We start from the raw sequence: 57,671 nt of genomic DNA, 5'->3' as shown, positions 1-57,671 counted from the left end.
AGAGATAATAAGACCCGGCTGAATTCCATATCGAGGATAGAGAAGAATCTTAACATTTTAGAACGAGATATACCGGAAGTTCAAATATGGTTAATCCGAGGCTGTTTGGGTTTTTTTACAATCCTAAGAAAGGATGGATCGACGGTACTACTCAGTTTGTGAACCTCCTAAAAGCATATTGCCAGCCTGGGGCGTTAGTTTTGGACCTCGGGGCTGGAGCGGGAAGGGGAAAGCCCCATAATTACTCATTAAGGGGAAAGGATAGGCTGGTGGTAGGGTTGGATGTGGACTCGGAAATAAGCGAAAATAGAATTGTCGATTTTAAAGTCATAGGCGACGCCTATTTTTTGCCTTTCAAGGAGTGCTCCTTTGATTTTATATACACCGACTTTGTGCTTGAGCACGTCGATGCCCCCGATGCATTCTTAACGGAGGTTAGGCGAGTGCTCAGAAAGGGGGGATATTTCATATTTAGAACTCCGAATCTTTATCACTACGTCCCTTCCATTGCGCGAATCGTGCCTAACCGTTCCAAATCACTACTGGCTAACTTTGTCCGAAGCATAGACACGGAAGAAAAGACCTTCCCGGTAATTTACAAAATGAATAGACCCGGGCTCTTACGAAGTATCTTAGAAAAAAAAGGCTTTGCCACTGAACGCCTGGAACTAATCGAAAAAGAGCCGTCTTATCTGGTGTTTAATACCTTTGCTTTCCTTCTGGGGGTATTATACGAAAGAATCGTTAATTCTGCGGAGATCCTCAAGTTTATTCGTTCTAATATTCTAGGAGTATTCAGAAAAATTTAGCTACCGCTAAAACGGTGGACGGGAGTTGGAAAGAACAATAGAATTTGGGTCGAAACCCCCTATCACCGGATAGTTATCACCGTCTTGGGAAAACAAAGACAATGGACGAAAGAATAAATTGGGTGGCCGCCCTAGCTAATGCCGCCGTTTATGATGAAGAGGCAACCAGAGGATATATTGACGGTGCACCCCACCTAAAACACCCCTCTCTGAGAAAGCTCTACGGCGAATTGCTGGTTGGGGTTTATGATTTTGCGACTATATATACAGGCAATCCGAATGTATTAGACCTAGGAGCGGGTGAGGGTTCGGCCACTTTGCCCTTTCTGGAGCTCGGAGCAAGGGTGACCGCAGTCGATATTTCCGAGAGTCAATTAAGCGCTTTGCGGAGTAGGTGCGAGCGTTTCGGGGACAGGCTTCAGGTGCGATGTGAGGACATAAACGAAACCCTCAAATCGAATAATAACTCGTATGATATTATCGTAGTGAATTCATTCCTGCACCATATACCGGACTATCTGGGCATGATCCGGGAAGCAATTACGCTTCTGACCCCGCATGGACAATTCTTTTCTTTTCAGGATCCGCTGCGGCATGATTCGCTTGGAGGATTTACCACTGCATTCAACAAGGTGGCCTACTTCTCCTGGCGTGTCTTTAGGGGAGACTTGGTGGAAGGATTGAAAAGGCGCGTCCGGCGCAGCCGGGGGATTTACCTGAGCGATTGTCCGGCGGACAACGTGGAATACCATGCGGTTAGAAACGGCGTTGACCAAGAGGCTATCACCGACCTTTTCGAAGAGAAGGGTTTTGATTGCAAAATCGTGTGTTACTTCAGTACCCAAGCTTTGGTATTTCAACACATAGGGGAGTTATTGGGAATGGAGAATACCTTTTCGATAATTGCCCAGAAGCGTGCGTAGGAGGAGCGTATGACGGGCGCGGAAGAAACCGGTATGGCCATATAGACAAGGTTGCTTATATAGTGATTAAGGCAGGTGGAGGAGTTTGCTCATGTTAGACCATAGGCAGAGGATTTTCGATGAATTCCGGGTCCCGGACCGGGGACGGGTCTTGAAGGTAAGGAATTGGCTACGGAGAAATCGATACCTGGACCCGGGAAGAAAGATTTCTCTTCTGGAGATAGGATATGCTAGAGGCGGTTTAATCGATAACCTTGACGAGTACAAGAATGTAGAAAAATACGCAGTCGACATAAACGACAGAACCGGCGAGGGGGATATAACCTTCTACAGATACGATTGTAACCAAGGACTGCCGGATTTCGACGGAAAGCTATTCGATATCCTGTTTGCCGGTGAGGTAATTGAGCATCTATTTGATGATGAGAAATTTTTAAGGGAATGCTACAAGGTACTTCGACCGGGGGGAGTCTTAGCATTAACTACTCCCAACCTATTTTTTCTGGTTAATCGTATTTTATTTCCCTTCGGGAAAATGCCCTACTTCGCCTATGAGCAATACCATTACCATTTCTATGACATAGACACTCTATACAGGATGGTTAGAAGTTGCGGCTTTAGCGTTAGACATGTTACCTCATCTCATATATTAATATCATCCCGCAGAAGCAAGTACATAGGGAGGATATTTGAATTCCTGGGGAGTCTATGCCCTTTCTTGGGAGCACATATCATATTATTTGCGGTAAGACCATGAAGAGCGAGCCTTCTATTATTCCACCGGATAAAGGATTTATTAGAAATTGGGCCTGGAATGAATCAAGAGTCCATGCTCATGGCTATCTCATAAAAAGCATTAGAAGAATTTTGGATGAGCTTAAGGTACCTAAAACGGCTCAAATTCTGGATGTCGGCTGCGGCGGCGGATATATCCTGCATGAGCTTTATACTGACGGTTACCGGAATATCTGGGGTTTTGATATAGCCGAGGATGGAATAATGCTTTCTAAAGACGAATTTTCGGAGATTAAGGAAAAATTTGCGGTCCACGACTGCTATGATAAAAAACTTCCGGAATCGTTTCCCAGCGGCGGTTATGATTTGGCTTTGTCGACAGAAGTGATAGAGCATTTATACAGTCCCAAAAAATACTTGGAAAACATAAACTATTGGCTCCAGGAAAAAGGGTACCTAATTGTCACCACGCCTTATAACGGCTATTTGAAAACCTTGGCTATTGCCTTGCTGAATAAATTTGACCTCCACTTTAATCCTCTATGGGAAGGTGGGCACATAAAGTTCTTCTCTAAGCACACTCTTTATACCATGCTCGAAGACACCGCTTTTGAGCCGGTTGGTTTTCTTGGCAGCGGAAGATTCCCTTATTTGTGGAAATCGATGGTAATAGTGGCTCAGAAGATTGGCTTAGATGGGAATTTGTAGAGGTTTCTAGGTTATCCCGGTCGAGTCAAAGGGAGCGAATTATGGTACATCAAAGATGGAAGGACTTATTATTTTACGGCGTAGGTCTATATTCCTTGGTGTCTTACCCTTTATTTAGAATAAAATTTGATAAGTCCAAGGACTTAGGTCTTCATATAGGCTGCGGAAAGAAAAAAATACCGGGGTTGGTGAATATAGATGCTAACCCCTTAGCCAAGTCGGATTTGCTATACGATGTGAGGGTCAGGTTACCTTTTAGCAATGACTCGGTGAAGTTTATATATAGTGGTGGTACTCTGGAACACTTTTATCCTGACGAGTTATCAAATATTCTTAAAGAGTTTTATAGGGTGCTCCAAAAGGATGGAGTCTTAAGGATAGTTGTTCCGGACTTAGAGAAATCCACAAAGGCCTATCTAGAGAAAGATTATGATTTTTTTCTAGATTTTCCGAGAAGTTTCAAGAGTATGGGAGGTAGATTTACCAATTTTCTGTTCTGTGATGCCCAGCACAAAATGGCATTTGATTTTGATTTCATGAAGGAGATATTGAATAGTTTGGGCTTTCAGAGAATCCATAAGTTAAGCTGGGGAAACTCATTCCTGGATGCCGAGACCTACGAGAGGATAAAACCCTCCGAGGACGAATACAAGGACTATAGCTTATTCGTAGAAGCTATAAAGTGATTAGACGGTTAAAGGACGGATTATGAAACCTTCAATCTCCGTTATCGTCCTAACCTACAACGAAGAGAACAATGTTGAGGCTTGTCTCCAGAGTGTGTTTGATTGGACAGATCATTTATTTATATTGGATTCCTATTCTACGGACAGAACTTTAGAAATTGTCAAAAAGTACACGAACAATATATATAGTCACCCTTTTGAAAACCAGGCAAGACAGCTTAATTGGGCATTATGTAATCTACCTTTTAAAACCGAATGGATATTGCGATTGGATGCAGACGAGAAAGTGACTCCAGAATTAAAGAACGAAATTTTAGAAAAACTGCCCAATTTAAGCGGCGAGGTAACTGGGTTATACATGAAAAGAAGGGTTTACTTCATGGGCAGATGGATAAGGCACGGAGGTTATTATCCTACATGGCTTTTGAGAATATGGAGAAGGGGAAAAGCCCATTGTGAAGAAAGGTGGATGGACGAACATATAAAAATCAGGGAGGGAAAAGTCCTATTCTTGGAGAACGATATTATCGATGATAATCACAACAAACTACATTGGTGGATTGGCAAACACAATAGCTACGCTACCAGAGAAGCTATAGATCTTCTTAACCTTAAACACAAATTTGTGATTTACGACACCGTGCCGACTAAGCTGTTTGGGACCCAAGAGCAGAGAAAGAGGTGGCTCAAGCAAACAATCTACGCCAATATGCCACTCTTCCTTAGGCCTTTTTTGTACTTTATCTACAGATATGTAATAAGGCTCGGATTTTTAGACGGGAAAGAGGGGTTAATATGGCACTTCCTGCAGGGTCTCTGGTATCGATTCCTGGTGGATGCAAAAATATATGAGGTTCAAATGAGAGCCAGGGCAGAGGATAGAAATGTAGGAGAAATAATCTGCGAAATGCTCGAATCTGGTGTAGAGAGTGGAAGGCTAGAGTCCGGTAAGGTCTCTACCGCTCTTCAAGAATCTAAAACAAGAATATAAGAATGAAAATTAACGGGTTTATTCCTCGACGTCTCCGGCATTCATACGGACATTGGACCCCCCGTTACATCTACGACCGTCTTGCGGTAATGTGGTTTCAGTTTAAGAACCCGGACGCTCCCTGGCTGACCAAAACGGCTGTTGAATTCTTGCAATCCTGGCTTAGCACTGACCACATAGGCTTGGAGTGGGGCTCCGGCCGCTCGACCCTCTGGCTGACCCGTAGGATTAAGCATTTAACCAGCGTCGAGCATAGTGAGGAATGGTTCAATAGGCTAGTTAGGAAAATAGATGAATTGCATTTAGACAACATAACCTATTTATATAAATCGGATTTAGACCAGGGCCTGAATTCCAGCTACGTAAGAATTGTTGATGAATTCTCACATCATTCCCTGGATTTCGTCCTGGTGGACGGAGCCTTGCGTGACCTTTGTGCCTTCTCCGTCTTGCCCCTGCTCAAGCCGGGTGGAGTTTTGATGATAGACAACGTCAATTGGTATTTACCCTGCCAAACTCGCTCCCCCAGTTCACGAACCGATTGGCAAGGGCCGGCTTCTCCTTATTGGGCAGGGTTCAATGCCCAGGTTAGCAACTGGCGGTATATCTGGACTACTAACGGCGTTTGGGATACTGCTATCTGGATTAAGCCAGCTCGGTAAAACGTCGGTGGTTGGGCTTGCTTCCCATCCCACCGGTCCTACCACCCTTAGTTGACCGCCATCGTTGACCCTTGCCTCCAGGCCCAACCGTGAAAAAAATATGCATATTCTCAGCCTTGGTTTATTTGTTATTGTTTGAGATCTTTCTTGCAGTCTTTATGGTTGGGAGTGAGAGGCTAACATTTACTGGATTGCTCATAAGTGGAGAACTGGAGCACGATAGAAGACAGGTTGCCGATGTTCGGCTATTTGGGGCCAAGGGGGATGGAGAAGCCGACGATACAAAGGCTATACAATCGGCTATCGACCATGCCATAACCAACAGAATGGCTAAGGTATTTTTTCCTGCAGGCCGATACCGGATTACCGATACGATCAAAGCAGGCTATGGAGATAACCAATATATAAGTATCAGCATAGAAGGTTTACCTAGTTTTCTTGGATACGTTGAATTAAAGGCTGACTTTACGGATAGACCGGCCATTAACATTCAGGGGGCTAGGGGTGTGCGGATAAAAGGCTTGAGGATAACCGGGAAAAACATCGCGCCGGGAAAGATGGTACAAGATATGGCCGCTAAAAATATCATCGCCACAAACATTGATGACTGGGTCTCGTCCGGGTGTTCTAACAAGAGGCACTCTCCGTATGCTGGAATAACTATAGATGCATATTCCGGAGAGTCGCCCTGGGATGCCTATCCTAATGACCCCTATAATCGGTCGCACAGCTCCGCAGTTGTTATCGAAGATGTAACTATCTCTTATTTTGTCGTCGGTGTCGCTGTAAAGCCCTCGGATAACGATGAAAACGCGGAAAATATCAAGATAAAAGACAGCACGATCATCCACAACACATTTGGAGTCTCGGTTGGGGGTGCACAGCAAAGAAATGTGGCTTTGGAGAACGTTGGTATTGCCGGCTCATATGTTGCAATCACTACTTTAAGGCACGGAAGGCGGAACGGGCAGTTTCCTTTCGTTTACAACTGCACCTTCGGCTTATCTTTCCGGCTTTTCGAATCAACCGGAGACCGGGGAGCGGTAAACATAGACAAGATCGATGCGGAAAGTTTTGCGGAAATAGGCCTCTTTGGTGAGGGAGTTTCGTCCGTCACGTCCCCTGCTACCATATCCAATTCCAATCTATATGCTTACCGGTTTGATAATTATAGGCCTAGTAGATACGTGGCTACGTTCACTATTCTCAAGTTTTCCTCTTGCAATTTCTATACGTATGAGGGGTTGTTTAATATGGTCGCCGATGGTAACGGTAGTATAACGCTGGAAAATTCCTCTTTTGTAGATTTGACCAAAGCCCCCAGCCGATTTGTAAATTCTCAACTGTACGGTGAATACAAGTTGAACGTCCAGCGCTCGGTTCTTTCCTTTGACCCGCCCTTAAAAGCGATATCTGATACCCATAAAACCAAGGTTGTTCCAAGGAGATTGTCCATATCCCCAAACACATATGAAATAATCGAGTCCGATACCGGAAAAAGGTTTCAAATTAAAAGACCTTCTCATCATGTTAGTGTGGCTATATCCGGCATCGCTCTCAGTTCAAACAGCATCTCTTTTAAGACTGACTATCCAGAAAAGTTTCAAGTGGGAGATTATTTATATTGGCAATCCCGTTATGCTCCCTCGGGAAGAAGCTTTGACTACGTCGAGTTCCTACGTCACTTTCTCTTCAGTTTTTTCCAGCCCAGGGAGCGTTCAATGCTCGGGTACACCTGGTTGCTGCCAGTATTACGGGTGTCGGCTGTCGACGGTAATATGATAACGTCAAAATTGCTAGCGACGGACATTGATACATCCTACACTCCATCATCGGTTAACATACTTCGTGCCAACTTTGTTAATAACATAATAGCAACTGGGGACTTGGCCAAGGCTAGTAATCGAATAACCAATGTTTCTAGCATCGATAATTTCCAGGTCGGAGATTGGATTTTCGGCCGAGGAATACCGGACGATGCTAGGATAAAAAATATCGATGAACGGGCTAACAGTATCGACATGAACTATAGTGCCAGCGTGAGTGCGACGGGGGTCGAGATTTATAACTCGCTTTTAAAAGAGATTCGATGAATATGGGCAACGGCTCCAGGGTGCCATATGAAGGTCTTTAATGTTTCTAAAATAGACAATAAAAGCTTTATCGGGAGGGTATTGAGATTTCCACTTAATGTTATTCCTAAATCTTCCCGGATAAAAATCCTACAGGGATACAATAGGAACTATTACTGGATAGTGGGCAGTGGTGTTCATGGATACTGGTTCGGAGACTATGAATTCTTCAAGCAAAAGGCCATTTCGAGTCATTCCCGGAATGGTATGATAGCATACGATGTAGGGGCCCATGTCGGGTTTTTTACACTACTATTCGCAAGATTGTGTGGCAGCGACGGATTTGTATATGCATTCGAGCCGAATCCCAGGAATCTTGTGTACTTGCGAAAACACATGGATATGAATGGCGTTACTAATGTGGCTATTTCTCCGATAGCATTGGGAAGGAAAAGAGAGTATATGTTTTTCAGCGATAGTTGTGGCTCGGAAGTAGGATGTTTAAGCCAAGAACCGACAAAACTTATCGTGCCAGTGGATAGTATGGATAATCTCCTTGCTGCCGGGGTTATAAAGCCTCCTGACATAATTAAAATAGACGTGGAGGGGGCTGAGCTGGATGTGATACTCGGCGCGGAGAGGACTTTAAGGCAATATAAGCCTAGGCTTTTTATAGCCATCGACGACCAGAAAAACGAAGTTCCACTTCTCCATTTTCTTAGAGCCATTGGCTATAAGATTGAATTTCTCGGCCAGAATCGCTTTGAATTATTTGCTCGCTTTGGCTGAAACCGGGGGGCTTAGTATATCCCGATAATGAATCAACAACCGCGGTTTTAGGATATGTCCTCGGGGGAAATATGGGTTTTGTTTGCATTAACCACTTTTGCCCGCACTGATAATCTGAACGGCCGGGTACAAACTACTTCGCAATACAATATCCCCACTTTAACATGGCGAACATGAAGATTTCCATATTAACTGTTGTTTTTAATAATGTAATCAACATAGAACAGTGTATAAAAAGTGTGCTGGGGCAGACTTATAAAAATCTAGAATACATAGTGATTGACGGCAAATCTTCGGATGGGACTCTGGACGTTATAAAAAAATATGAGCACGGAATTTCAAAATGGATAAGCGAACCCGACCAGGGAATTTATGATGCCATCAATAAAGGTATAGGAATGGCGACGGGAGATGTCGTCGGGATCTTACACTCCGATGATTTCTACGCCAGCGACAGGGTTATAGAAAAAATGGCGGAGGCCTTTGCCCGGTACGATGTTCAAAGCGCTTATGGCGACCTGGTTTATGTGAATAAAGACGGCAGCAGGCTCATAAGATACTGGAGGGCCGGAGAATATAAGGAAGGTATGCTCAGGTGGGGTTGGATGCCTCCACATCCCACCTTTTTTGTAAAAAGGGAAGTTTATGAAAAATACGGTCGCTTTAATACGAACCTCAAAATCGCCGCCGATTATGAGATGGTGTTGAGGTTGTTGGCCAGGCAAAAGATAACTACCTGCTATATACCGGAGGTTTTAATCAAGATGAGGACGGGTGGAATAAGTAACGGTAGCATAAAGGGCTTGGTGAGAAAAACAGTCGAGGACTATAGGGCCCTCAGAATTAATGGTCTAAACCTAGCTATTCTAACGCTATTGTCTAAGAACCTCTCCAAGATTCCCCAGTTCTTCACAAGATAAGGGGGTAAACCCCGGTCTTCTTCATATAATCCCTTTTTAGCTGTGGACCAGTACTAGTACTAAATTACTCCCATAGTACTATTGTTTTAACCTTCAGGTTTTGATAAAAGACTTAAGGCGATAGCGCGAGGGTAATTCGTCGAGCGTGATCTCTTGAGTAGCCACACGACAGGGCCTAATTGGTCCCCAACTCTTGAAGGAGATGGAGGGTGTATAAAGAAGACCAGCTACGAATAACCGATGGAGATATAGGGGCAGTCTGGGACACCGCTTATTCTGGCAGCCACTCTAATGAGCTGGCTGATGTTTCCGGGTTTAATCATAAGGCTGTCTACAGTGTTACTGATACCTATCCAGCCAAGCTTAACGGAAGTTATGATAACTCCTATACGCATGGGTTATTCACGACGGTTCGGGTCAGGGAGTATTCTTTAAAGAGATACCTGGATATTGCCGTATCCTTACTTGGACTTATTTTTAGTTTTCCTATCTCCATAATCATCGCCCTGGCTATCTGGCTTGAGGATGGCTGGCCCATATTCTACTGCTCGGAGCGTGTTGGCCTAGGTGGCAGATTTTTTAGAACCTACAAGTTTCGCACTATGGTGGCAGACTCTGATGTACGTTTCGGCCCACTTCAAGCGGGGCAAAACGACAAAAGAATAACCCGGGTCGGCCGGGTGCTGAGAGCCACGGCCATGGACGAGATCCCCCAGCTATGGAATGTTCTCAAGGGTGACATGAGCATCGTGGGTCCACGTGCCCTTCTTCCTGCGGAGATAGAAGTAAAGGCGTCTCCCTCAAACGGCAATAGACCTATTCCGCTTGAAATGATACCAGGTTGCAGTAAGCGCCACTCCATAAGACCGGGTCTTACCGGGGTAGCCCAGATCTATGCCCCAAGGGATATCTCTAGAAGACAGAAGTTCAGGTATGACTTCATATATTTAAGACGTCAATGCCTGGAGATGGACCTCAGGTTTATCCTGCTCTCCCTCTGGATTACACTCAGGGCTAAGTGGGAATCGAGAGGGAATAAGCTTTGATATTAGAGTAAGCCTATTTAAATTTGGCTTTTATCCATTTTATTGTAGCTATCACAAACCATCCGGCTTTATTTCCCCAGCTATCGTATCGATAATTTCGATTTGTCGTAAGGAGGGGTTCCTTGTACATACTGGGTGTAAACGCCTATCATGGCGATTCATCGGCCTGTCTGTTGTCAGACGGAGAGCTGGTCTGTGCTATCGAGGAGGAGAGAATTCGAAGGATAAAACACTGGGCGGGGCTTCCCGTCGAGGCCGTTAAATGGTGTCTCCAGTATGGCGGCATCGACATCGGGGAAGTCGATTATATCGCCATTTCCAGAAACCCGTCTGCACACATTCACAAAAAGATTCTTCGGGTGCTGACGAAAACGCCCAGAATCGGTTTTCTCAAGGACAGGTTGCAGAGCGTGTCTAGGATTAGCGACGTCAAAGAGGGCCTAGCTCGTGCCTTTGGGGTTAAAGCTTCGAGTATAAGAGCAAGGGTTCAGAATGTTGAGCATCATAGGGCCCATTTGGGAAGCGCCTATCTGGTATCTCCTTTCGACCGTGCCGCCTGTGTCTCGGTAGATGGGTTCGGCGATTTTCTGAGCGCCATGAGGGGGATAGGCAGTGGAAATAAAATCGAAATTCTGGACTGGGTGGAATACCCTCATTCATTAGGGATTTTTTATACGGCCTTGACCCAGTTTCTGGGGTTTTGGAAATACGGGGACGAATACAAGGTGATGGGGCTCTCCTCGTTCGGTAGGCCGGCTTATTTAAACGAGATGAGAAAAGTAGTGAAGCTCAAAGACAATGGCCTTTTTGAGTTGGATACCTCCTTTTTTGTCCATCACAAGGAAGGGGTGGATATGGTCTGGGAAAACGGGGAGCCTACTCTGGGGAGGCTTTTTTCGGACAAGTTGATCGAGCTTTTAGGAAGCCCTAGACAGAGCGGTGAAAGTATATCCGCACGCCATAAGGATATCGCTTCCTCGATGCAGGCCATGTACGAGGAGGCTTTTTTCCACATGTTGAACCACGTCCATCGGAAGGCGGGGACGGATAAAATTGCCCTAGCCGGCGGCTGCATCCAGAACTCGTTGGCGAACGGGAAGATAGGGGATATGACTCCGTTTAAAGAGTTGTATATCCCACCTGCCTCTTACGATGCCGGTACGGCAATCGGCGCTGCCGTTTGGCTGTGGAGTGTATTCTTGGGCAACGATAGAGGATTTGTGATGGATAGCGCTTACTGGGGACCTACGTTTTCCGATGAGCAGATAGAGATAGCCTTGAACGAGTATGGTCTTAAGTACATTAAATTAAACGACCAGGAGCTTTATGAGAAAACGGCCAAGGATATAGCCGACGGCAGGGTAGTTGGATGGTTTCAGGGGAGGACGGAATGGGGGCCGAGGGCTTTGGGAAACAGAAGCATCCTCGTCGACCCGAGAAAAGAGGGTATGAGGACTATATTGAATGAGAGGATAAAAAGAAGAGAGGGCTTTAGACCCTTTGCCCCTTCCGTGCTCGAGGATTTTGTGTCGGAATGGTTTGAAGGGGCCTCGCCCGTTCCTTTCATGGAAAAAATATACGTGGTAAAGGCTGAAAAAAGAAGATTTATACCGGCTGTAGTGCATGTGGATGGTACTGGAAGATTACAAACGGTTTCCAGAAGTACAAATTTAAGATACTATAGTCTAATTCGTGAGTTCTTCAATTTAACCGGGGTTCCAATGCTGCTTAACACTTCATTCAACGAAAACGAGCCTATAGTGAATACGCCTGCCGATGCGGCAAACTGTTTTTCGAGGACTAAAATGGATGTCCTGGTCATGGGCAATTACTATTGTAAAGTGTGAGCAATACGTTCTTTATACAAACTGTAAGATTAAGTGAATCAGCAACTATTAAAATCAACCGGATTATGGAGAATATGGGATGAAGAAGGCGCTTATCACCGGTATAACCGGCCAAGACGGCTCTTATCTGGCGGAGCTGCTGCTCTCGTTAGACTACGAGGTTCATGGCTTGATCAGGAGATCCAGCACCTTCAACACCGAAAGGTTGGAACACCTTTATGTCGACCCGCATGAGCCACAGGCGAGGCTGTTTCTCCATTACGGTGATATTTCCGATTCCGGCCAGCTCACCAACCTGATCTATAATATTCGGCCTGCGGAGATCTACCATCTGGCCGCACAGAGCCATGTGCGGGTGAGCTTTGACATGCCGGAATACAGCGGAGACATAACCGGGCTGGGGACGATAAGGATTTTGGAGGCTATACGCAAGAGCGGCAACAATTGCCGATTTTATCAAGCCTCCAGCAGCGAGATGTTTGGGATGTCCCCACCGCCTCAGAGTGAAGAAACGCCCTTTCAACCGCGAAGCCCTTATGCCTGTGCTAAGTTGATGGCCCACTGGACGGCCATTAACTACCGGGATGGATATAACCTGTTTGCGGTCAGCGGGATCCTCTTTAACCACGAATCCCCCAGAAGAAGCGAAACCTTTGTCACCAGGAAGATTAGCAGGGGGGTTGCAATGATACTCTCCGGTAAATACAAATACATTTTTCTGGGTAACCTCGACCCGATGAGGGATTGGGGATTTGCCCCGGAATATGTGGAAATGACGTGGAAAATGCTCCAGAGGCCCGAGCCCGATGACTTTGTCATCGGTGTGGGCGAGAGCCATTCTATCAAGGAGTTCCTGGAGGAGGCTTTTTCCTACGTGGGGCTCGACTGGAGGGAGCATGTAAAGATCGACCCCAAGTATTTTCGTCCTACCGAGGTCGAGGCATTGAGGGCCGATTCATCCAAAGCCAGGGAAGCGCTAGGTTGGGAGCCAAAGGTTAGTTTTCGCGATTTAGTAAGAATTATGGTTGATGCGGACATGAGAAGGATGGGCCTTGAGCCGGTGGGGGAAGGTGACCGGGTGCTAAGGGAGAAATTTCCAAACAGGTGGTGGAAAGTGGATTAATTCTGCTCATTGTTGATGGTTCATAGTTGATAGTATTAGTTATGAAGTAGGAATTATCGAACGGGTACAAAGATGGGCAAAAAGTTTAGAGCTAACAATGTTAAATTCGGGTTTGAAGATCTGGAAGTGTGGCAGAAGGCGATTAATTTTGCCGATAAGGTTATAGATATTGGAGATAAACTCAATAATACCAACAGAAAACACTATAGGCTGGTTGAGCAATTGGAATCATCGGCAACCTCTATAGCAATGAATATAGCTGAGGGTAAGGGCAGATATTCAAAGCGGGAATTTATTCAGTTTCTTTACATCGCTCGTGGTTCTTTATACGAAACTATTACTTTATTAATGATACTTCATAAGAAAAACTGGATTGATGGAGCCCAACTCGATGAATTAAAAGGCTCCGGTAGTGAGGTTGGGAGAAAGATTTCGAGTTTAATTAATTCTATCGGAAATTCTATGAGCTAGGAACTATGAAAAAGGGTTAAAGAGCTATGAGCTACGAGCTAAGGACTAAACGCATTTTAGTTACCGGCGGTGCCGGCTTTCTCGGCACCTTCATAGTTGAGAAACTCATGGATAGAGGGGCAAAAAGGGACAACCTGGTAATCCCCAGAAGTAAGGAGTGCGATCTCAGAATATGGGAGAATTGTTTAAAGGCTGTGAAAGGGGTTGATATAGTCATTCACCTAGCGGCAAAGGTAGGTGGTATAGGTTTTAATTTGAAATATCCGGGTGAGCTTTTCTACGATAATGCCATAATGGGTATACAACTGATCGAAGCAGCCAGGCAGGCCGGGGTGGAAAAGTTTGTGGCGGTGGGGACCGTTTGCTCCTATCCGAAGTTTACTCCTGTCCCCTTCAGGGAAGAGGATCTTTGGAACGGCTATCCGGAGGAAACAAACGCCCCTTATGGACTGGCTAAGAAGATGCTCTTGGTTCAGGCACAGTCCTACCGGAAGCAGTATGGATTCAAGGTCATATATCTCATACCGGTAAACTTGTACGGTCCTGGAGACCACTTTGACCCAGAGGATGCTCATGTCATTCCGGCGCTCATTGTGAAGTTCTTTGATGCTAAAAATAGGGGTGCTAAGGAAGTCACGGCTTGGGGAACCGGGAAAGCGTCCAGGGAATTCCTGTACGTTGAGGATGCTGCAGAGGGGATTATTCTTGCCACAGAGCGTTACGATAAATATGAACCAGTCAATATCGGCTCTGGAAGGGGGATCACGATCAGGGATTTAGTTTACTTAATCAAGGATATGGTTGGGTATGAAGGTGAGGTTGTATGGGATAGCCAAAAACCGGACGGGCAACCCGAGAGGATGCTGGATACTTCCAAAGCCAAATTAGACTTTGGCTTTGAGGCTAAGACTAGCCTCGAATCCGGACTTAGAAAAACTATCGATTGGTACAGGCAAAACCTGCTCTGACAGTATGAGTGCTTGCTAACTAATTATTCTGGTAAATCTAATCCGATTATAACCCCCATTGATGTAATACTTTTTACGTTATTGGGGGTTTTTTATTGCGTTGTTGAGTTACCCGATAAAAAACTGATATCTCTCTATGTCGCTATCGGTGGTGTATGAAAATTTAGCTTGACAATGCGTTTACAGATATATTATCATCTTAAAAAAAGCCCATGATAAGGCAAGGAATTAATTCCGGACTAAATGTCGAGATCGAAAGCTACTATATTACCTACTAACTCCGAATTTATTCAACTGGCAACAAAAATAGCAGAAAGGGCCAAAGAGGCTTCTCGAGTATTAGCTAAGATTCCTTCCCAATCCAAAAACAGCGCTCTAATATCTATGGCTGAGGAGCTTATTTCTCACTCCGGTTTCATAGCCGAGGAAAATAATAAAGACATAGAGGATGCTCAAAAAAGGGGTCTATCCCCGTCATTTATCGACCGCCTCACCCTTACCCCATCCCGAATCAAGTCGATGGCCGAGGGGTTAAAACAAATAGCCTCGCTTCCGGACCCGGTCGGCGAAGTGATACGGATGTGGAGGAGACCCAACGGCCTTTTGGTGGGAAGGATGAGGATCCCGCTAGGGGTGGTTGCTATAGTATATGAAGCAAGACCGAACGTGACCGCTGACGCCGCCGGTTTATGCCTGAAGGCTGGAAATTCGGTAATTTTGAGGGGCGGGTCCGAATCCATAAGGTCTAATATGGCTATAGGGTCCGTATTAGGAGATGCTCTGGAAAAGAACAGCCTGCCCCGGGAGGCCGTTCAAATTGTTCCGGTCACGGACAGGGCTTTGGTCCTGGAGCTATTAAAGCTCGAAGATTATATAGACCTGGTTATTCCCCGAGGCGGTGAGAGTCTGATAAGGTTTGTATCGGAAAACTCAAAAATCCCGGTATTAAAGCACTATAAGGGGGTTTGTCACATATTTGTGGACGAATTTGCCGACTTGGAGATGGCTGAAAATATTTGCTTAAATGCCAAGGTGCAGCGGCCTGGTGTATGCAATTCGATGGAGACGCTCCTGGTACACGAAGGGGTTTCAGAAAAATTCCTGCCACGGATGGTAAAAAAATTTGAGGAAAATGGTGTTGAGATCAGGGGTTGCCCACGCACCAAGGAGATTGTCCCTCGGGTCAAAGAGGCAAGTGAAGAGGACTGGTATGCGGAATACCTTGACCTTATACTTAGTGTAAGAGTGGTTAAGGGAATAGACGAAGCCATAGACCACGTGGAAAAATATGGGTCCATGCATACTGAAGCGATAATTACCCGGGATTATAAAAATGCCCAGTATTTCCTGAATAGTGTGAATTCATCGACGATTCTGGTGAATGCGTCTACCAGATTCAGCGATGGATATGAGCTCGGTTTAGGTGCGGAAATAGGAATCAGTACGTCGAAATTACATGCGTTTGGCCCGATGGGCGTTGAGGAGTTGACCACCACAAAATTTATTATTTATGGCGATGGGCAGATAAGAACCTAAAAAGCTTTCAAGGAGGATTGGGAGTGAGACAGGGAAGATTGGAAACAGGTGCACTTCTTCCTATTTCAAAGCGAATGTCTGGAGTTAAGCCTAGTTCTAAGCCGGCCCCAAAGCAAAAGAATAAACGGGCTAAGGGCAATAACTATAAAAAGTTTTCGGATAATCAACTCGACGAGATTAACGGGTCGGAAGAGCTTTTTATCACCATTGATATCGAGGACAAAATTATAACCGAATTAGCGGAGTCAGAGTTTGACCTCCAGGTAGAATCGCCAAGGGGCGAAGCGGAAGAGAAGGGAAAACAGTGGACTCCGGACGAGGAATTTAGGCTTCTTCAGGTCTATTTCAAGGAAATGGGGAATGAACCCCTTTTGACCGCCAGGGAGGAAGTGGAGGTATCGGCTAAGATCAAAAAATGCGAGGCTAAAGCTAGGGACGTGAAAAGGGTCCTGGAGCGGATATTCGACAAAAAGCTGGGTGATTTTCTGGATGACACTATTGCCGAGATAGATGGTATTTCCATAAGAAGCATAGAGAGAACCCTGAGAAGGCTCAGAAAAAGGGCGTCGAGGAGGACAGGCTTCAAAGACGGAGTGACTCCTAATCACGTTAAAAAGCGTGGCATACTGACAAAAGCGTGTCTTAAAACGGCCAGGCGGTTTAAGGACCGGTTTGTCAAGGCCAACCTCAGGCTGGTAGTAAGCATAGCCAAGAGATATATGGGTCGGGGGCTGCCGCTTCCCGATTTAATTCAAGAGGGTAACGTAGGTCTGATGAGGGCGGTGGAAAGATTCGACCACACGAAGGGATACAAATTCTCGACCTATGCCTCCTGGTGGATTCACCAGGCTATATCCCGGTCATTACTCGACCAGACTAGGACGATAAGGGTTCCAGTTTATGTGCTGGAGCAGGCAAGTAAGGTGCACAGGATCAGTTCCATGCTTCATAAAGAAAAGGGGAGAAAACCGCTTCCCGAGGAAATATCCCAAAAATCCGGCATTTCAATCGAGGGAGTGAAGAGGGTTCTGGACGCTACCAAAGATGTATTTCATCTAGATTCACCCATAGTTGACGGGGAAAAAACCACCCTCCTTGAATTCATTCCAGACGAGACTGCCCTCACTCCCGATTCGGCTGTGGCAAAGGCCATGCTCACCGGTAAGATAAAGGATGCTCTGTCCAACCTTACAACCAGGGAAGAGCAGATACTGAAAATGCGGTTTGGAATTGGTTACGAGACCACTTATACCTTAGATGAGATAGGCCGGTATTTTAACCTCACCCGTGAGCGCATACGGCAGATAGAGAAAAGAGCACTGGAAAAGCTCGAAGATTCGGATATCGGAGGAATGCTAAAAAGCTTTCTTGAATAGGTTTAATGCTCCTTTCACTCAACCTGAAGAACTTTGCCATCATAGATGACCTGTCTATCGATTTCGGGAAAGGCCTAAACATCATCACCGGTGAGACCGGGGCCGGGAAATCCATCATAGTTGATGCCATAAATATCATCCTCGGCGACAGGGCCTCGTCTGACCTTATAAAATCCGGACAGGATGAAGCTCAGGTCGAGGCCTTATTCGATATAGGTGATAATAAACATTTAAAGGATAAACTGGAATCTCTGGGGTTTGAGGCGGGGGATGACCAGCTCTTAATTAGGCGCATACTTTCCCGTAGGGGTAAAGGCCGTGTGTTTATCGGCGGCAATATAGCCACGTATTCAATGCTTGAACAACTGACGGAAGGCATAGTCGATGTGTTCAGCCAGCATGAGCATCAGACACTCCTGAAAGAGGATAAGCATCTGCAGTTGCTCGACGAGTTCGGAGGCCTAAGGGTGCACACGGAGGAAGTCGGTGAGGTTTATCGGGCATACATTAGGCTTAAAAAAGAGCTCGAAGAATGCGAAAGTAACCGGAGAACGCAGGTCGAGAGAGAGGATTTCCTTAGGTTTCAGTGTGCAGAAATCGACGCTGCCAGGCTCCAGGTTTCCGAGGATGAAATGCTGGAAGAGGAAAGGAAAAGACTGGCCAATGCGGAGAGGCTATATTCCATAACCCAGGAGGCCTATGAGGCACTTTACGAAGGGGAGAAATCGGTCTTTGATACCCTTAAGAGAATCGCTAACCGGGTGGAAGAGGCAGTGAAGATTGACGACACCCTGTTGGAGACGGCGAAGTCCATAGAGAAGGGAGTTGTGGAGATTCAGGATGCTTCCTTTACACTACGCCAATATGCGGCGAATATAAGTTTTGACCCGGATAGACTCAATTATGTGGATAGCAGGCTTCAGGAAATAAGGAGGCTTAAAAAAAAGTACGGCGGGACTATAGAGGAAATTCTCCAGAAGAGAAAGAGCATGGAGGAGGAGCTAGGGGATATCTCAGGCTATGAGGGAAAGGTGGAAGACCTGCAGAATCAGCTCAAGGCAGTCGAACTGGTTCTCAATAAGAGGGCTTACGAGCTATCCGAGAAAAGGCGGGCTTCGTCACAAAAACTGATGAAGGCAGTTGAGAAGGAACTGGAGAAGATAGGGATCAAGAACGCCAGGTTCGTGGTAGATCTTACCACAAAAGAGCTTTCCTATAATGGTGGTGATAAGGTAGCCTTCCTCTTTTCCGGAAACCCTGACGAGAATCCCAAGCCCCTTACCCGGGTAGCATCCGGAGGGGAGCTTTCCCGAATAATGCTTGTTTTGAAAGAGGTTCTGGCAAGAGTGGAAGGGGGTTTGGTTCTGATATTCGATGAAGCGGACTCCGGGATAGGCGGGGCGATTGCCGAGGCGGTTGGCCGCAAGATCAAAAACCTCTCACAATCGCACCAAGTTATTTGCATTACCCATCTTCCGCAGGTGGCAAAGTTTGCCGATACCCATTTCACCGTCACCAAGACCTTAACGGAAGACAGCAGGACTAGGGTGGAGGTCAGATCCCTGAGTTATGAGGAGAGGGTAAAGGAACTGGCTCGCATGCTTGGCGGTCTCAAGGTCACCGAAAAAACACTGGAAGTGGCTCAGGAAATGCTCAGGGAATAACCAAATGGCTGAGAGTGAGAAGTCAATAATCAATTCTCATTTTTAACTTACAACTCTTAACTTTTTTATGGGACAAACACCACGGCGGCAATCACCGTGGTCCATATGCCGTATTTATCCCCTACGGCGGACTGAGTGACGTTTCTAGTCTGCACCGTATGTCCGCTTATCTTCCAGATATCTTTTTGCTCATCGTAGCTTTTATCCGGGTCAAACGGCGCTCCCAGTATGGTGGCCAACATGTATGCAGCCAGGTCCTCGGCATAATCACCAGCGGCGCTATCGGTCTGACCGAAGCTGTGGTGTTCGGAAAGGTATCCGTAATGGTTTGATTTCTTGGGTATGGCGATTCCTACCGATGCGGCAACCAGGCGGTGGGGCTCGTCGGTGGCATTCTCACTCATCACTACATAGACGACCTGGCCGGGCTTAAGGCGCTTGAGTCCGGCCGATTGGGTCATCAATGTGCAGTTTGGGGGGAATATGCTAGAGACTTTGACCAGATTGAATTCGGCAATCTTCGCATCACGGAGTGCCATCTCAAAGCTGGTCAGTTTTTCTTTGTGTTTTCCTACGCCCTTGGTTACGAAGGCATGTTTCGGTACGAACAATTATTTTCTTCCCCCTGTTTTAAATGCATTTTTTTATACTAAATAATCGCTTTTGTCAACCTTGATTTGAAAAAAAGTCGAGTCTTAGGTTGTGAATTATGAAGATGCATGGGCGCAAGCATGTGTATCAAAATTTTTTGAATACGATATCCAAGTATTATCAGCAATTGTGGGAAAAAAACAGGACTTCAGTCTTCGACTTGCCCCCTCATTTTTCCTAGTCTATATAGTATCTCATGATAGGGGCGTCTTTCCGAGCGGCGTAGGCATTCCACAAAACCTGCGCCTTTGAAGGCGCTGGTAAACCGGTCCAGGCAAATGCCGGAAGATCTTTCTCTTCCTTAGGTTCTATGGGATAACCCTCCAAGATTTTTCCACCCTTCTTCCTTACATGCTCAATGCATGCCTTGAGCAATTATACGGTAATTCCCCTGTTTCTGTAATCCTTGTCCACAAAAAAGCACACTATCGACCATACCGGTTTATCATCGATTCGTTTTAGCACCCTCGACCGTTACAGAGATGAAAATTTCTCTCTCAGTGCCACCGAGCACCATGCTATAGACTTATCTTTGAGATAAGCTAGCAAGCCGGGAATCTCCCCTGAATTCACGATGCTTCTCATAAATTCTTTGTTTTTATTGCCTTTGTTCTTCTCGTACTCAGAACGCTTTAGTCGCCACCACATGCACCAGCACCCTCCGGAAGCCCCCGATCACCAAATAGTGTTTCAAGGTCATCCCAGTTTTCTTGGTTTAGTGGTTTAAATTTGAGCCCGGAAATATTTTCCCCCTGCGTCCGGGACAAATTATCATAAAACAGTTGTAAGGCGAAGAGGTTTTAGAAATCAAAAAAGCTTCAGTTGTATGCCTCCGGGCCGGCGAAACGAATCGCATGAAAGGCGAATCTTATTCTTGTCGATCCCCGCTTTTCTGCAAGCGACCTGAAATAGCGTTTTGACCTGCTCGGCAAAAATGCCCTCACCCTTCATGCGTTCATAGAATTCGGGACTATTAAGCCTGCCTTTTCGTATAGACCGAATCCTGTTCAATACCTTGTTCTTCTTCTCTGGAAAATGCTGCTCAAGCCAGGTCTGGAAGAGTCCTGAGACGGCGTAGGGTAGCCTTAACATCACGTACCCTGCTTGTAAAGCGCCTGCTTCAACTGCCTTCTGGATGATCCTAGGAAGCTCATGGTCGGTAAGTCCCGGAATAACAGGCGCAACCATTACCATCGCCGGAATACCGTTTTGGGACAGCTTTTCGATCGCCTTCAAGCGTAAATCGGGCTGGGAGGCCCGGGGCTCCATAACTCTGGCCAGCTTAGGGTCCAGAGTGGTGATAGAGAGCGCGGCTATTATTGCATGATGCTCGGCTAATTCCTTCAAGATATCTATGTCCCGGGTTACCAAATAGTTTTTTGTGACGATTCCCGCCGGGTTACGAAACTCGGCCAGGACTTCTAAGCACCTCCGGGTTATGCGGAAATGCTTCTCAGCAGGCTGATAGCAATCTGTAACCCCGCTTATGGCGATGGGCTTTGGCTCCCATTTGGGAGAAGACAGTTCCTTTCTGAGTAATTCTGGTGCATCTTCCTTGACGAATATTTTTGTCTCGAAATCTAATCCGGCGGATAGACCAAAGTACTCATGGGTGGGGCGGGCATAGCAGTATATACAGCCGTGCTCACATCCGCGGTATGGATTAATGCTGGCTTCAAACCCTACATCCGGGCTCTCGTTGTAAGCGATGATGGACTTGGTGGTGTCCCTATAGAAAATGGTTTTAGGTGAAATGCCTTCAGCAATCTCGTCTGCATCAGGAACGTACTCTATCTTCTCGAAACGATTGGGCGGATTTTCAGAAGACCCGCGACCCTTTATTTTGGGCACCAATCTGACACTATCCAAATCTTCACCCGGATTTAAACAGGTTTATTACAAATAATATTATCAACTTTTTTAATCGACGTATCAACAGCCAGTCCACTTGTAGAGCTTGATTATTCTGACAAATGGCTTTAATGCGTTCTTATCCAAAATGAGAGATTGCTTCGCCGCCAAAAGAAAGCAGCAATGATACACCATCTAGAAAGTTAGCGTTTAGTCCCGCTAAGTATTGAGCCCAACACACCGCGGAGGATTTGTCGGCCTAATTGCGTGCCGATGGTGCGTGCTGCGCTTTTGGCCATAGCTTCGTATATACTTTCACGTTGCCGTCCAACTTTCTCTTTTGGTGGCGAAGTCTTAGGCAGTGTAGCCATAGTTTGAGTGTTTTCTTCTGCGCGACCTCTTAGCATTTCATAAGCTGATTGTCGGTCAAAGGTCTTTTCGTAGTGGCCGTATAAAACCGACTGACTGATAATCCGTTGCCTTTCCTCCGGTGTAATCGGTCCGATCTGGCTTTTAGGAGGGCAAATTAATGCGCGTTCCACGATGCCCGGGCTCCCTTTCTCATCAAGTAGTGAAACCAGAGCTTCTCCAACTCCAAGCTCGGTTATCACCATTTCTGCGTCGAGTTTTGGATTGCTCCTAAAGGTCTGGGCTGCGGCCTTAACCGCTCTCTGGTCGCGAGGGGTGTAGGCGCGTAGCGCATGTTGAACACGGTTGCCCATCTGTCCGAGCACGGTATCCGGGATATCTAACGGGTTCTGGGTGACAAAGTATACCCCTACACCCTTAGAACGGATGAGACGGACTACCTGCTCGATCTTATCCAGTAAGGCCTCGGGCGTATCGTCGAATAGTAAATGGGCTTCATCGAAGAAGAAAACGAGTCTAGGTTTCTCCGGGTCACCCACCTCCGGCAATTGTTCGAATAATTCGGATAATAACCACAGAAGAAAAGTGGCGTAAATTTTAGGCGACTGCATGAGTCTATCGGCCGAAAGTATATTTATCATCCCATGCCCATTGGTGTCGGTTTGCATGAGGTCATGAAGGTTCATAGCCGGCTCGCCAAAGAGCTTGTCCCCTCCCTGTTCTTCGAGTGCCAAGAGCCCTCTCTGGATTGCTCCAACGCTTGCCGCGGAAACATTGCCGTACCGTGCAGTGAATTCCTTGGCACTTTCACTTACATACTGAAGCATCGACCGGAGGTCCTTTAGGTCGAGTAAGAGAAGGCCATTGTCATCGGCTATCCTGAACACAATCGTCAGCACACCGCTCTGGGTCTGGTTAAGATTGAGCAACCTGCTCAGCAAAAGTGGTCCCATTTCTGATATGGTGGTGCGCACTGGGTGTCCCTGCTCACCAAAGACATCCCAGAATGTCACCGGGCTACCGGCGAAGTGGAAATCTGCGAGTCCCAACTGCTTTATCCGCTCGACTATTCTGGGTTTTTCCGTCCCCGGTCGGCTGATGCCGGAGAGGTCTCCCTTAATATCCGCTGCAAATACCGGTACTCCGATTCGGCTAAAGTTTTCGGCCAATACCTGTAGCGTTACGGTCTTTCCCGTACCGGTGGCTCCGGCAATAAGACCGTGGCGGTTGGCCATTCTGGGCAGGAGACAAAGCTCATTTTCACCCTTAGCAATTAATATCGGTTGGGCCATACTTTATGCATACCTCTTGAGCAATTGTTGATTATACCGGCCGAATAGGTCACGATGAATGCCTAATCTTAACAAAACCCCATTTAAGTTTCAATTGAAATCAGTAAGACGTGAAGGGTTTTTTCTATTTCCTTTGAGCTGTCATTTTTTTACCACTTATGCTTAACAATTAAGCTCGTTGGTGAGTGATCTCAACGTGACCGACCGAAAACTTGGCAAATTCCTATAAAGAGCTGGCATAGTTATAGCCAAATTTTACTGTGTTGAATCTCGAAATGCGGTCACTCATATAGCTCTCCATACCTTCTAGGAATGCAAAGAAGACTGAACCGTTTCCCAACCAGGTTACGGTTTGGTCTTCTTCTTTTTGGAGTATTTATTATTATGCCGAATCATAAAGTTTCTTAGTATGTAAACGTTGTTTGTGATAGTGGTGGCAAAAGGGCAGGATTAATTTCGTGTATAGGTAATCTTCACGAATTATTAAAGCTGTGCTATGCTTTCGACGGAGGTATAGATAATTGAATAAACCAAACTATTCAGTGACCTATATAAAAAGTGAGAAGGAAAAGGCGATTGAGAAGATAATAAGGATAGCCAGGAAGGAGGGGTGGGATTACGAGGATTTTAGTTACGTCTATCGAAGAGTAAGAGAAAAGCTGGGCTTGAAACCGGGCAAAAAGCCAAAGAGGCTTCCACGGATCCTCTCCGAGGAGAGTTTTAAAAGATTCTATGAAGAGGTGGAGAAAGCGGACAACCTTCGGCATGAGCTCATGTTGAAGCTGCTATTCTATACTGCGGTGCGCAACCAGGAATTGGTGAACATCAGGATGGCCGATGTCTATCTGGATGAAAATAAGATTTTTATAGAGGGGGGAAAGGGCGATAAAGACAGGTATGTGCTTTTCAACCAGGACTTCAAGATGGCCTTGAAGGTTTACATGAAAAATAACCCTAAAAACAGGTATCTATTCCAGACCAGGTTGAATGACAAGTATACAACGAGAAGAATCCAGCAGATAGTCAAATATTACGCGGAGAAAGCGGGGATCAAGGCTACCCCACATACCTTCAGGCATCAGGCCATAACCTGGCTAACCAAAAATGGCTTCAATGATGCCGAGCTTATGCTTATTACCGGTCACAGTTCCAAGGAAAGTTTGAAGATATACCAGCATATATCATTACAGGACGTGGAGAATAAATACCAAAATGCTATGAAAAGGCTGGAGTTCTAGCCAGGGCTATCGGGCATTGTGGCTTTCATACTGTTTAAATTTAAATAAGTTATGGAGAAAACCTATTGGCGGAGACGCTGTTTAATCATCTCCGCAACCTTCTTGTTAAATCCGGGCATCGACGAAATCTCCTGCAGTGAAGCCTCTCTTATTGCCGATAAACTGCCGAAGTGTTTGAGCAGTACTGCCTTTCTCCGTTTTCCGATTCCAGATATGGAGTCCAGTTCCGATTCAAAGGCTCTTTTGGTCCTCAGCCTCTTGTGGTAAGTAATAGCGAAGCGATGAGCTTCGTCTCGGACCCTCATTAGTAGGAATAACTCCTGAGAATTCCGGGAAAGGGAAACGGGGTCTTTTCTTCCAGGAATGTAAATCTTGTCCGGTTCTCCTTCGTCTCTTCCTTTGGCGATGGAGGCTAAGTCTAACTTTTCCCGGAGCCCGATTTCGTCGAGGACTTGATAGGCAATGTTTAACTGTCCTTTTCCTCCATCGATAAGGATAAGGTCGGGAATCTCCCAACCCTCCTGACCGGCCCTGCTTAACCTTCTAAACAGCACTTCATACATCATGGCGTAGTCATTTGCCCCGAGGACCGTTTTTATCTTGAATTTTTTGTACCTTTTCTTTGCCGGTTTGCCGTTTTCGAACCTGACCATCGAAGCTACGGCTTGGTCTCCCTGGATGTTGGATATGTCGAAGCATTCGATGCTCCGAGGGGGTCTGGAAAGGGAGAGGGCGTGCTGAACTTTCTTCAATAGATGATAGCTTTCCTGCCTATCGACGGATTTTCTCTTGAAGCCCTCTTCGGCGTTTCTACTTGCCATCTCCAGGAGTTTTACCTTAAATCCCCGCTCCGGAACAGTAATTCTTACCTTCTTGCCCTGTTTTTCCGAGAACCACTCGGATAAAGCGTTTATTCCCTCAAATTCTAGAGGAATTATGATTTCTTGGGGTATAAAGCGATCTCCCCCGTAAAGCTGGGTGATGAATTCCCGGAGTATCTCCTCATCCTCCCATGTAGCCTTCTCGAAGGAGTACTGGGCTTTGTCGATTATCGACCCGCCTCTGCTGAAGAGAACTACAAACTCTACATACTGACCCTCCCGGTAGAATGCCACTATATCTTTATCCATTAGGCTTGCTGAAATGTGCAGTTGGGTATCTAGGTGTTTTTCCAGGAGTTTAATCTGGTCGCGGTAGTGCGCTGCGTCCTCATACCTAAGCTCCTCTGAAGCTTGACTCATCTTTTCACGGAGAAGTTTTAAAATCTCTTTCCTTTCTCCTCGAAGAAACATCTTGGTTTGTTCGACGATTTCTCCATATTCTTCTTCATCGATCATCCCGGCGCACGGTCCCGAGCAGAGTTTCATGAAGTAATTAAGACAGGGCCTCCCGGAATGGCGCTTGAATTTTTCTTCGGTACAATCCCGCAGGGGGAAGATTCGGTGAATAAGCCGTTTGGTTTGTCTCAATGCCTGGGCAGAGGCAAAAGGGCCGAAATATAAAGCCCCGTCTTTCAATATTCGCCGGGTGTATGTAAGCTTTGGAAACCTTTCTCTGGAATCAAGGCGCAAGGAAGAATAGTTTTTATCGTCTTTCAAACGGATGTTGTATTTAGGTTTGTTTTTCTTGATTAAGGAGTTCTCCAGCATCAGGGCTTCGCGCTCGGTCTGGGTGACTAAGTAATCGATGTCTTTTACCTCACGCATCAGATAGGGTATTTGTGGTCTTAGCTCATTGTCCAGGCTCTGATGAAAGTAAGAGCGCAGCCGGACTCTCAGGTTTTTAGCTTTCCCGATGTAGATTGACTTCCCTTTCTCGTCTTTCAGCAGGTATACACCGGGGGAGGAAGGAATAGAGTCTAACTCTTCTTTCATAGAATTCATTAAAGATATATTGTAAAGGATGGAAATTTTATATCCAAAAAAGTGGTGAAGATGTGCTCTCTAGGCATTTCTCATAATCTAGAAAAAATTTCTCCTAATCCGATTGACCAGGGTTATAATTAATTGAATTACTTCATATCAAACCATGGTGGGGTAATAATAGATGATTAAGACCATACTTCCCGCGGATGATATTTTGAAGTCTTGAATTTCTCCACACGGCGTCTAATACTATACGTGCTTCCTGGTATTCTTTCGATGTAAGCTATGAATTTATTTAAGGTTAAGTTTTTTCGAGCATGAACGACAAAACGGCCCGTGATATCGTAAAGGCTTTTGCCGAAGTCCTGGACAGGGATGATTTAGAACCATTGGATTCGGTGCCTTCGGCCCTCCCGGAGTCCCTTCTGCGATATCCTAAAAACTTAATTAGGCGTTCTATCGCATTGCTTTTGCTGGAAGAAACAGATATGGATAGAAGACAGATACTCGAAGAGAGTTATCTATTCTTGGATAATTTTATTTCTGACCAGGACTATAAGTTGTTTTATTTCTACGACAAATCAACAGATGATATTGCTCAATCCCAAAATCTGGAAAGAAAACCGTTAAATCTGCCGTCCAAAGCCGAGGTCATGAAGAAGGCTCAGCGTACTAACCAGCGCCTAAGGGAGAGATGGGAACAGGCGCTGGAAGAGATAAAAGTCTTTAGGCGTATTATGGGGTTGCCTGATGATTTGAGTGACCTGATTAGCCGGGTTTCCTGATATGGTCGATACTAGGCAGTTTTCGTTATAATCGAGGCGGGTGGTTTTAGAAATCATCTCAAACCCTAAGACTTTTAATAAAAAGGTAATTTCTGAAGTTGATTATAGCTCCGCTCTTTTGTAGGTTTGAGAGAATACATATGGATTTCAAACTACAAGGCGACCTGATATCAGTTAACCGCTTATTATCTTAATGCACCCCGGCTGGAGTCCCTAATTCCAAAGGTAGAAGCTTTCCTTTGGGGGTTGGTCAGTCGGTGGGAAGTCAATTCAAACCAGATAGACGCGTAGGCTGTAAGAAGGTTGTGTATCGCCCTTATCCACCCCTTAACTATGACGTGACCGGCGATTTATACGCTCCTTATCACCGTATTAGGGTAATTAAAAGGTAGGTAGCGGTAAATGGAGTCTTGTTATTTACCTTTAAACGTATTAAAATGGTAAAACTGGCCCGAATTAACAACGATTACCGGCGGAGCTAATCGATAAGATGTCGTCCTACCACAGTTTAAAAACATACGAAGATGCGGCTAGGCGATTCTTGAACGACATAGAAGGTCATCCCGGCCTGAAAGACCGGGGAGAGGGAAGGACCGGTGCTGAATGGTGTTTTGACTCTGAGGTCAACATAGCCGCTTACCGGGTTGGAAAAGAAGGGTTCGTCTTAGCTGAGTGTGGAAAATGGCCAAGCCTGATGGGTTTTAGAAATCCGACCCGGTTTTTGTACCATGTTAGATGCTCAAAAGACGCCGACCGCTTTGCAATTATACCAATTGACCTGAATGGCTGGCCAAGAATCGTGGCTAAGGCCAAAAAAATAACCGAGGTTAAAATTGACCTCAGCTCTCCCAATAAGGAATTTATCGAAAGGATAATAAGATTATTATTTGCCAAGGTAAGGGATGAAATTGCGCTTCGTGGTAGACTGAGGCCGGTTGATATTAATGCGGATGGTAATTAAGGATTAGATATTAAAGCGCACTTCTGTGCTTTTTGCCGACCGGGTACTTTGGAAATCCAACCCTGTGTCCGGGTCTTCGGCAACCGGAAGGATTAAAAGCAGGGACGGTAGTTAGTAAACCTGTAATCAAGTGGTACATCATACTCAGTCGGGTTATTAAAAGCCTTAACATCTTTTAAATATACGGCTGATGAGATGCTCGTTTCATTGTTGACCTAACGCTTTAGTCCTGGCGGTTCAATTTTTGTTGTATCTTGAAGGAGGGATGGGAGGAAATGCCTATAAAGATAGCCGGTATAACTCTTTACGAGCTCAAAGAGATCTCGGAAAAACTCAAGGGAAAAGTAACTTCGAGGACGCTCAGAAATTATATTAAGCAGCGTAAACTCAGAGCCAAGAAGGTCGCGGGAAGATGGTATGTTTCGGATGTGGCTTTGAGGGAGTATTTTAACGTCGGAGAGAGCCAAAAAGGAAGGAAGAAATGATTTGACTAAAGTACGAAAATTCTTGAGTAGACTGAGTATATTCACTGGCTCGATGATATGGTTTTAAATAGGGTTCCTTGAATAGTCTGAAATTATCCTTGTTTATTCCTTTTTGCGGGAACTATAACAAATATGCGCATACGATCATTTTGCTAACTTGTTTGAAGGTGTTCTTTTAATGCGGCGGCGTTGTTGAAATTAGGGTCCTTTGCCGGGAAAAGAAATATGATAAATTGGATTAATGTCCAGCCTTTCAAATATATATATAGCGAAAGGGAATACCATATTAACCATAACTGCCCTAAAACAATGAACTCACTATTGACAAACCGGAGTAAATTAAATAAAGTGGATTCCTAACTTGTTCATAATTATTCAGAATTTAAGGTGACTTAAGATGAAAAGATCAGAGCTGGAAAAAGAATTGGCCGATAAATTCAATCTTCAGCCCCAACAGTCGGAACAGATTATTAACACTATTATTGAATATATGACCGAGGTGCTGCAAAGCGGCGACAGGATCGAAATCAGAGGCTTTGGCAGCTTCTTTACAAAGGGCTATAAACCGTACAGTGGTAGGAACCCAAGAACGGGTGAGGCAATAGAGGTTCCATCCAAGAAGCTACCTCATTTCAGGCCCAGCAAGGAACTGATCAAGAAGTTGAATGAGGATGAGAGCGCTTAACTTGATTTAGTTTCCTTGGCAATATCCGTTGTTAGTTAACTCTCGACGATAAAAAGTTATCTAATTTTTCCAACAGCGTTTCGCCCAATTTTGACAACTCTATAGTTTCGTATAGGATTCTATCATAGTATGGCGATTCTAAGAATTCTCACTTATCCTGACCCAAAACTGAGAAAAAAATCTGCCCCTGTAGAAAAGATAGACGGTGAAATTGAAAAACTACTCGACGATATGGCAGAAACCATGTACGATGCGCCGGGTATAGGACTGGCTGCCCCTCAGGTTGGTGTCAATCTAAGGGTATGTATTATAGACATTTCTCCCAGGGAAGAGGGTTCCCCTGGTCTTATAGAACTCATAAACCCGGTGATTTTGTCCGCCGAGGGTGAACAGATTGCGGAGGAGGGTTGTTTGAGTATCCCCGGATTCTTGAGCGATGTTAAAAGGAAGGCGCGAGTAAAGGTTCGGGCGGTTGATAGAAAAGGAGAGCGGTTAGAGATAGATGGAACTGGCCTTCTTGCTCGTGCTTTGCAGCATGAGATAGACCATCTGGACGGGGTGCTTTTCATTGACCGGCTGGGAAAGCTAAAGAGGGAGCTTCTCAAGAAAAAAATAGAAAAGGCTTTTGGAAAAGAGGGTTATGCTGCCTTTTGAACCTTCCCGGATTTAATACATTCAGTGCAGACCCTTATTCTTCTTACCTCACCGCTCTGGAGACGTGCTTTAATCTTCCTTAAATTTATGTTCCAGCGTCTTTTGGTTCTGTTGTTTGCGTGGCTTACATTATGTCCATAAAGCGGTTTTTTCCCGCATATTACACAAACCTGGGCCATATCCTATTTTCCGTCCTTATCATTTAAAGTAGCTTGAATATACCTAGGGAAATAGGCTATTTCAAGCTGGTGAGGTATCATAGCTTTTCTTTCCTGGACAATGCAGCAAGCATTACTTAGAATAAAAATCAACATGCCGTCCAAGCTATCTGAAGAGATATCGCCATTCTTCGTCATGGATGTATTGGAGCGGGCCAAAGAGATCGAGGCCCAGGGAGGGAGAGTTGTTCACTTTGAGGTAGGGGAACCAGATCTCCCGACTCCTGGAATAATCTGTGATGAAGCTATAAGGAGTATCAGGGAGGGGGACACCAAGTACACCTCGAGCTTGGGAATTTCCGAGCTTAGGGAGGCGATTTCTTCTGACTACAGAGAAAACTACGGGGTCGAAGTCTCCCCGGGAACGGTCATCGTTACCATGGGTAGCTCTCCCGCTTTATTCTTGGCAATGGCATCGCTTTTAAACCCTGGGGACGAGGTCATAATTACCGACCCTCATTATGCCTGTTACCCCCAGATTATAAAAATCGCCGGGGGGGTGCCTAAACCGGTAAGAATCTACGAAGAAGAGGGTTACCAGATTGACCTGAATAGGGTAAAAAAGGCAATCTCCAGAAGGACGAAGGCCATATTGATCAATTCTCCATCAAATCCAACCGGGGTGGTTCTAGAGCCGGATTTAATGAGGGAAATATCGGAGCTGGGCTTATACTTAATCTCCGACGAGATATATCACGGACTGGTTTATGATGGAGTAGAACATTCGGCCTACGAATTTACGGACAAGGCATTTGTAGTTAATGGATTTTCTAAGCTGTACCGTATGACTGGGTGGCGGCTCGGGTACCTAATTGTGCCTCCCGATTTTATTCGTCCGATTCAGAAGCTCCAACAGAACCTTTTCATCTCCCCTAATCCGTTTGTCCAGAGGGCAGGGATCTTGGCTTTGCATAGTGCTAAGGCTAAAGTGAAAGAGGTAGTCAAGATCTTCGGTGAAAGAAGAGACAGGATGATGGAAGGGTTAAGGGAGCTTGGCTTCGAAATACGCTATGAACCCCGTGGGGCGTTCTACTTGTTTGTCAATACTGAAAAGTTGGGTAATAGTTCCTATCGGTTAGCCTTCGATATACTGGAAAAAGCCCATGTAGCGGTAACGCCAGGGATTGATTTCGGACAGGGGGGAGAGGGTTATTTGAGGTTTTCCTATGCTAACTCGTCCGAAAATATAGACGAGGGAATAAGAAGACTAAGAATATACTTGGATGGAAAGACAGTATAAAGACGTTAAATGAACCTGATCTCCATAGACGAAGTAGATATCAAGGAAAAACGCTTATTCATTAGGGTTGATTTCAACGTTCACCTGACAAAAGAAGGGGGGTATTTGGATGAGGCCAGAATACGGGCAGCGCTTCCTACTATACGACACGCCCTAAGGGAGAAGGCTAGGGTAATAATAGCCTCGCACTTGGGAAGGCCCGGAGGAAGACCAAATCCAAAACTATCGCTAGAACTGGTGGGAAGAAAACTATCGGAGATTCTCGACGGGGAGGTGTTTTTCCCGGAAGATAGTGTAGGAGATGCGGTGAAGAAGGTGGCCACAGATATGCCTCCGGGCAGCGTCATGCTGCTGGAAAATCTCCGGTTTCATAAGGGGGAAGAGGAAAACGACCCCCGATTTGCCAAGAAACTCGCCGGGGTTGCAGATATTTATGTGAACGAAGCCTTCTCTATGTCGCATCGATCCCATGCCTCGGTTGTTGGTATTCTGGACTTTTTTCAAACTGCTTGCGTCGGGCTTGAGTTTAAAAAGGAGATTGAAAATTTAGGACGTCTTGTCTATAACTTCTCTCGTCCATTTGTTGCCGTATTTGGTGGCCGAAGCGCTCCGGAAAAAATTCCCATAATGGAGAGCATGCTGGATAGGTTAGATACAATTCTAATCGGTGGAGCGGTGTCTAATACCTTCCTGAAGGCTTTGGGAAGGCAGCTCGGAAAGTCGGTTACCGATCAAATAGCTTTGTATAGTGCGGCTAAGCTGGTTTCTTCGGCCTCAGCGCGTAATATAAGGTTAGTTCTTCCAGATGACCTAGTTCTAATAGAAGGTGATTTGAAGAGTTACTCTAATTCTTTTATAATGTCAGGGAATATAGTTCCAGGAGATGCTACTGTCGTTGACTTGGGGCCGAATACACTAGATTCGTTTACTTCTAGAATTCTCAAGGCGAAGACGATATTCTGGAATGGGCCAGTAGGAATTTACGAAAATGATGAATTTGCGAAGGGAACCGCAGCCGTAGCAAAGGCCATAGCCGCCTCCGGTGCTTTCAGTGTGGCGGTGGGGTGGGACACAATTATGGCAATAAAAAAAACGGGTTATGAAGATAAAATTTCGTTCCTGTCGAGGGGTGGTAAGGCTGCTTTAGAGTTTATCCAGGGCAAAAGACTCCCAGCTCTAGAAGCTCTAGAAAGAAAGTTCAAATGAGGAAAAAGCTAATAGTTGCCAACTGGAAGATGAACATGCGAAGAAGGGAGGCAATGGCACTGGCAGAAAATATGGTCGAACTGCTTTCTGATTTATTAGGTCGAGTGGATGTGGTGTTGGCTGCCCCATATATCTCTCTCGATGTAGTGGGTCGAGTAATCCGAGAGACGCCCATGGAACTAGGTGCGCAAAATGTATTCTGGGAGGCCTGGGGTGCTTTTACTGGCGAAATTTCGCCTTACATGCTCACCGATATTGGATGTAGATGGGTAATAATTGGTCATTCGGAGAGGCGAAACCTGCTGAATGAGACTGATGAAATGGTGCAAAGGAAGATTAAGATGTCCCTCGAGGCTGGTCTTATTCCCATAGTTTGCGTTGGTGAGAATATACTGGAGAAGGAACAAGGGAATACTATAGAAGTCATCGAGAGACAAATAGGAAATGCGCTTTATGGTATAGGATTTATCGATTCGGATGAGCTTGTGATTGCTTATGAACCGGTTTGGGCAATAGGGACCGGGAATAATGCCACTCCGGAGGAGATAGAGCATGTTCATGGAGTTATTCGTGAGATATTGGGCAGAATTCTCGGGGAGATTGCAGGCGAGGTAAGAATTCTTTATGGCGGTAGCGTCAACCCGGATAACATAGGGGAGATCCTAGCAGTAGAAAACACTGATGGGGCTTTGGTAGGGGGGGCAAGCCTTAGGGCGGATTCTTTTGCAAAAATAGTTCAAATAGCAGGAGAGTAAAGTGGACATAATCTTTAGTGTGGTGAAGGCTATTCACATTCTTGTGAGCATACTTCTCATCATAACCGTGCTTCTTCAGCCTGGTAAAGGGGATATCGGATCGGTATTTGGTGGAACAACCGAATCGATTTTTGGTGCAAGCGGTGCAGTTCCATTTCTCACCAAGGTAACTAGGGTCCTTGCGGTTCTTTTCATTATTTCTTCGTTGACTCTTGGCTATTTTTCTACACAAGGCATCAAGTCGTCGGTGGTCAAGGAGCAGACACCCGTATCAGTCGAGCAGAAATCCGAGGCCGAGTCCAGGGGAGATATGCAGAATCCTTCCGAGGCTACTTCTACCAAGCCGGAAGGAATTAAAGAATCGGACGTACCTCAAAAGCAAGATAAGATTCAGGAACCCGATTCGGAGAGTAAATAAAGCGACAATTAAATAAAATACATACTGTAATTCTCGATTAAAAGAGATATAAGGGTTAGAAGAAACCCTATTAGCGGTTACTTGCATCTAAGGCTGGCATTATGTATTTTTATCATTACTGACTCCAGGAGGTGCTTTAAGTATGGCCTATATAATTGCAGAGCCGTGCATAGGTGTGAAGGATAAGGCCTGTGTAGAAGCTTGCCCCGTGGACTGCATATACGAAGGAGAGGACCAACTTTTTATTCATCCGGATGAGTGCATAGATTGCGGTGCTTGTGTTGACCCATGCCCTGTAGATGCAATATATCACGAGGATGAGCTTCCGGATAAGTGGAAACAGTTTATAGAGAAGAATAAAAGCTTCTTTGATGGAAAGACCGGTCTTACCCCGGCACGAAAAGATTAACCCTGCAATTCGGTAATCCCCATCTTATTTAGCTGAGAAAAATAGTGCTTATTGCCATTTATTAGCAAGGTAGGATATCTTATTGCTACATCTCCTATCTTGGTTTTTCTGACCGTATGAAGAAGTATTCGGGGATTTTAAAGTTGGACAAAGGGAAAACACCTTCTGGGAATGAGAGCGTAGATACCAGAAGAAAAAACTAGAACATCTAATTACCATTTTTCAGTATGAATATAGGAATGCTAAGTGTCATTTGAATTTTACGAATTCTTTGGAGCTACTCATCGGTTGTATTTTATCTGTGCAGTTGGCATAGAATTTATGAAGAGGCGTTATAACTCTTATAGCAATTATCTAAAAGAGAGATTCGGTTGTCGGGTTCAGAAAGTCTCGGTGGACATGGGCTTTACCTGTCCAAATAGGGACGGTAAGGTAGCACGAGGGGGATGTATTTATTGCAACAACGAAAGCTTTGTTCCCCCTTATGCACGAAGCCGTTTTTCAATGGACTATCAGATTGAAACGGGGATGGAATATCTGCGAAGAAGATTCAAGGCCCAGAAATTCATAATTTACTTTCAGGCTTATACAAACACTTATACTAGTGTTGATAGACTAGAAAAGCTTTACTGTGAAGCGCTCAAGCATGATGACGTTGTAGGACTGACCATAGGTACCAGGTCAGACTGTATAGACCGAGAAAAGATTGAGCTGTTGGAGAATCTAGCCAGGGATTTTTTTATAACATTGGAATATGGAATCGAGTCGGTGTACGATAAAAGCCTACGCTTTATGAACCGGGGGCATGATTATCAATCGGTAATCGATGCGATTGGACTGACTAAAGACCGAGGAATATACATAGGTGCACACATAATACTTGGTTTGCCGACCGAGAGTGAAGATGAGATGATCAGGACTGCCGGCGAGGTCTCAAAACTAGACATAGATTTTATCAAGATTCATAACTTGCACATAATCAAAAATACAGCGTTAGCTGGAATGTACTCCAAAAGGCCGTTTCGTCTCTTTAGTTATGAAGAGTATCTCGATTTTATCTCTCGTTTTCTTGAGCGATTATCACCCCAAATTGTAGTGGAAAGGCTCTTTACCGATACCCCCAAAGATCTTCTTATAGCTCCTCTTTGGAATAAATCCCATAACGATATAATGCGCGGAATCGAAATGGAACTGGAGAAGAGAGACACATATCAAGGAAGACTGTTTAAACGGCAAACCTAGCAATGTCTTGACTCCGTGCCATTTAAGTTGAATCATCGTTGCGATGGATGACCTGAAATATTGGATTGCGCTCAGGCTAGTACCCAATGTAGGTGAAGTTCTATTCAAGAATCTTGTCCTGAAATTTGGGACACCTGGGAATGTTTTTGAGGCTAAGCCGGCTGAACTTCAGACGGTAGATGGGATAGGGGAAAAGACAATACGGGCTATCAGAAATTTCAGGGAATGGGATAGGGCCGAGAACGAAGTCTCAAAAATTAAGAATCTAGGTTTCAAGCTCATACCTTTGACTGATTCAAAGTATCCCCCAAACCTTTTTAACATTTATAATCCTCCACCGTTTCTCTACGTAAAGGGAGATATCTTGCCAGGGGATGATATGGCGATAGCTATCGTTGGAACTAGGGTTCCGGATAGATACGGGAGATTTGTTACTGATAACCTGGCGGAAGAGCTGGCTGCTAGGGGGGTTACCATCGTGAGTGGAATGGCCCGCGGGATCGATTCAATAGCTCATGCTGGGGCATTGAAAAGAGGGGGAAGGACTTTATCTGTTTTAGGTTCAGGTCTGGACGTTATCTACCCTCCTGAAAATAAGAGACTATACGATGCTATATCAAAACAAGGGGCAGTTATATCGGAATTACCTATTGGAGCTACTCCTGATTCCTTGAATTTCCCCAAGAGAAATAGAATAATAAGTGGCCTATCTTTGGGTGTTGCCGTTATTCAGGCTTCGGATAAGAGTGGTTCTCTAATCACTGCTACTTTTGCCATTGAACAGAATAGAGAGGTATTTGCGGTTCCCGGAAACATTGGGACTAAGCTGAGCCAAGGAACTAATAAACTTATAAAAAGGGGCGCTAAATTGGTTGAGTCCGTCGAAGACATATTGGTTGAGATAGAGTCTTTAAGAAGACTCCCAACACACCAATCATCGAAAGAAAGTGACGCTCACTTCTCTGAACTGAGTAGGGAAGAGGGGTTGATATGTTCGGTAATAAAAGATAAGCCTCTTCATATTGACAAAATTACACAACTAGCCGGCATTGATTCGGCAAGAGCACTTTCCGTGCTTTTATCTTTGGAGCTTAAGGGGCTAATAGTGCAGATGCCTGGGAAGATTTTTAAGACCAGGAACCTGAAGTAGCCCGAGTATAACTTTAGTCTAATTCTCAAACTAACTAAAGTCTGTTGACTTTTGTTTGGTTTTGCATTTTAATTAAGATAAAAGTTAGAAATTACTTATCACTAAGGGAGGTTGGATTACAATATGTTGCCAGAAGGGGCGCTCACACTCACTGATATATGCGATGAACCAAAATGGTATGCTGTACATACTAAAAGCCGTCACGAAAAAGTTGCCGAGGTGTCGCTGAAAAATAGAGGTATTAATGTGTTTCTGCCGTTGAGGGAAGTTCTTTCGCAATGGAAAGACCGCAAGAAGATAATAAATATTCCCCTTTTCCCGTCTTACCTATTTGTGAGAGTGGGTCTGAGTGATATTCAAAATGTAATGTATACTAAGGGTGTTTTGAGGCTGGTTGGATGTAATGGTACTCCAGTGCCGGTCCCGACAGAGCAGATTGAAGCTGTGATTAAGGTGGTTCAAAACAAACTAAAGTATGATCCTTATCCTTATTTGGATGTGGGAAGAGACGTCCTAATAAAAAGAGGACCGTTACAGGGCATAGTAGGTAAAATAGTGGATAAGAAGAAGTCGGCCAGGCATACGCTCATAATTTCCATAGACCTAATAAAGAGGTCAGTTTCGATAGAAGTTGATGTTTTAGACATAGAACCACTCTAGGGAACCCTAGGTGTTTTGAACCAAGGGAGATAAAACATGAAAGTTAAAAACTCGGATTATATCGATAAAGATAGCGACATTATAAAGGTAGTGGTGGCTTGTTATTATCCTCTACTGAGGGAGGGCATATCAAAGATAATCGAAGACGATAAAAATATAGAAATTGTAGATAGGGTTTCGAATCTACTAGATTTGGTTCAATCATGTGAAGATTGCAAGTTTGATATTTTACTCCTTGACGTCGATCTTAAGGGGTTAAACCTCACCAAGATCCTTCAGTTATTGAAGAAGAATAAAAACGCTAAAGTGGTTTTGATTGTCGATAATGATTATAACGAAAACACGCTAATAAGCGCTATTCGGTCGGGCGTAAGGGGATATATACTAAAAAATACTGAGTCTAAGCACCTCACTAAAGCCATCAAGTCGGTGCACGACGGGGAACTTTGGGTGGAGAGAAAAATGATGCTAAAAGTGTTAGAGGCTTTTTCTTCTTCTCCCAAGGGTAAAGGTAGAAAGAGGAAAAGCCCAATTTATGACCTTACCGAGACTGAGGCTAAAATTGTGAAGTTAGTATTGAACGGTCTTAGCAACAGAGATATAGCTAAGGATCTGTATCTGAGCGAGAAAACGGTTAAGTTCCACCTATACAAGATTTTTAAGAAGCTTTCTGTTAAGAATAGGTCAGAGCTTATACTGTATGGTTTTAGAAACGGATTTGTAAGCTAGTTTGCGACCGTCCGATGGCGTGTTTTGGTAGTTCATCCTCCCATGCCCCCTAGTTTCTAGAACATCGAAGTAGGTGTTGATAAACTGCTGGTCAAGTCGGCTTACCAGATTCCAATACAGACCAGCGCTTTTGGAAAAGGTGATCGTTAATTACCGACTATAGTTATATAGTTTTTCAAACCAAAGTTATATAGTGTACCATTGATCATACTTCTTTTTTTATAATCAATTCAACTAAAGTCCAATTGATTTGGTCATATGACAGTGAGATAAATATATCTAAGTTTGGACTGAGGTCAGAATTCACTGTAAGTGAAACGCGGGAGCTTATGAATATATCACGAATCATTGGTTTAATTCTCGGGTTAATATCTACAAGGTTCATATTGCCAATTCTCAATCCTATGTCGGTTAAAGCTGGGATAAAACCTGCTTATTCAGGCTCTAGGGAGAAGAAATGCCGGATTACAGAAGGATAATTTTAGCGTGCGAGTATGCTTTAGATCGAGAAGCTCTTTCTAACATACTAACTTCTGAGGACGACTTAGAAATAGTGGCTCAACTCTCCAGGGCTAGAGATATTGAAAAACTTATCCTTAGTAAAATCAAAGCCGACCTTTTGATTTTAGACCTAGATATGCCTTATTTGGATTTGCTGGGCACGTTGCGGTTGATAAGGGAAAAAACACCCGCTTTAATAGTACTTTTACTAGTTGAAAGGTACGATGAGGATAGGATTATAGAAGCTATATGTGCGGGGTCTTTGGGATATATACTTAAAACTGCCAGTGCATCTGAGTTGATTAGGTCGATTAGAGCTTTAACTAATGGTGAAGCTTGGATTGAAAGAAAAATCATGGCCAAGGTCATTTCTAAATTTTCTCATCCCGTAAGTAATTCTATACCAGTAGTTCAAGGCTTGTAGGTAGTTTTGCGAGACCTGTTTCGCTGGAGGTAAGTTGAAGTGTGCGGAATAGTTGGCTATATAGGAAACAACGATGCTGTACAAATACTCCTAAGCGGACTCAGAAGGCTGGAGTACAGAGGATATGACTCAGCAGGAATGGCTTTTTACGAGAATGGCAATATTGTTTTGAAGAAAACCGTGGGGAAGTTGTCTAACCTCGAATCCGCTCTCGGAAATCAAGGCTATAAAAGCCACATTGGAATTGGCCATACCCGTTGGGCCACGCATGGAAAGCCTACGGAGATAAATTCACACCCACATTCGGATTGCCACGGCAGACTTATGGTCGTGCATAACGGCATTATCGAGAATTATGCTCTATTGAAGAAGGTGCTGATTTCTGAAGGTCACATTTTTAGGTCGGAGACGGATACTGAGGTTATTGCTCATCTTATCGAAAGGTACCTGGACAATGGTAATTTATCTGAGGCGGTAAGGAGGGCGTTAAGTGAGATAGAGGGAACTTATGCCATCGCAGTTATAAGTAGTATTGACCCGGACAGCATTATCGCAGCGAGGAAGGGTAGCCCTCTAATAATCGGACATGGAGAGAAAGAATGGATGGTTGCGTCGGATATACCAGCTATCCTGAACATTACCAAGAATGCCATATTTGTTAATGATAATGAATTGGTAGTTCTTCGTGAAGATGGAACTGAGATAATAGATATGTCTAGCGGCGAACAAAGGGAAAAAAGAATTTATGAAATACCATGGGACTTAGAGCTTGCCGAAAAAAATGGCTATCCTCACTTCATGCTAAAGGAGATTCACGAACAACCCCAAGCTGTTAAAAGTACCTATGCCGGGAGATTAGTAACAGATGAAGCAGACATGATTCTGGAAGAAGCTAATTTATCCCCGGAAGGACTTAAGAAGATATCTAGGATTCACATTGTATCGTGCGGGACTTCTTGGCACGCCTCACTGGTTGGGAAATTTATGATTGAAACCCTAGCCCGTATACCGGTGGAAGTGGACTTGGCCTCAGAATTTAGGTACAGAGCTCCTTTTGTCGACCACAATACCTTAACTATCGGTATAACCCAGTCTGGGGAAACTGCAGATACGATCGGAGCAATAAGAAAGGCCAAGGAAGAAGGCTCGCGTATTCTCACAATATGCAATGTTGTAGGAAGTAGTGCCACAAGAGAAGCAGACGGCGTAATATACACCCATGCCGGACCGGAGATCGGAGTAGCATCCACGAAGGCTTTTACGTCCCAACTAGTCGCCTTATATCTACTGGCAATTCGCTTGGGAAGGGCAAAGGATTTGATATCCCATGATGGTTTTTCTACGATGGCGGAGGAGTTAACTACTATTCCCAAAAAAATTGAGGCAATACTCGATAGGGAACAAGAGATTAAAAGACTTGCCGATCTTTACTGGGAAAAACGGGACTTTTTCTTTCTGGGAAGGGGAATTGTGTATCCTATCGCTTTGGAAGGGGCACTCAAATTGAAGGAAATATCATACCTCCATGCAGAAGGCTACGCCGGCGGTGAGATGAAGCATGGACCTATCGCTCTTGTTGATAAAGATATGGTTGTGATTGCTCTTGTTCCTCGTAATTCTGTTTATGAGAAGATGTTAAGCAACATAGAGGAAGTAAAAGCCAGAGACGCTAAAGTCATTGCCATAACCGATGAAGATTGTGGTGAAATCGGACAGAAAATAGACCATGTTTTTTACTTGCCCAAAACTAATGATTTTCTTACTCCTGTTCTCTATACGATACCCCTTCAGCTTTTTGCTTATTTTATGGCCAGAAAAAGAGGGTGCGATATAGACCAGCCGAGAAACCTAGCTAAGAGCGTCACCGTCGAGTGATTAAAGGGGATTATTAGAGGGGATTAGTATATAATTAATACTTTTGACTGTTCATTTTAAATATGTAAGCCTAAGGTATTACATAATCACCAATTTAAAACTTTTCTGGATGATTTACCTAACTAAAGTCCAATTGATAATTATCCGGGGTATATTACTTCTTTAATTATTCACCTTAAGATACCGCTCCGCAGTATTTCAGCTATGTAAGTGAAGGTGCGGAGCTTTGAATTTAGCGGAGAAACCGTGATAATTTTTATTCAGTTGAATATAACGCAGTGTAAAGTTCTTTATGATTGTGGCATTAGTTTTGCTCAATATTAAGTTAAATTCAAGGCAGTAGGAGGGATGCATAATGAATATCGGTATAATAGGAACCGGGTATGTAGGGTTGGTGACGGGGGCCTGCTTCGCGGAAAGCGGGAATAATGTGACATGTGTTGATATCGATGAGGAAAAGATCAAAAGTCTAGTCCGGGGTAGCGTCCCCTTTTATGAACCCGGTCTCGAAGAGCTAGTCAGGAGGAATGCAAAGGAAGGCCGTTTGAGTTTTACTACTGACATCAAAGAGGCTATACAAAAATCCTTCATTGTATTTATTGCAGTTGGTACTCCACCAAATGGCGATGGCTCTGCAGATATAGGTGCGGTATTAGAAGTGGCACGAGTAATAGGAGAGAGCTTGAATGATTACAAAATCATCGTCACCAAGAGCACTGTTCCTGTAGGAACGACAGAAAAGGTTCGTGATGTTATAAGAGGGGTAACCGATATTGAATTTGACGTAGCTTCAAACCCTGAGTTTCTGAAAGAAGGGGCCGCCGTCGAGGATTTTATGAAGCCGGACCGGGTTGTAATTGGGACGGACAAGGCATCTGTCGCTGCAGTTCTCAAAGAACTATATTCTCCATTCATCAGGACAAGTAACCCGGTTATTAGTGTGAGTATAAGATCTTCGGAGTTAGCCAAGTATGCAGCAAACGCCATGCTTGCGAGCAGGATTTCCTTCATGAACGAGATAGCAAATCTCTGTGAGCTGTTAGGAGCGGATGCCTCGGAGATAAGAGTAATAATAGGTTCAGATGCCCGAATAGGAAATTCTTTTCTTTTCCCTGGTGTTGGATATGGCGGATCTTGTTTTCCCAAAGATGTCAAAGCACTGATTAAGACTGCGGAGAAACTTGATTATGACCTTAAAATATGCAGGGTAACGGACGAGGTTAATATGATGCAGAGGGAGGTGTTCTGGAGAAAGATAAAAATGCATTTTAAGGGAGAGTTAAAGGGGAAGAAATTAGGGATCTGGGGACTTTCTTTTAAGCCAAAAACGGATGACCTGAGGGAGGCCCCATCACTTTTTGTCATAGATAAGCTGCTATCTTTTGGGGCGGAGGTTCATGTGCATGACCCAGTAGCAATGGAAAAGGCCAGAGAATATTTGGGGGATAGAGTCGAATATGCTAGGTCAAATTATGATGTTTGTTCTGGAGCGGATGCCCTAGTTATTCACACGGAATGGAATGAATATAGACAACCCGATTTTGAAAAAATGAAGAAGCTCATGAAGTCGTCGGTGATATTCGATGGTAGGAACCTTTATAATCCCAAGAGGTTGGAGATCATGGGATTTCAATATTACGGAGTTGGAATAGGAAATGTTGTAAGTTAGGTTATGTATTAGATAACAAAAAACACTGGGAATTCATATGGAGCATACGAGATTAAACGAACCTTGGAGAATCGTGGTTACCGGCGGGTCCGGCTTTCTGGGATGCCATTTGTGTTACAAACTGGTAGAAATGGGTCACCAGGTAGTTTGCATCGATAATCTTATTACTGGAAACGCTGATAACGTGGCTAGTTTAATGGGAAACGAACGGTTTAAATTCATAAATTATGATGTAACCAATTTTATTCATATCGATGGACATGTAGATGCCGTACTCCATTTTGCCTCCCCGGCAAGCCCCATAGATTACCTGGAATTCCCAATACAGACTCTGAAAGTAGGTGCTTTGGGTACGCATAAAACCCTTGGGCTGGCCAAATCTAAAGGGGCAAGATATCTACTGGCAAGCACATCGGAAGCCTATGGAGATCCGCTGGTAAACCCACAACCCGAGCACTATTGGGGAAACGTTAATCCGGTAGGCCCGAGAGGGGTTTATGATGAAGCTAAACGCTTTGCAGAGGCTATTACCATGGCCTATCATAGGTATCATGGCTTAGATACCAGGATAGTGAGGATATTCAACACCTATGGACCGCATATGAGGCCAAACGATGGAAGGGTTGTCTCGAACTTTATAGTCCAGGCTTTGAGGGAAGAGCCTTTGACTGTGTACGGTGACGGGAAACAAACCCGGAGTTTTTGCTATATATCGGACATGGTTGAGGGAATAGTTAGGCTTTTATTCGCGGAACCGGATAACCCTGGACCAGGGAATTCAAGTGATGGACAGAATTCGATACACTATCCGGTAAACATTGGAAACCCAATTGAACTTACGGTTCTCGATATCGCCAACATGATTCTGGGCTTGACAAAAAGTAGAAGCAAAATTGAGTTTAAGCCATTGCCCGTGGATGACCCCCGGGTTCGAAGGCCTGATATCACCAAAGCTATGACCCTTCTCGGCTGGGAACCCAAGGTCAGCATCGAAAAGGGTTTGTCTGAAACAATCAGATATTTTAAGGATATATTATTTCCCAAAGCTTGAATCCGGGTACAGAGTCATTCCATCACTCAATCCCTTTTAATGTTGGAAATTAGTAGACGCTGGCCGAAGGCTGAAGTTTTGACACTGCCTTTTTTGAATATTTGCAAAACAGCTTATTTATTAGGGACTGATGAAAAGAGACTTGGTTCAGTTATCGAGAAGTTCTTACGATATGGTTGTAGTGGGGGGAGGAATCTTCGGTATTTGCGCTGCTTGGGAGGCTGCGTCGCGGGGTTTATCCGTTGCGCTGGTAGAAAAAGGTGATTTTGCTGGCGCAACCTCGGCAAATTCATTCAAGATTGTGCATGGGGGAATACGATACCTTCAGCACGCCGATATCAAACGGGTACGCGAATCCTGCAAAGAACGAACTACGCTCCTGCGCATCGCTCCTCACCTTGTGCGTCCTCTTCCAATAGTCATGCCAACTTATGGTCACGGCTTACAGGGCAAAGAAATATTAAACATTGGTTTACTTCTGTATGATCTTCTCACCTTTGACCGGAACCGAGGAGTCAATGATCCGGGACGGCATATACCCAGGGGCAGGTTTATTTCCAGAGAGGAGTGCTTGGATATATTCCCGGGTTTAAATCGTGAAGGCTTGACCGGTGCAGCGATTTTTTATGACGGTCAGATGTATAATCCAACACGATTGGCCATCTCATTTCTCCGGTCCGCTGTTGACGCCGGTGCCGATGTAGCTAATTATGTGCAGGTGACGGACTTCATCAGTACCGACAATCGGATAACCGGTGTCAGGGTGGAAGACACACTCAATGGAAATACCTTTGAGATCAGGGGCAAGGTGGTAATTAATGCCGCCGGCCCTTGGGCTAACTGGTTGTTGAAACACTCTATGGGGTTTGGTTTGACGCCAGAGCCCTCATTTTCCAGAGATGCCTGCTTTGTAGTCAGGCGTAAACTTCTAAGTGAGAAGTACGCGCTGGCCGTGCCTGCTAAAACCAGAGACCCAGACGCCTTACTCAGCAGGGGCAATCGACATCTCTTTATTGCTCCTTGGCGCGACTACACGCTCATCGGGGTCTGGCATAAGGTTTTTAACGATGCCCCGGATAAGTTTGTTTTAACTGGTCAGGAAGTTCAAAAATTTATCGACGAAGTTAATGAGGCTTATCCAAGGCTTGAGCTTACCCCCAATGACGTTTCGATTTGGAATGCCGGGCTTATTCTATTTGGTGATAGCAGACAAAATGCGGCTGACTTAAGCTTTGGTAAACGATCGCTCATAGTTGATCACGCAAAAGACAGCAATGTTGAAGGCTTGATTACGCTGATCGGGGTGCGTTATACAACGGCTAGGGGTATTGCGGAGAAGGCGTTGGATATGGTTTTCAAAAAGTTAGGAAAGAGGGCTCGAGCATCGGCCACGGCGGTAACACCTGTCCATGGGGGTCAAATAGAATGCTTTGATGAATATCTCCGTATGGCCGTGGAATCCTGTCCGAAAGCCTTGAATCCCAGGCTTATACCTGCCCTAATCCATAATTACGGCTCTGCCTATACCGATGTGCTCAAATACATCGACCAAAACCCAGCTTGGTCGGAGACCCTGGGTGAGTCAACAGTGATTGAGGCGGAGGTGGTGCATGCTGTTCGGGAAGAGATGGCGCAAAAACTTGGGGACGTTATTTTCAGGCGAACCGACCTGGCTACGGGAGAGCATCCCGGAGAAGCTGCCCTGCAAAGGTGTGCTTATCTTATGGCGGCAGAGCTGGGATGGGATGAAGGTCGAGTTCAGAGGGAACTAAGCGAGGTTAAGACTAGGTTTCCGGAATTTTAAACGTCAAGATTTCAAGCCAGTTGCATTGTATTATTTATGTTGTAAAGCTTGTTTGTCATGATTCGTGGTTTAATACTTTGTCTACTCAGTGGGGAAAAGTTACTCACGGTGTTAACCCAAGGGTTAACGGGTCACCAATCGGAGATACATTACTAAGGATGATTTGCGATAATGGTTTTATAGTTACATAACGGAGATATCGTTGAATGAGAGTATTAATTACCGGCGGAACAGGATTCATCGGTTCTAGGTTGGCTCTAAGGTGTGTTGAACAGGGGTACTCCGTCAGGGTTTTAGGACAAGAAAACACTCCTGCGGAATCGGAGAACAGAAAGTTAATTGAACAAAAAGGCGCTGAAGTAATTTTGACATCGGTTACGGACAGAAAGTCACTGCTGGAGCTAGTGAAGGGGGCCGATATAGTGTTTCATCTTGCCGCGGCACAGCATGAAATGAACATACCCGATCAGAGGTTCTGGGATGTGAATGTTACCGGGACCAAGAATATGCTGGAAGCCTCATTGAACGCTGGGGTAAAGCGCTTTGTCCATGGCAGCACGATAGGTGTTTATGGATCCCCTGAGGGTATGATTGATGAAAATTCTCCTTGTAAACCGGATAATATATATGGAATAACAAAACTGGAGGGAGAAAGGCTTGTGCTCTCCTTCAAAGAAAAACTCCATGTGGTTGTTGTTCGTATTCCTGAGACTTACGGACCCGGAGACCGTAGGCTAATGAAACTCTTCAAAGCGATAAATAAAAACATGTTTCTGATGCTCGGTAACGGGAAAAACTTGCACCATCCGATATATATTGACGATTTAATAGATGGTCTATTATTAGCTGCCACGACTGAAGGAGCAATTGGAGAGATATTCGTACTTGCTGGCAAAGAAGCTATCACCACTGATGATATGGTTAGGACTATAGCGGGGCAAATAAGCAGAAAGGTGCCCAAATTCCGTATTCCTCTTCATCCGTTACTGATAGTCGCCACGATCCTAGAGAAGTTATTGCGGCCGGTTGGTATACAGCCCCCGCTTCACAGACGACGTATGGACTTCTTCAAGAAGAGTTTTACTTTTTCTCCGGAAAAATCCGCAAATATCTTGGGATTCGTGCCCAAAGTTAGTTTCAAGGAGGGAATACTCGAGACGGCCAAATGGTACAAGGAAAAGGGACTGTCTTTAAAGTTAAAGAATAATGAGAAACCGAAAAAAAGCGAGATGGGCATGATGAAATCCAGTTTTGATTTAACCGCTAAAATTGAGGAATTTGACACTTTTTGGGAAGGGCCAGAAGATGTGGAAAAAGGTTACTCCACTTTCGGTAAGTTTTACAGAAGCAATTATCTAAAATACTTACCGGCTGACAAACAGGTAGACATACTTGTGATTAGCTGTGGCCCTGGGTACTTCGTCAATATGTTGAACCAGGAGGGATATACGAATGTTATAGGAATAGACTCGTACGCAGAAAAAGTAAATTTTGCGGAAGAAAAGAATCTTAACTGTCGAGTGGAAAGAGCCTTCGATTTCTTGGAGAACAACCATAATCCCTTTGATGTCATCTTTGGAGAACAAGAGATAAATCATTTGACCAAGGATGAAATATTGTTGTTCCTCAAATTATGTAGAAAAAACCTTAAGGATGGTGGAATCTTAATAGTCCATTCCCTGAATGGAGCAAATCCGATAACTGGCGCCGAGGCACTGGCCCAAAATTTTGACCATTACAATACATTTACCGAATACAGTCTCAGACAGGTTCTGGAATATTCAGATTTTCATGAGATAAGAGTATTTCCACTTAACCTTTACGTATTTTATAATAACCCGCTAAATTATGTAGGCCTTTTACTCGATAAATTGAACGCCTTGTTTTTTAGATTTAATTTCATTTTATATGGCAAGTCAAACAAAATATTCTCTAAAAAAATAGCAGCAGTTTGCCGAAAGTGATCTAAGCAGGATTCTTAGTGGTTAGGTTTTTAGCCAGATATCGTGTTGAGGAATCCTAAAAGTAGATGAGGGTGCTTTTTTGCAACTACGAATATCCTCCGTTAGGAGGAGGTGGTGGCGTAGTTAACGCTCTTCTTGCGGAGGAGATGGCCAAGCGTCACGAGATAACCGTTCTGACTTCTCAAGGGCTTGGTTTGCCACGGGAGAGTGTTGAGAACGGAGTAAGGATCATCAGAACCCCGGTGTTCTTCAGGAGGAAGGAGGCTGTAGCCAATCTGCTTTCCATGCTGGCGTTTATTCCTATGGGGATCAGGGTAGGTGAGAAGCTTCTGAGGTCTGCACAATTTGATGTCATCAACACACATTTTGTCCTTCCGACTGGACCGGTGGGAGACGCTTTATCTCGTTTTAGCGGCATACCAAATGTGCTTTCGCTGCATGGAGGTGATTTGTATGATCCGAGCAACCTAATTTCACCCTATCGTAACCCACTCCTTCGGCCTTGGGTAAAACGTCTACTGAGGCGAGCGGATATGGTTGTGGGACAATCGAACAATACACTGGATAACATGCGTCGTTTTTATACGCCGGAAATCGAAGGAATACGAATTCCATTAGGAATACGTAAGCCAATGGTTGTCTCATCGTTTCGTAGAGATTATGGTTTCAAAGAAGATGATGTCCTATTGGTTACGGTTGGTCGGCTCGTGGCTCGTAAGGCTATAACTCAGCTCATACAGATGATACATATTCTAAAAGATAAGAGGTTGCGTTTGCTGATTCTGGGGACGGGGCCTCAGGAATATCTTCTTAAAAAAGAGACCCAGAGGATGCTATTGGACGACCAAGTTTTGTTCTTTGGTCATGTTGAGGAATCTAACAAATTCTCTATACTGCAGATTTGCGATATATATGTTTCTACGAGCCAGCATGAAGGATTCGGCTTAGTTTTCTTAGAAGCGATGGCCTGTGGACTTCCAATAGTATGCTATGATCATGGCGGGCAGACGGACTTTTTAATAAACCAAGAAACCGGATATGTGGTTTCACTGAACGATCAAGATCTATTCAGAAAACAGCTTCAACTGCTCGTCGAAAATCGCTCGCTTCGCAAGACTATTGGCGAGAATAATAAGCAAAGAGTCGAGGCCTTTTATATAGATAAGTGTGCCTTGATGTACGAAAATGTATTTGATAAAGCTATTCGAGCAAAGGAAAAGGTAAGGCGAACAATAACTGTCTGATCTACACCCGGTTGGTAAAAGCGTCTTCCTTTCCGTCATTGCTCCAAATTGGCTTATTTATTTTATTCTAATTGCTATTCAGGGTTTTGGTGTTTCCATCAATGAATGGTCAATTTTATGGGAGGTCTAGTTATGGCCACTCCGATAGGTCACTCCTTGGCTGGTCTGGCCGTTTATGGTCTTCTTTCACCGAGGAATAGTCGCATACAACTTAGTTTGATCCTACTGTGTGTGTTTATGGCGAACATCCCGGATTTTGATTTCTTACCCGGTATTCTCAAGGGTAAGCCGGCCTTATATCACCAGGGAATTACCCACAGCATTGGGTTTGCTCTAACTGTCAGCCTTGTCGCGACCGTCGTATATAGAGCTATAAGCAAGCGGTGGTCATTCTCTTCAGTGTTTATCCTGTGTTTTTTCTCATATTTGTCGCATCTGATCATAGATTTTTTCTCTCCGGATGCCGAGCGCCCGCCTTTTGGCATACCCATTTTCTGGCCGTTTAGTGATGATTATTTTGTCTCTCCTGTATCCGTTTTTTTGGGGGTTCGCCACGCCAGCGCCACTCATGCATCTACTGTAGAATGGATTAGGGGTATAGTTGACTCGCACAATCTTGTGGCCATAGCTCTTGAAGTTATATTGATTATACCTCTTATTCTATTTGGGCGGTTGTATAGGAAAAGGACTATTGCAAGCGGTTCAAACTAATAGGAGAAAAATAATAAGATGTGTGGAATATGTGGAAAGATAAATCCACAAGGGGTGACCAGAGAGGAAATAAAGGCCATGTCCGATATCCTTGGTCACCGAGGTCCTGACGATGAGGGCATCTATATCGATACCATGACCGGCTTGGGGCATCGTAGACTCTCTATTATCGACCTCGGTAGAGGGCACCAGCCTATGACTAATGAAGATGGTTCCCTTTGGATTGTTTTTAATGGCGAGATCTATAACTATGAAGAAATTCGTGTAGGTCTCAAAGATTCTCATCGTTTTTCTACTAACAGCGATACCGAAGTTATACTGCATCTTTACGAAGAAAAGGGAGAAAGCTGCGTAGAAGAACTGCGCGGCATGTTCGCGTTTGCGATCTGGGATGCTAAGGAACGTTCGCTTTTTCTAGCTAGGGATCATCTTGGACAGAAGCCGCTTTTCTATGCTCATCAGGGAGGCCGATTTGCCTTTGCATCGGAAATCAAAGCGCTTCTCGTGGCTGAGCCGTCGCTAAGGGAAATGAATTGTGAAGCGCTCCATCAGTACTTGACCCTGCGGATTATAGCTCCACCGCGAACCATGTTCTCTTCTATCTATAAACTGCCTCCTGCGCATACGCTTAAATTTAAGGATGGACAAATTATAATCAAACGCTACTGGGATTTGCGTTATGAGCCCAAGTTTCGTTTCAAGAATGAAAATGACCTGCTAGATGAGCTCGAGCAGAAAATGCTGGAGACGATTCGTCTCCACATGATCAGCGACGTACCAGTAGGGGCGTTTCTCAGCGGGGGGATGGACTCAAGCCTGGTTGTAGCCATGATGAGTAGAATGACCAAGCAACCTATAAAAACCTTTTCTGTGGGTGTTCCCTATGAGAATTACAGCGAGCTGCCCTTTGCCCAAATGGTCGCGAAGAAGTATCATACGGATCATTTTGAAGAGACTATTTACCCTTCGTTGATCAAGGTGTTGCCGGAATTGATTTGGCACTTGGACGAACCCTCTGATCCTCTCTCCGCTTGTATGTATTACATCTCGGAGATGGCACACAGAGAAGTGAAGGTAGTATTGGGTGGTGACGGCGGCGATGAGCTTTTCGGAGGGTATGATCGATACTACGGAAACAGGTACGTGGAGTATTATGCAATATTACCTGAAACCCTTCGTAGACATGTTATGAGCCGAGTCCTACGTCTTATGCCCGATGGCTTTTGGTACAAGAGCTTGAGTCACAAGCTGAAGTGGTTAAATCAGTTATCTTTCTTGCGAGGAGGACTGCGCTACGCCCAAAGTTTGAGTTATTTCTACTTCACGGAGGAATACCGTCAGATTCTCTACGGCGACCGGCTACACCATGGATTAGATGGATTTGACCCGCTCGAAATCATTCGTTCTTACTTCGATTGTGACAATGCATCAGAGCCTTTGGATAAAATGTTGTTTGCTGATAGCATGGTTCGCCTGCCCGACCATTCTGTGATGATACTTGATCGTACCACCATGGCCCACGGTCTTGAGGCTCGCTCCCCCTTCATGGATCATAAACTGGCGGAATTTGTTGCGCGTATCCCGGCGTCGTTGAAAGTGCGAGGCCACACGCTACGCTATATCCAGACAAGGTTAGCGGGGAGATATTTGCCAATTGAGTTGTTGCAAAGGAAGAAACAAGGGTTTTCATCGGCTCTTCCTTACTTGCTCGCAAACGAATTTCAGAAACTTTTTGAGACTTTTCTCTCTGATTCTCACCTAGTTCATGACGGCTACTTAAGAGAAGAACCAATAAGACATCTGCTTGCAGAACATCTACAGAGAAAAGTGGATCATGGCAATCGACTCTGGCTATTATGCAATGCGGAGATTTGGTATCGAATGGGTATCGAAGGTTGGACTAGAGAGCGACTGAAAGAGCAGCTGGTTAACCCTACCGGCTTACCGTCAGAACAAAATCATGTACAAGCTCGATAAATATAAATATTTTGTTCAGGTGGTTAAGAGCAATCCTTCTGAACTGCTTCGACTGGTGAGCATCGGCCTAACAACTGCTAAATATCGCTATCTGAAGCGTTGCGTAGGCAAAGGAACGATAGTCGAGCCAAAAACCGAGATTATAAATTCCGCAAATGTGCGCATCGGTAACGACTGTCTGTTGAAGGAGGCCATTTATATTAGAGCTGGTACTGAAGGAAAGGTAATAATCGGAGACCGCGCTGCCATAAACGGCTTCTGCCGGCTGTTTGGCCATGGGTCTATCGAGATCGGCGAAGATACGCAAATCGGTCCCTGCTGTCTTATTACTACCACGGACCATGATTACCGAGGACATTTGGAAACGAGCTTTAAACCCGTGGTAATTGGGAAAGGTGTATGGGTTGGGGCAAATGTTACAATATTGCCTGGGGTAGAAATTGGAGACTATGCGGTTATCGGCGCTGGGGCGGTTGTTACGAAGAGCATACCCCCTCGATCAATAGCTGTAGGAGTACCCGCCAAGGTGGTTAAAACGATCGATTAGCCCTTCTACCAACATTTACAGATTCGGGAATGGATGAGTACAAGATAGCTTATACAAAGAAGAGAAAATAGGATAAAAGATATATGAGTCAGTATGGTCATACTCATGCGGTGACGAAAAAAGGCGGTAGAAAATTTCTATGGTTGAGAATATTTCTGAGTGTGGTTTTGATCCTTTTTCTTCTTTACACAATCGACCTCGGGGAAATCGCTGATATCGTCTCGCGATGTAATTTCACTTACGTGCTACTAGCTTATTTTATTGCCCTATGCGACCGCGTCCTTATGGCTTACAAGTGGAACATTCTGCTGAAAGCAAAAGGTATAAGGATTCCTCTAATAAATATCACCGGTACCTATCTAATTTCTACCTTCCTGGGATTATTTCTGCCCGCTACGATTGGCGGAGATGCACTCAGGGCTTATGCTGTATCGAAAGAGGGACATAGCGCAACTAACGTTATTTCTTCAATCATTATAGAAAGAGCGTTGGGTTTTATAGCCCTTTTCATCTTTGTCCTGATAAGTATTGTGCTGAGCATTTTTGTATTCGGACAAAACTTTTTCGAAGGTATATGGAAGTTGTTTTGGTTGTTTTTAGTGCTTTTGGTCTTATCTATTTTCTTAATTTATTTTTCTTTTAGCGAATCTGCTTTGAACCGTTTAGGTTTTTTGTTTCGCTGGTTTGAAAGAATTCATAAATATAGAATAGTTCAAAAGCTAAAAGAGGTTTACATATCGTATAGAAGCTTTCAGGACGATAGGACTACTTTGAGTATTTTTCTGCTTCTTTCTTTGGTAGAAAACCTGTTTCCGCTTTTGTGGACCTATTCGCTGTCGTTGGCCTTTAACATTGAAGTCCCACTTTTATACTTTTTCATCTTGATCCCTATAGTGCTAGTGCTAGTGCGTCTACCTATTTCTTTCGATGGCATCGGAATTCAGGAGGGTGCCTTCGTATATTTTCTAGCGCTTATCGGCGTAGCAAAGTCTGAGGGGCTCCTTTTGGGTATTTCAAGCCATATTATAGCGGTTATGTCTGTTTTGCCCGGAGCTGTATTGTATTGTGTAAGTGGGGTTAATTTTCGTATACCACGATATGAGGGAGAAGGAGAATTATCCCAGATATCTGCAGACTTGAAAAAAGATGTTTTAAGCGAGAAATAAGGTAATAGTGGTTTATTCAGGCTTGAAGTCCACGAGAAGTTTATTTGGATCGGCCTCCAATATTCAGTTATTTAGCCTTTTCATCGGTATTATTCTCAGAATAAAAAGGACGTAACTCGGAAATGCGTAAACTTAGCCGCAGGTCTTTTCTGATCGGCCTGGCTGGTGCTGCCTCCGCAGTTGCCAGTTGGCTTTCGTTCCCTCGGTTAAGGGAATTATTCCCAGGCTTATACAATAGGTTATTACAAAAACCGGGCAATCTACCCAGTCCCAGCCTGCGCCTATATTCGCCAAAAGACCTAAATCAATCCGGTCAGTTTGACGTTTGCATCATCGGTTCTGGACCAGCCGGGTCGGTGCTGGCTATGAGCTTAGCCCATAATGGTTCTAAGATACTAATTCTGGAGTCGGGGCTGGATTTGAGTCATTCTGATCCACGGGTCCAAAAGCTCGATGTTTACCGCAGTTCAGGTCCTGTCACGTACCCGGTGGTAGCGACCCGGTTACGTGCCTTGGGCGGTGCATCGAACCTCTGGACCGGAAGGTGCTCCCGGCTTCACCCCTTAGATTTCGAGAAGAATGCTTATACACCTGACGACGCCCATTGGCCAATCACCTACGACCAACTCGAGCCTTATTACGAGAGGGCAGAAAAGACGTTGCGTGTACGGGGAGGACATTTATCAAATTATCATCCCCCTAGGAAAAATGCCCTTCCTTTACCCCCTGATACAGACATCGCTGCGCTGAAGTCGTTGATGAGAAAAGCGGGCATCACGGTTGACTACTCGTCAACATCTACCGGAAGGTTTGGGAAAGGACCGGTCAAGACAGCTAGGGATTTACTCCCGGATATATCCATATCTCCCAACGCCAGAATAATATCCGGAGTTACGGTTACCGAACTGGTTCCTGATCCAGACGGTCGAATTGTGAATGTGGTGGTTAAAACTCTGGACGGGGAGAGCAGACAGATAAGAGCGCGTGTTTATGTAATCGCTTGCGGAGCCCTGGAAAGCACCCGTCTCCTTCTCCTTTCTCGTTCGCAAACATTTCCTGAGGGTATAGGTAATAGATATAATCTGGTCGGGAGCTGTTTTACCGAGCACCCGAATCTGATTTTTAGCGGAAAGATTACCTACGATAAACCTCCCCCTCACTTCCAGTTGGGCCGTAGCCATCAGTTCTACGAGCAGTTTAAGAAGCAGGGTATGGGAAGTGTGATTTTGGCTTTCTACTGGGAGCCAAAGACACCAGGGATTCTGAAAATTGCGGCCACATTGGAGATGCGCCCCATGGACAAAAACCTAGTGTCTCTCGCCTCGGATTTGAAAGATTATTTTGGTAGCCCTGGGCTGGACGTTTCTCTCAGTTTCTCGGATGATGACATCAGGACTATGGATCATGCCCGGTCGTTAGTTAAGAGCATCTATTCTGAGCTTGGAGGCGGGGATGTCCAGGAGGAGCCAATGTCCTGGTCGCATCACCACATTGGCACCTGTCGTATGGGTGATGATCCCAAAAGAAGCGTCGTGGACCGGAACCTCCGTGTTCATGATTCACCAAATCTTTATGTTGCAAGCAGTGCGGTTTTTGTGACAGGCGGTGCAGCCCATCCTACATTGTCTATAACCGCATTATCCCACAGGTTAGCGGATCATCTCATTGCAAGATTGAGGGATGAAAATATATAATATACCCGGGATGGGAGTTTCTTGCTATGAAGCGTCTTTTCCTTTTATCGAGGGTAAATATGTCAACTGCGCTGGCAATACTAGCTTTTTTAGCCTTTGTGATAGCTCTTATAATAGGTTTTAATCTTTTTCCTACATACCAAAAATTTTCTAAATTCCTCAGTAAGTACAACCTAACATTTCCTTGGACCAGTCCCAATACGAAGTGGGAGATGGCTACGCCGGAAAGCATGGGGGTTGACGGTCGAAGGCTTAACCTATTCAAAGACGATTTAATTGCCAGAAAAACAAGAGCCTTATTGCTGGTGAGGAAAGATAAGATCATTTTAGAGTGGTATGCGCCAGGTTACGGACCGAACACTTTGCATGGGACCGCTTCGTTAGCAAAGGTTCTTGCCGGTAGTATGTTATTGCTCCTTGTGTTAGGAGATGGACGAATCGTTATAGATGATCCTGCTTGGAATTATATACCTGCATGGAAGGACCACCCGTTTAAATCTAATATAACAATCCGTCATCTGATCACACATACTTCGGGAATCGAGGATGCGAATGAACCAGGAAAACCTAAAGAAGAACTAACGGAATGGAAAGGAACCTACTGGCGAAATCTGTCTGAGCGATTTCCGATCGCCATTACTAAAGCGCCCGTAATTTTCCCTCCCGGTTCTAGGTATGCTTATAGCAATCCCGGAGCAAAAGTAGGGCAGCTAATGCTGAATAGAGGTGAATGGAAAGGAAAACAACTCTTAGACCCGGTATTGGTCGACAGAGCGTTGTCATCATTTGGCGGCGGACCGGAGGTTGAGATACCATTAGGCCATCCCGAACCCGGTTTCTATTGGTGGGTGAACTCAAATGGTGCTCTAACTTCTCTCCCCCATGATGCCTTTATCGCTGCTGGTGGAGGACACCAGATTTTGCTGGTGGTTCCTAGCCTCGAGCTAGTGCTAGTACGGTTTGGAGGATCGCTCGGCAGCGGTCAGTTACCTGGACTTGGTGGTGCGTTCTGGAGAAATTTGGAGAATTACTTATTCAGGCCTCTAATGGATATATTGGGTAATCGATCTTCCAGAGTAGGGATGAGTAAGGTCTTTGATGCTCAGAAAGAGATGATTCAGCTTATTATCTCAGAAAAGCAAATGAAATGTTCGATTAGGTACTTTAATATTTAGAAAACAAGAACATGCACTGTTATAATTAAATTTAATAGTTATCTTTAAGGGGGGAATTATGAGGAATATTTGTTTATGTATCATTCTATTTGTAATAATTGGTTGCGGTGGAGATGGCAGGGATGGAGCAGAATCGTTTAGTTCTCCTCATCCTCGGAGTTTGCTAATTACCGGTATCTCCTTTGATTGGTCAACCCATAAAAGGCTGGCTCCAGGCAGTGATAATTGGGCAATTACCTGGGCAGATGATGGTCATCAATATACAGTCTGGGGCGATGGCGGCGGTTTTGGGGGTACCAATAAAGACGGACGTGTATCTCTAGGTGTTGCCCGAATAGAGGGGTCTAAGAACGACTACAAGGGGTTTAATGTCTGGGGTGGGAAGAATGCAGAAAACCCAGCTCAGTTTGAGGGCAAAAGCGAAGGGATCATTTCAATCGGGGGCTCGCTATACATGTGGCGGAATGGCGATGGGTCAGGCAGCGACGCCTTTAAATTCTCCAGGCTTTATAAATCGACCAATCGTGGTGCAACCTGGACGTATACCGGGGTGGAGTTTAACCAAGGAACACAGGCTGATCTGGGTTTCTTCGCTCCTTGTTTTTTGCAGTTTGGGCAGGATTATAAGGGTGCTAGGGACAATTTCGTTTATATCTACGCTCCCAATATTAAACAACTTCAATGGGACGTTCAGTTCCCCGGCGAGATAACTCTGATGAGGGTACCGATAGCCGCCATTGAAAATCAGGGTGAGTATGAGTTTTTTTCTGGCTTGGATGACAATGGAAATCCAACCTGGACGTCTAATATTAACAACCGCAAGCCGGTGTTTCAGGACCCCAACGGTGTGATGAGGACCAGTGTAAGCTATAATCAACCCCTGGATAAGTATTTTCTCGTCACCGAGCATGTTAGTAGAGCTAAAGGAAATATAGGTATATTCGAAGCCGACGAGCCCTGGGGTCCTTGGAGAACAGTGCTTTATGAAATGGCATTTGGAGCCCCGAATATAGAACCGAACACATTCTATTGGAACTTCTCGAACAAGTGGCTGAGCGCAGATGGAAGGAACTTCGTGCTTGTCTTTACCGGAAAAGAATTCAACGACTCTTGGAATACCCTAGAAGGCACATTCTTGTTATCGAAGTAGTTAGCTAGTTCGCTTAGTCCATCCATTCTCTTAGAAAGTCATCCAACCATGTGTTTTTACGACACTATAGGACTAGCCTTCTTCTGAGAGTGTGATCTTTGAAGCTACTCCTCAAGTATAGATTAAGCCTTGAGGTTTAATCTATTTCTACAATTAGACCTTTTTTCTCCTCTTAATAATACCAAAGTCCAGGTTGACCAGGGGCGACGAAACACCTTATCATTTGAATGACTAAAGTCTTTCTCTATAACTTCCGTACATGAGGATGGGGTCCCATGTATCGAGAAAAAGAAATAATAATCGGGTGTGCAAAGCGCATAATATGGATCTTATGTCTAATCTGTGTCTTCTTATATCCGTATCATTCTGCAGTTCCAGATGCGAATCGCGCCCCGATAATAATCGACAATACCGACTCTGGTTTTTCTAGGGTAGGCACCTGGACTACCTATTCATGTGTTTCCGGCGTCTGTTATGGCTCTAACTACTTGGTGACAGGTGCCGGAACCGGTACTAAAAAGGCTACATGG

The 57,671-nt window shown here is 44.7% G+C and carries 56 protein-coding genes (1 of these 56 running past the window's edge); 49 read left to right on the top strand and 7 right to left on the bottom strand.

Translation table 11 applies throughout. The features are described 5' to 3' along the window. The 19 genes from VNN20_02825 to recN form a co-directional block, all read left to right on the top strand. Positions 1 to 22: the 3' end of a glycosyltransferase gene (locus VNN20_02825; protein ID HWP91117.1), read on the top strand. 1,166 nt of this gene lie to the left of the window's left edge; only the last 22 of its 1,188 coding nucleotides appear in the window; its start codon lies off the left edge, out of view; its stop codon occupies positions 20 to 22. A gap of 64 nt (positions 23 to 86) precedes the next feature. After that, positions 87 to 809, top strand: a complete 723-nt coding sequence (locus tag VNN20_02820; GenBank protein HWP91116.1) for a class I SAM-dependent methyltransferase — start codon at positions 87 to 89, stop codon at positions 807 to 809. Positions 810 to 910: 101 nt separating this feature from the next. Then, a complete protein-coding gene (locus VNN20_02815) occupies positions 911 to 1,732 on the top strand; it encodes a class I SAM-dependent methyltransferase (GenBank protein ID HWP91115.1) in 822 nt (273 codons plus the stop codon). A gap of 91 nt (positions 1,733 to 1,823) precedes the next feature. Then, positions 1,824 to 2,489, top strand: a complete 666-nt coding sequence (locus tag VNN20_02810; GenBank protein HWP91114.1) for a class I SAM-dependent methyltransferase — start codon at positions 1,824 to 1,826, stop codon at positions 2,487 to 2,489. After that, positions 2,486 to 3,175 carry a class I SAM-dependent methyltransferase gene (locus tag VNN20_02805; protein HWP91113.1) on the top strand — a complete coding sequence of 230 codons (690 nt, stop codon included), beginning with the start codon at positions 2,486 to 2,488 and terminating at the stop codon, positions 3,173 to 3,175. The genes VNN20_02810 and VNN20_02805 overlap by 4 nt, the downstream gene beginning before the upstream one ends. 41 nt (positions 3,176 to 3,216) lie before the next feature. Then, on the top strand, positions 3,217 to 3,861 hold the full coding sequence (locus VNN20_02800; GenBank protein HWP91112.1) for a methyltransferase domain-containing protein: 645 nt from the start codon (positions 3,217 to 3,219) through the stop codon (positions 3,859 to 3,861). Between the two features lie 22 nt (positions 3,862 to 3,883). After that, entirely contained in the window at positions 3,884 to 4,852 is a 969-nt protein-coding gene (locus VNN20_02795; protein HWP91111.1) for a glycosyltransferase family 2 protein, read from the top strand. 2 nt (positions 4,853 to 4,854) lie between these two features. Next, positions 4,855 to 5,514, top strand: a complete 660-nt coding sequence (locus VNN20_02790) for a hypothetical protein (GenBank protein ID HWP91110.1) — start codon at positions 4,855 to 4,857, stop codon at positions 5,512 to 5,514. 158 nt (positions 5,515 to 5,672) lie between these two features. Next, on the top strand, positions 5,673 to 7,607 hold the full coding sequence (locus VNN20_02785; GenBank protein HWP91109.1) for a glycosyl hydrolase family 28-related protein: 1,935 nt from the start codon (positions 5,673 to 5,675) through the stop codon (positions 7,605 to 7,607). Positions 7,608 to 7,634: 27 nt separating this feature from the next. Continuing rightward, on the top strand, positions 7,635 to 8,375 hold the full coding sequence (locus VNN20_02780; GenBank protein HWP91108.1) for an FkbM family methyltransferase: 741 nt from the start codon (positions 7,635 to 7,637) through the stop codon (positions 8,373 to 8,375). A gap of 173 nt (positions 8,376 to 8,548) precedes the next feature. Next, entirely contained in the window at positions 8,549 to 9,295 is a 747-nt protein-coding gene (locus VNN20_02775) for a glycosyltransferase family 2 protein (protein ID HWP91107.1), read from the top strand. Between the two features lie 209 nt (positions 9,296 to 9,504). Further along, entirely contained in the window at positions 9,505 to 10,341 is an 837-nt protein-coding gene (locus VNN20_02770) for a sugar transferase (protein ID HWP91106.1), read from the top strand. Positions 10,342 to 10,463: 122 nt separating this feature from the next. Then, positions 10,464 to 12,188, top strand: coding sequence for a carbamoyltransferase C-terminal domain-containing protein (locus VNN20_02765; GenBank protein ID HWP91105.1), 1,725 nt, complete (start codon positions 10,464 to 10,466; stop codon positions 12,186 to 12,188). A 79-nt stretch (positions 12,189 to 12,267) separates the two neighbouring features. Next, positions 12,268 to 13,311: a GDP-mannose 4,6-dehydratase gene (gene gmd / locus VNN20_02760; protein ID HWP91104.1), complete on the top strand. Its 1,044-nt coding sequence runs from the start codon at positions 12,268 to 12,270 to the stop codon at positions 13,309 to 13,311. Positions 13,312 to 13,383: 72 nt separating this feature from the next. Next, on the top strand, positions 13,384 to 13,782 hold the full coding sequence (locus VNN20_02755) for a four helix bundle protein (GenBank protein HWP91103.1): 399 nt from the start codon (positions 13,384 to 13,386) through the stop codon (positions 13,780 to 13,782). A gap of 26 nt (positions 13,783 to 13,808) precedes the next feature. Further along, positions 13,809 to 14,750 (top strand): GDP-L-fucose synthase, encoded by a 942-nt coding sequence (locus tag VNN20_02750; protein ID HWP91102.1) that lies wholly within the window; start codon positions 13,809 to 13,811, stop codon positions 14,748 to 14,750. A gap of 243 nt (positions 14,751 to 14,993) precedes the next feature. Further along, positions 14,994 to 16,286 carry a glutamate-5-semialdehyde dehydrogenase gene (locus VNN20_02745; protein ID HWP91101.1) on the top strand — a complete coding sequence of 431 codons (1,293 nt, stop codon included), beginning with the start codon at positions 14,994 to 14,996 and terminating at the stop codon, positions 16,284 to 16,286. Positions 16,287 to 16,309: 23 nt separating this feature from the next. Continuing rightward, positions 16,310 to 17,662: a sigma-70 family RNA polymerase sigma factor gene (locus tag VNN20_02740; protein HWP91100.1), complete on the top strand. Its 1,353-nt coding sequence runs from the start codon at positions 16,310 to 16,312 to the stop codon at positions 17,660 to 17,662. A gap of 5 nt (positions 17,663 to 17,667) precedes the next feature. Next, positions 17,668 to 19,326 (top strand): DNA repair protein RecN, encoded by a 1,659-nt coding sequence (gene recN / locus VNN20_02735; GenBank protein ID HWP91099.1) that lies wholly within the window; start codon positions 17,668 to 17,670, stop codon positions 19,324 to 19,326. A gap of 65 nt (positions 19,327 to 19,391) precedes the next feature. On the opposite strand, the gene VNN20_02730 is transcribed toward recN, so the two are convergent. From VNN20_02730 to VNN20_02710, 5 genes are all read right to left on the bottom strand, one after another. Further along, positions 19,392 to 19,937, bottom strand: coding sequence for an arginine decarboxylase, pyruvoyl-dependent (locus VNN20_02730; GenBank protein ID HWP91098.1), 546 nt, complete (start codon positions 19,935 to 19,937; stop codon positions 19,392 to 19,394). A gap of 217 nt (positions 19,938 to 20,154) precedes the next feature. After that, complete coding sequence (locus VNN20_02725; protein HWP91097.1) at positions 20,155 to 20,352, bottom strand: hypothetical protein; 198 nt, start codon at positions 20,350 to 20,352, stop codon at positions 20,155 to 20,157. Between the two features lie 99 nt (positions 20,353 to 20,451). After that, positions 20,452 to 20,625, bottom strand: a complete 174-nt coding sequence (locus VNN20_02720) for a hypothetical protein (protein HWP91096.1) — start codon at positions 20,623 to 20,625, stop codon at positions 20,452 to 20,454. Positions 20,626 to 20,784: 159 nt separating this feature from the next. Further along, positions 20,785 to 21,828 (bottom strand): PA0069 family radical SAM protein, encoded by a 1,044-nt coding sequence (locus VNN20_02715; protein HWP91095.1) that lies wholly within the window; start codon positions 21,826 to 21,828, stop codon positions 20,785 to 20,787. Between the two features lie 203 nt (positions 21,829 to 22,031). Continuing rightward, positions 22,032 to 23,489: a helicase HerA-like domain-containing protein gene (locus VNN20_02710; protein HWP91094.1), complete on the bottom strand. Its 1,458-nt coding sequence runs from the start codon at positions 23,487 to 23,489 to the stop codon at positions 22,032 to 22,034. A gap of 521 nt (positions 23,490 to 24,010) precedes the next feature. On the opposite strand from VNN20_02710, the gene VNN20_02705 reads away from it, so the two are divergent. Continuing rightward, positions 24,011 to 24,727, top strand: a complete 717-nt coding sequence (locus VNN20_02705) for a site-specific integrase (GenBank protein HWP91093.1) — start codon at positions 24,011 to 24,013, stop codon at positions 24,725 to 24,727. Positions 24,728 to 24,789: 62 nt separating this feature from the next. Here VNN20_02705 and uvrC read toward each other — a convergent pair whose 3' ends face one another. Further along, positions 24,790 to 26,601 carry an excinuclease ABC subunit UvrC gene (gene uvrC / locus VNN20_02700; GenBank protein HWP91092.1) on the bottom strand — a complete coding sequence of 604 codons (1,812 nt, stop codon included), beginning with the start codon at positions 26,599 to 26,601 and terminating at the stop codon, positions 24,790 to 24,792. A gap of 308 nt (positions 26,602 to 26,909) precedes the next feature. Between uvrC and VNN20_02695 the strand changes: the two genes are divergently transcribed. The 5 genes from VNN20_02695 (at position 26,910) to def (ending at position 30,162) form a co-directional block, all read left to right on the top strand. Then, the gene (locus VNN20_02695; GenBank protein HWP91091.1) at positions 26,910 to 27,377 is read left to right on the top strand and encodes a hypothetical protein; all 468 of its coding nucleotides are present in this window, start codon (positions 26,910 to 26,912) and stop codon (positions 27,375 to 27,377) included. A 490-nt stretch (positions 27,378 to 27,867) separates the two neighbouring features. Continuing rightward, positions 27,868 to 28,338, top strand: coding sequence for a hypothetical protein (locus VNN20_02690; GenBank protein ID HWP91090.1), 471 nt, complete (start codon positions 27,868 to 27,870; stop codon positions 28,336 to 28,338). A gap of 275 nt (positions 28,339 to 28,613) precedes the next feature. Further along, positions 28,614 to 28,823 (top strand): hypothetical protein, encoded by a 210-nt coding sequence (locus VNN20_02685; GenBank protein ID HWP91089.1) that lies wholly within the window; start codon positions 28,614 to 28,616, stop codon positions 28,821 to 28,823. A 397-nt stretch (positions 28,824 to 29,220) separates the two neighbouring features. Next, positions 29,221 to 29,508, top strand: a complete 288-nt coding sequence (locus VNN20_02680) for an HU family DNA-binding protein (protein ID HWP91088.1) — start codon at positions 29,221 to 29,223, stop codon at positions 29,506 to 29,508. Positions 29,509 to 29,637: 129 nt separating this feature from the next. After that, the gene (def, locus tag VNN20_02675; GenBank protein ID HWP91087.1) at positions 29,638 to 30,162 is read left to right on the top strand and encodes a peptide deformylase; all 525 of its coding nucleotides are present in this window, start codon (positions 29,638 to 29,640) and stop codon (positions 30,160 to 30,162) included. On the opposite strand, the gene rpmB is transcribed toward def, so the two are convergent. Then, complete coding sequence (gene rpmB / locus VNN20_02670; GenBank protein HWP91086.1) at positions 30,147 to 30,341, bottom strand: 50S ribosomal protein L28; 195 nt, start codon at positions 30,339 to 30,341, stop codon at positions 30,147 to 30,149. The genes def and rpmB overlap by 16 nt on opposite strands. A 133-nt stretch (positions 30,342 to 30,474) precedes the next feature. Here rpmB and VNN20_02665 point away from each other — a divergent pair, with 133 nt between their 5' ends. From VNN20_02665 to VNN20_02550, 24 genes are all read left to right on the top strand, one after another. After that, entirely contained in the window at positions 30,475 to 31,620 is a 1,146-nt protein-coding gene (locus VNN20_02665; protein ID HWP91085.1) for a pyridoxal phosphate-dependent aminotransferase, read from the top strand. A gap of 9 nt (positions 31,621 to 31,629) precedes the next feature. Next, entirely contained in the window at positions 31,630 to 32,826 is a 1,197-nt protein-coding gene (locus tag VNN20_02660) for a phosphoglycerate kinase (protein ID HWP91084.1), read from the top strand. Next, positions 32,823 to 33,581 carry a triose-phosphate isomerase gene (gene tpiA / locus VNN20_02655; protein HWP91083.1) on the top strand — a complete coding sequence of 253 codons (759 nt, stop codon included), beginning with the start codon at positions 32,823 to 32,825 and terminating at the stop codon, positions 33,579 to 33,581. Before VNN20_02660 ends, tpiA begins: the two co-directional genes overlap by 4 nt. 1 nt (position 33,582) lies before the next feature. After that, positions 33,583 to 33,999, top strand: a complete 417-nt coding sequence (gene secG / locus VNN20_02650) for a preprotein translocase subunit SecG (GenBank protein ID HWP91082.1) — start codon at positions 33,583 to 33,585, stop codon at positions 33,997 to 33,999. Between the two features lie 142 nt (positions 34,000 to 34,141). Then, the gene (gene fdxA, locus VNN20_02645) at positions 34,142 to 34,408 is read left to right on the top strand and encodes a ferredoxin (GenBank protein HWP91081.1); all 267 of its coding nucleotides are present in this window, start codon (positions 34,142 to 34,144) and stop codon (positions 34,406 to 34,408) included. Between the two features lie 321 nt (positions 34,409 to 34,729). Further along, on the top strand, positions 34,730 to 35,650 hold the full coding sequence (locus VNN20_02640) for a TIGR01212 family radical SAM protein (protein HWP91080.1): 921 nt from the start codon (positions 34,730 to 34,732) through the stop codon (positions 35,648 to 35,650). Positions 35,651 to 35,693: 43 nt separating this feature from the next. After that, complete coding sequence (gene dprA / locus VNN20_02635) at positions 35,694 to 36,800, top strand: DNA-processing protein DprA (GenBank protein HWP91079.1); 1,107 nt, start codon at positions 35,694 to 35,696, stop codon at positions 36,798 to 36,800. Positions 36,801 to 36,923: 123 nt separating this feature from the next. Continuing rightward, complete coding sequence (locus tag VNN20_02630) at positions 36,924 to 37,460, top strand: UpxY family transcription antiterminator (protein HWP91078.1); 537 nt, start codon at positions 36,924 to 36,926, stop codon at positions 37,458 to 37,460. 36 nt (positions 37,461 to 37,496) lie between these two features. Further along, positions 37,497 to 38,189 carry a response regulator transcription factor gene (locus tag VNN20_02625; protein ID HWP91077.1) on the top strand — a complete coding sequence of 231 codons (693 nt, stop codon included), beginning with the start codon at positions 37,497 to 37,499 and terminating at the stop codon, positions 38,187 to 38,189. A gap of 457 nt (positions 38,190 to 38,646) precedes the next feature. Beyond that, positions 38,647 to 39,114 (top strand): response regulator transcription factor, encoded by a 468-nt coding sequence (locus tag VNN20_02620; GenBank protein ID HWP91076.1) that lies wholly within the window; start codon positions 38,647 to 38,649, stop codon positions 39,112 to 39,114. 39 nt (positions 39,115 to 39,153) lie between these two features. Next, entirely contained in the window at positions 39,154 to 40,989 is a 1,836-nt protein-coding gene (gene glmS, locus VNN20_02615; GenBank protein ID HWP91075.1) for a glutamine--fructose-6-phosphate transaminase (isomerizing), read from the top strand. 355 nt (positions 40,990 to 41,344) lie between these two features. Continuing rightward, positions 41,345 to 42,658, top strand: coding sequence for a UDP-glucose/GDP-mannose dehydrogenase family protein (locus tag VNN20_02610; protein HWP91074.1), 1,314 nt, complete (start codon positions 41,345 to 41,347; stop codon positions 42,656 to 42,658). A 37-nt stretch (positions 42,659 to 42,695) separates the two neighbouring features. After that, positions 42,696 to 43,709 carry a UDP-glucuronic acid decarboxylase family protein gene (locus VNN20_02605; GenBank protein ID HWP91073.1) on the top strand — a complete coding sequence of 338 codons (1,014 nt, stop codon included), beginning with the start codon at positions 42,696 to 42,698 and terminating at the stop codon, positions 43,707 to 43,709. Between the two features lie 130 nt (positions 43,710 to 43,839). Next, positions 43,840 to 45,513, top strand: coding sequence for a glycerol-3-phosphate dehydrogenase/oxidase (locus VNN20_02600; GenBank protein HWP91072.1), 1,674 nt, complete (start codon positions 43,840 to 43,842; stop codon positions 45,511 to 45,513). A gap of 206 nt (positions 45,514 to 45,719) precedes the next feature. Further along, complete coding sequence (locus VNN20_02595) at positions 45,720 to 47,477, top strand: NAD-dependent epimerase/dehydratase family protein (GenBank protein HWP91071.1); 1,758 nt, start codon at positions 45,720 to 45,722, stop codon at positions 47,475 to 47,477. A gap of 65 nt (positions 47,478 to 47,542) precedes the next feature. Continuing rightward, positions 47,543 to 48,721 (top strand): glycosyltransferase family 4 protein, encoded by a 1,179-nt coding sequence (locus VNN20_02590; protein ID HWP91070.1) that lies wholly within the window; start codon positions 47,543 to 47,545, stop codon positions 48,719 to 48,721. Between the two features lie 132 nt (positions 48,722 to 48,853). Next, positions 48,854 to 49,432: a metal-dependent hydrolase gene (locus VNN20_02585; GenBank protein ID HWP91069.1), complete on the top strand. Its 579-nt coding sequence runs from the start codon at positions 48,854 to 48,856 to the stop codon at positions 49,430 to 49,432. 18 nt (positions 49,433 to 49,450) lie between these two features. Beyond that, entirely contained in the window at positions 49,451 to 51,409 is a 1,959-nt protein-coding gene (gene asnB, locus VNN20_02580; GenBank protein HWP91068.1) for an asparagine synthase (glutamine-hydrolyzing), read from the top strand. Next, positions 51,393 to 51,956 (top strand): acyltransferase, encoded by a 564-nt coding sequence (locus tag VNN20_02575; protein HWP91067.1) that lies wholly within the window; start codon positions 51,393 to 51,395, stop codon positions 51,954 to 51,956. Before asnB ends, VNN20_02575 begins: the two co-directional genes overlap by 17 nt. An 83-nt stretch (positions 51,957 to 52,039) precedes the next feature. Then, a complete protein-coding gene (locus tag VNN20_02570) occupies positions 52,040 to 53,122 on the top strand; it encodes a lysylphosphatidylglycerol synthase transmembrane domain-containing protein (GenBank protein ID HWP91066.1) in 1,083 nt (360 codons plus the stop codon). A gap of 122 nt (positions 53,123 to 53,244) precedes the next feature. Continuing rightward, positions 53,245 to 54,816 (top strand): GMC family oxidoreductase, encoded by a 1,572-nt coding sequence (locus VNN20_02565; GenBank protein HWP91065.1) that lies wholly within the window; start codon positions 53,245 to 53,247, stop codon positions 54,814 to 54,816. Positions 54,817 to 54,842: 26 nt separating this feature from the next. Next, positions 54,843 to 55,991 carry a serine hydrolase domain-containing protein gene (locus VNN20_02560; GenBank protein ID HWP91064.1) on the top strand — a complete coding sequence of 383 codons (1,149 nt, stop codon included), beginning with the start codon at positions 54,843 to 54,845 and terminating at the stop codon, positions 55,989 to 55,991. Between the two features lie 58 nt (positions 55,992 to 56,049). Beyond that, on the top strand, positions 56,050 to 57,141 hold the full coding sequence (locus VNN20_02555) for a DUF4185 domain-containing protein (protein ID HWP91063.1): 1,092 nt from the start codon (positions 56,050 to 56,052) through the stop codon (positions 57,139 to 57,141). 275 nt (positions 57,142 to 57,416) lie between these two features. After that, positions 57,417 to 57,671: hypothetical protein (locus VNN20_02550; protein HWP91062.1), on the top strand; the 255-nt coding region annotated here is incomplete at its 3' end.

The organism is Thermodesulfobacteriota bacterium, from assembly GCA_035559815.1.
In the GTDB taxonomy this organism is placed as follows: Bacteria; Desulfobacterota_D; UBA1144; order Nemesobacterales; family CSP1-2; genus DATMAT01.
Note: the sequence above shows the minus strand (reverse complement) of the source record. Positions and strands in the feature narration are given on the sequence as shown.

Bases quoted from the DNA above. Each gene is read 5' to 3' on its own strand.
- VNN20_02565 (HWP91065.1), top strand. From the start codon at position 53,245: ATGCGTAAACTTAGCCGCAGGTCTTTTCTGATCGGCCTGGCTGGTGCT.
- VNN20_02610 (HWP91074.1), top strand. From the start codon at position 41,345: ATGAATATCGGTATAATAGGAACCGGGTATGTAGGGTTGGTGACGGGG.
- rpmB (HWP91086.1), bottom strand. From the start codon at position 30,341: ATGGCCCAGGTTTGTGTAATATGCGGGAAAAAACCGCTTTATGGACAT.
- VNN20_02775 (HWP91107.1), top strand. From the start codon at position 8,549: ATGAAGATTTCCATATTAACTGTTGTTTTTAATAATGTAATCAACATA.
- VNN20_02630 (HWP91078.1), top strand. From the start codon at position 36,924: ATGTTGCCAGAAGGGGCGCTCACACTCACTGATATATGCGATGAACCA.
- VNN20_02680 (HWP91088.1), top strand. From the start codon at position 29,221: ATGAAAAGATCAGAGCTGGAAAAAGAATTGGCCGATAAATTCAATCTT.
- uvrC (HWP91092.1), bottom strand. From the start codon at position 26,601: ATGAAAGAAGAGTTAGACTCTATTCCTTCCTCCCCCGGTGTATACCTG.
- VNN20_02750 (HWP91102.1), top strand. From the start codon at position 13,809: ATGAGCTACGAGCTAAGGACTAAACGCATTTTAGTTACCGGCGGTGCC.
- VNN20_02755 (HWP91103.1), top strand. From the start codon at position 13,384: ATGGGCAAAAAGTTTAGAGCTAACAATGTTAAATTCGGGTTTGAAGAT.
- VNN20_02590 (HWP91070.1), top strand. From the start codon at position 47,543: ATGAGGGTGCTTTTTTGCAACTACGAATATCCTCCGTTAGGAGGAGGT.
- VNN20_02815 (HWP91115.1), top strand. From the start codon at position 911: ATGGACGAAAGAATAAATTGGGTGGCCGCCCTAGCTAATGCCGCCGTT.
- VNN20_02570 (HWP91066.1), top strand. From the start codon at position 52,040: ATGAGTCAGTATGGTCATACTCATGCGGTGACGAAAAAAGGCGGTAGA.
- VNN20_02820 (HWP91116.1), top strand. From the start codon at position 87: ATGGTTAATCCGAGGCTGTTTGGGTTTTTTTACAATCCTAAGAAAGGA.
- VNN20_02695 (HWP91091.1), top strand. From the start codon at position 26,910: ATGAACGACAAAACGGCCCGTGATATCGTAAAGGCTTTTGCCGAAGTC.
- VNN20_02690 (HWP91090.1), top strand. From the start codon at position 27,868: ATGTCGTCCTACCACAGTTTAAAAACATACGAAGATGCGGCTAGGCGA.
- VNN20_02665 (HWP91085.1), top strand. From the start codon at position 30,475: ATGCCGTCCAAGCTATCTGAAGAGATATCGCCATTCTTCGTCATGGAT.
- VNN20_02560 (HWP91064.1), top strand. From the start codon at position 54,843: ATGAAGCGTCTTTTCCTTTTATCGAGGGTAAATATGTCAACTGCGCTG.
- recN (HWP91099.1), top strand. From the start codon at position 17,668: ATGCTCCTTTCACTCAACCTGAAGAACTTTGCCATCATAGATGACCTG.
- VNN20_02660 (HWP91084.1), top strand. From the start codon at position 31,630: ATGAACCTGATCTCCATAGACGAAGTAGATATCAAGGAAAAACGCTTA.
- VNN20_02785 (HWP91109.1), top strand. From the start codon at position 5,673: ATGGTTGGGAGTGAGAGGCTAACATTTACTGGATTGCTCATAAGTGGA.
- VNN20_02575 (HWP91067.1), top strand. From the start codon at position 51,393: ATGTACAAGCTCGATAAATATAAATATTTTGTTCAGGTGGTTAAGAGC.
- VNN20_02745 (HWP91101.1), top strand. From the start codon at position 14,994: ATGTCGAGATCGAAAGCTACTATATTACCTACTAACTCCGAATTTATT.
- VNN20_02790 (HWP91110.1), top strand. From the start codon at position 4,855: ATGAAAATTAACGGGTTTATTCCTCGACGTCTCCGGCATTCATACGGA.
- VNN20_02720 (HWP91096.1), bottom strand. From the start codon at position 20,625: ATGTGGTGGCGACTAAAGCGTTCTGAGTACGAGAAGAACAAAGGCAAT.
- VNN20_02800 (HWP91112.1), top strand. From the start codon at position 3,217: ATGGTACATCAAAGATGGAAGGACTTATTATTTTACGGCGTAGGTCTA.
- VNN20_02605 (HWP91073.1), top strand. From the start codon at position 42,696: ATGGAGCATACGAGATTAAACGAACCTTGGAGAATCGTGGTTACCGGC.
- fdxA (HWP91081.1), top strand. From the start codon at position 34,142: ATGGCCTATATAATTGCAGAGCCGTGCATAGGTGTGAAGGATAAGGCC.
- VNN20_02810 (HWP91114.1), top strand. From the start codon at position 1,824: ATGTTAGACCATAGGCAGAGGATTTTCGATGAATTCCGGGTCCCGGAC.
- VNN20_02585 (HWP91069.1), top strand. From the start codon at position 48,854: ATGGCCACTCCGATAGGTCACTCCTTGGCTGGTCTGGCCGTTTATGGT.
- def (HWP91087.1), top strand. From the start codon at position 29,638: ATGGCGATTCTAAGAATTCTCACTTATCCTGACCCAAAACTGAGAAAA.
- tpiA (HWP91083.1), top strand. From the start codon at position 32,823: ATGAGGAAAAAGCTAATAGTTGCCAACTGGAAGATGAACATGCGAAGA.
- VNN20_02600 (HWP91072.1), top strand. From the start codon at position 43,840: ATGAAAAGAGACTTGGTTCAGTTATCGAGAAGTTCTTACGATATGGTT.
- VNN20_02620 (HWP91076.1), top strand. From the start codon at position 38,647: ATGCCGGATTACAGAAGGATAATTTTAGCGTGCGAGTATGCTTTAGAT.
- dprA (HWP91079.1), top strand. From the start codon at position 35,694: ATGGATGACCTGAAATATTGGATTGCGCTCAGGCTAGTACCCAATGTA.
- VNN20_02595 (HWP91071.1), top strand. From the start codon at position 45,720: ATGAGAGTATTAATTACCGGCGGAACAGGATTCATCGGTTCTAGGTTG.
- VNN20_02555 (HWP91063.1), top strand. From the start codon at position 56,050: ATGAGGAATATTTGTTTATGTATCATTCTATTTGTAATAATTGGTTGC.
- VNN20_02780 (HWP91108.1), top strand. From the start codon at position 7,635: ATGAAGGTCTTTAATGTTTCTAAAATAGACAATAAAAGCTTTATCGGG.
- VNN20_02710 (HWP91094.1), bottom strand. From the start codon at position 23,489: ATGGCCCAACCGATATTAATTGCTAAGGGTGAAAATGAGCTTTGTCTC.
- VNN20_02640 (HWP91080.1), top strand. From the start codon at position 34,730: ATGAAGAGGCGTTATAACTCTTATAGCAATTATCTAAAAGAGAGATTC.
- VNN20_02625 (HWP91077.1), top strand. From the start codon at position 37,497: ATGAAAGTTAAAAACTCGGATTATATCGATAAAGATAGCGACATTATA.
- VNN20_02685 (HWP91089.1), top strand. From the start codon at position 28,614: ATGCCTATAAAGATAGCCGGTATAACTCTTTACGAGCTCAAAGAGATC.
- VNN20_02805 (HWP91113.1), top strand. From the start codon at position 2,486: ATGAAGAGCGAGCCTTCTATTATTCCACCGGATAAAGGATTTATTAGA.
- asnB (HWP91068.1), top strand. From the start codon at position 49,451: ATGTGTGGAATATGTGGAAAGATAAATCCACAAGGGGTGACCAGAGAG.
- gmd (HWP91104.1), top strand. From the start codon at position 12,268: ATGAAGAAGGCGCTTATCACCGGTATAACCGGCCAAGACGGCTCTTAT.
- VNN20_02795 (HWP91111.1), top strand. From the start codon at position 3,884: ATGAAACCTTCAATCTCCGTTATCGTCCTAACCTACAACGAAGAGAAC.